Source organism: Spirosoma horti (assembly GCF_054776595.1).
On record NZ_BAAHBQ010000011.1, the window covers coordinates 1 to 57671 of the forward strand.

The 57671-nt window shown below is 44.0% G+C and carries 45 protein-coding genes (1 of these 45 running past the window's edge); 16 read left to right on the top strand and 29 right to left on the bottom strand.

Going from position 1 to position 57671, the window contains the following annotated elements:
- Nucleotides 1-412: 412 nt before the first annotated feature.
- From ACYVAM_RS27900 to ACYVAM_RS27910, 3 genes are all read right to left on the bottom strand, one after another.
- Nucleotides 413-1834, bottom strand: a complete 1422-nt coding sequence (locus tag ACYVAM_RS27900) for an MFS transporter (RefSeq protein ID WP_461073269.1) — start codon at nt 1832-1834, stop codon at nt 413-415.
- Between the two features lie 68 nt (nt 1835-1902).
- Nucleotides 1903-2643 (bottom strand): SDR family oxidoreductase, encoded by a 741-nt coding sequence (locus tag ACYVAM_RS27905; protein ID WP_461073270.1) that lies wholly within the window; start codon nt 2641-2643, stop codon nt 1903-1905.
- Nucleotides 2644-2910: 267 nt separating this feature from the next.
- The gene (locus tag ACYVAM_RS27910) at nt 2911-3513 is read right to left on the bottom strand and encodes a TetR/AcrR family transcriptional regulator (protein ID WP_461073272.1); all 603 of its coding nucleotides are present in this window, start codon (nt 3511-3513) and stop codon (nt 2911-2913) included.
- Between the two features lie 118 nt (nt 3514-3631).
- Between ACYVAM_RS27910 and ACYVAM_RS27915 the strand changes: the two genes are divergently transcribed.
- The 3 genes from ACYVAM_RS27915 (at nt 3632) to ACYVAM_RS27925 (ending at nt 6750) form a co-directional block, all read left to right on the top strand.
- A complete protein-coding gene (locus ACYVAM_RS27915; RefSeq protein WP_461073274.1) occupies nt 3632-4006 on the top strand; it encodes a beta-ketoacyl synthase N-terminal-like domain-containing protein in 375 nt (124 codons plus the stop codon).
- Entirely contained in the window at nt 3927-4877 is a 951-nt protein-coding gene (locus ACYVAM_RS27920; RefSeq protein WP_461073276.1) for a beta-ketoacyl-[acyl-carrier-protein] synthase family protein, read from the top strand. Before ACYVAM_RS27915 ends, ACYVAM_RS27920 begins: the two co-directional genes overlap by 80 nt.
- Before the next feature lie 1309 nt (nt 4878-6186).
- Nucleotides 6187-6750: a hypothetical protein gene (locus tag ACYVAM_RS27925; protein WP_461073278.1), complete on the top strand. Its 564-nt coding sequence runs from the start codon at nt 6187-6189 to the stop codon at nt 6748-6750.
- A 123-nt stretch (nt 6751-6873) separates the two neighbouring features.
- Here ACYVAM_RS27925 and ACYVAM_RS27930 read toward each other — a convergent pair whose 3' ends face one another.
- Together ACYVAM_RS27930 and ACYVAM_RS27935 are read right to left on the bottom strand one after the other, a co-directional pair.
- On the bottom strand, nt 6874-8193 hold the full coding sequence (locus tag ACYVAM_RS27930) for an NAD(P)/FAD-dependent oxidoreductase (protein ID WP_461073280.1): 1320 nt from the start codon (nt 8191-8193) through the stop codon (nt 6874-6876).
- 41 nt (nt 8194-8234) lie between these two features.
- Nucleotides 8235-8933: an SDR family NAD(P)-dependent oxidoreductase gene (locus tag ACYVAM_RS27935; RefSeq protein ID WP_461073282.1), complete on the bottom strand. Its 699-nt coding sequence runs from the start codon at nt 8931-8933 to the stop codon at nt 8235-8237.
- A gap of 626 nt (nt 8934-9559) precedes the next feature.
- Between ACYVAM_RS27935 and ACYVAM_RS27940 the strand changes: the two genes are divergently transcribed.
- Entirely contained in the window at nt 9560-11626 is a 2067-nt protein-coding gene (locus ACYVAM_RS27940) for a sigma 54-interacting transcriptional regulator (RefSeq protein ID WP_461073283.1), read from the top strand.
- 48 nt (nt 11627-11674) lie between these two features.
- Here the strand turns inward: ACYVAM_RS27940 and ACYVAM_RS27945 are convergent, their stop codons facing one another.
- Together ACYVAM_RS27945 and ACYVAM_RS27950 are read right to left on the bottom strand one after the other, a co-directional pair.
- On the bottom strand, nt 11675-12253 hold the full coding sequence (locus tag ACYVAM_RS27945) for a DsbA family protein (RefSeq protein ID WP_461073285.1): 579 nt from the start codon (nt 12251-12253) through the stop codon (nt 11675-11677).
- Nucleotides 12254-12309: 56 nt separating this feature from the next.
- Entirely contained in the window at nt 12310-12783 is a 474-nt protein-coding gene (locus tag ACYVAM_RS27950; protein ID WP_461073287.1) for a nuclear transport factor 2 family protein, read from the bottom strand.
- A gap of 375 nt (nt 12784-13158) precedes the next feature.
- Between ACYVAM_RS27950 and ACYVAM_RS27955 the strand changes: the two genes are divergently transcribed.
- The 3 genes from ACYVAM_RS27955 (at nt 13159) to ACYVAM_RS27965 (ending at nt 20332) form a co-directional block, all read left to right on the top strand.
- Nucleotides 13159-15537, top strand: coding sequence for a tetratricopeptide repeat-containing sensor histidine kinase (locus ACYVAM_RS27955; RefSeq protein WP_461073289.1), 2379 nt, complete (start codon nt 13159-13161; stop codon nt 15535-15537).
- A gap of 164 nt (nt 15538-15701) precedes the next feature.
- Nucleotides 15702-17999, top strand: coding sequence for a tetratricopeptide repeat-containing sensor histidine kinase (locus ACYVAM_RS27960; RefSeq protein ID WP_461073291.1), 2298 nt, complete (start codon nt 15702-15704; stop codon nt 17997-17999).
- A gap of 77 nt (nt 18000-18076) precedes the next feature.
- The gene (locus tag ACYVAM_RS27965; RefSeq protein WP_461073292.1) at nt 18077-20332 is read left to right on the top strand and encodes a tetratricopeptide repeat-containing sensor histidine kinase; all 2256 of its coding nucleotides are present in this window, start codon (nt 18077-18079) and stop codon (nt 20330-20332) included.
- Nucleotides 20333-20375: 43 nt separating this feature from the next.
- On the opposite strand, the gene ACYVAM_RS27970 is transcribed toward ACYVAM_RS27965, so the two are convergent.
- The 5 genes from ACYVAM_RS27970 to ACYVAM_RS27990 form a co-directional block, all read right to left on the bottom strand.
- A complete protein-coding gene (locus ACYVAM_RS27970) occupies nt 20376-21833 on the bottom strand; it encodes an aldehyde dehydrogenase family protein (RefSeq protein ID WP_461073294.1) in 1458 nt (485 codons plus the stop codon).
- A gap of 54 nt (nt 21834-21887) precedes the next feature.
- Complete coding sequence (locus ACYVAM_RS27975) at nt 21888-22676, bottom strand: alpha/beta hydrolase (RefSeq protein WP_461073296.1); 789 nt, start codon at nt 22674-22676, stop codon at nt 21888-21890.
- Between the two features lie 78 nt (nt 22677-22754).
- Nucleotides 22755-23570: an alpha/beta fold hydrolase gene (locus tag ACYVAM_RS27980; protein ID WP_461073298.1), complete on the bottom strand. Its 816-nt coding sequence runs from the start codon at nt 23568-23570 to the stop codon at nt 22755-22757.
- A 15-nt stretch (nt 23571-23585) separates the two neighbouring features.
- Nucleotides 23586-24380: an SDR family oxidoreductase gene (locus ACYVAM_RS27985; RefSeq protein WP_461073300.1), complete on the bottom strand. Its 795-nt coding sequence runs from the start codon at nt 24378-24380 to the stop codon at nt 23586-23588.
- A 122-nt stretch (nt 24381-24502) separates the two neighbouring features.
- Nucleotides 24503-25576, bottom strand: coding sequence for a catalase family peroxidase (locus ACYVAM_RS27990; RefSeq protein ID WP_461073302.1), 1074 nt, complete (start codon nt 25574-25576; stop codon nt 24503-24505).
- A 455-nt stretch (nt 25577-26031) separates the two neighbouring features.
- On the opposite strand from ACYVAM_RS27990, the gene ACYVAM_RS27995 reads away from it, so the two are divergent.
- Nucleotides 26032-26583 (top strand): cupin domain-containing protein, encoded by a 552-nt coding sequence (locus tag ACYVAM_RS27995; protein WP_461073305.1) that lies wholly within the window; start codon nt 26032-26034, stop codon nt 26581-26583.
- A gap of 110 nt (nt 26584-26693) precedes the next feature.
- Here the strand turns inward: ACYVAM_RS27995 and ACYVAM_RS28000 are convergent, their stop codons facing one another.
- The gene (locus tag ACYVAM_RS28000; protein WP_461073307.1) at nt 26694-27131 is read right to left on the bottom strand and encodes a carboxymuconolactone decarboxylase family protein; all 438 of its coding nucleotides are present in this window, start codon (nt 27129-27131) and stop codon (nt 26694-26696) included.
- A 70-nt stretch (nt 27132-27201) separates the two neighbouring features.
- Nucleotides 27202-27447, bottom strand: coding sequence for a hexameric tyrosine-coordinated heme protein (locus ACYVAM_RS28005; protein WP_461073309.1), 246 nt, complete (start codon nt 27445-27447; stop codon nt 27202-27204).
- Nucleotides 27448-28214: 767 nt separating this feature from the next.
- On the opposite strand from ACYVAM_RS28005, the gene ACYVAM_RS28010 reads away from it, so the two are divergent.
- Nucleotides 28215-29027, top strand: a complete 813-nt coding sequence (locus ACYVAM_RS28010; RefSeq protein ID WP_461073311.1) for a class I SAM-dependent methyltransferase — start codon at nt 28215-28217, stop codon at nt 29025-29027.
- Between the two features lie 400 nt (nt 29028-29427).
- Here the strand turns inward: ACYVAM_RS28010 and ACYVAM_RS28015 are convergent, their stop codons facing one another.
- Nucleotides 29428-33822 (bottom strand): NACHT domain-containing protein, encoded by a 4395-nt coding sequence (locus ACYVAM_RS28015; protein WP_461073313.1) that lies wholly within the window; start codon nt 33820-33822, stop codon nt 29428-29430.
- A gap of 178 nt (nt 33823-34000) precedes the next feature.
- Between ACYVAM_RS28015 and ACYVAM_RS28020 the strand changes: the two genes are divergently transcribed.
- The 3 genes from ACYVAM_RS28020 (at nt 34001) to ACYVAM_RS28030 (ending at nt 40251) form a co-directional block, all read left to right on the top strand.
- Entirely contained in the window at nt 34001-39109 is a 5109-nt protein-coding gene (locus ACYVAM_RS28020) for an AAA family ATPase (RefSeq protein ID WP_461073315.1), read from the top strand.
- A 204-nt stretch (nt 39110-39313) separates the two neighbouring features.
- Nucleotides 39314-40057 (top strand): hypothetical protein, encoded by a 744-nt coding sequence (locus tag ACYVAM_RS28025; protein ID WP_461073317.1) that lies wholly within the window; start codon nt 39314-39316, stop codon nt 40055-40057.
- Nucleotides 39970-40251: a transposase gene (locus tag ACYVAM_RS28030; RefSeq protein ID WP_461073319.1), complete on the top strand. Its 282-nt coding sequence runs from the start codon at nt 39970-39972 to the stop codon at nt 40249-40251. The genes ACYVAM_RS28025 and ACYVAM_RS28030 overlap by 88 nt, the downstream gene beginning before the upstream one ends.
- Nucleotides 40252-40411: 160 nt before the next feature.
- Here ACYVAM_RS28030 and ACYVAM_RS28035 read toward each other — a convergent pair whose 3' ends face one another.
- The 7 genes from ACYVAM_RS28035 to ACYVAM_RS28065 form a co-directional block, all read right to left on the bottom strand.
- The gene (locus ACYVAM_RS28035; RefSeq protein WP_461073321.1) at nt 40412-42088 is read right to left on the bottom strand and encodes a hypothetical protein; all 1677 of its coding nucleotides are present in this window, start codon (nt 42086-42088) and stop codon (nt 40412-40414) included.
- A gap of 117 nt (nt 42089-42205) precedes the next feature.
- Complete coding sequence (locus ACYVAM_RS28040) at nt 42206-43009, bottom strand: FRG domain-containing protein (RefSeq protein ID WP_461073323.1); 804 nt, start codon at nt 43007-43009, stop codon at nt 42206-42208.
- A 239-nt stretch (nt 43010-43248) separates the two neighbouring features.
- Nucleotides 43249-44028: a hypothetical protein gene (locus ACYVAM_RS28045; protein WP_461073325.1), complete on the bottom strand. Its 780-nt coding sequence runs from the start codon at nt 44026-44028 to the stop codon at nt 43249-43251.
- A gap of 271 nt (nt 44029-44299) precedes the next feature.
- Nucleotides 44300-44809, bottom strand: coding sequence for a PIN domain-containing protein (locus ACYVAM_RS28050; RefSeq protein ID WP_461073327.1), 510 nt, complete (start codon nt 44807-44809; stop codon nt 44300-44302).
- Between the two features lie 11 nt (nt 44810-44820).
- Nucleotides 44821-45750 (bottom strand): nucleotidyl transferase AbiEii/AbiGii toxin family protein, encoded by a 930-nt coding sequence (locus ACYVAM_RS28055; RefSeq protein WP_461073329.1) that lies wholly within the window; start codon nt 45748-45750, stop codon nt 44821-44823.
- Nucleotides 45734-46147 (bottom strand): DUF6088 family protein, encoded by a 414-nt coding sequence (locus tag ACYVAM_RS28060; RefSeq protein ID WP_461073331.1) that lies wholly within the window; start codon nt 46145-46147, stop codon nt 45734-45736. Before ACYVAM_RS28060 ends, ACYVAM_RS28055 begins: the two co-directional genes overlap by 17 nt.
- 138 nt (nt 46148-46285) lie before the next feature.
- A complete protein-coding gene (locus tag ACYVAM_RS28065; protein ID WP_461073333.1) occupies nt 46286-46879 on the bottom strand; it encodes a recombinase family protein in 594 nt (197 codons plus the stop codon).
- A gap of 166 nt (nt 46880-47045) precedes the next feature.
- Between ACYVAM_RS28065 and ACYVAM_RS28070 the strand changes: the two genes are divergently transcribed.
- Nucleotides 47046-48683: a hypothetical protein gene (locus tag ACYVAM_RS28070; RefSeq protein ID WP_461073335.1), complete on the top strand. Its 1638-nt coding sequence runs from the start codon at nt 47046-47048 to the stop codon at nt 48681-48683.
- A 203-nt stretch (nt 48684-48886) separates the two neighbouring features.
- Here the strand turns inward: ACYVAM_RS28070 and ACYVAM_RS28075 are convergent, their stop codons facing one another.
- The gene (locus tag ACYVAM_RS28075; RefSeq protein WP_461073337.1) at nt 48887-49771 is read right to left on the bottom strand and encodes an FRG domain-containing protein; all 885 of its coding nucleotides are present in this window, start codon (nt 49769-49771) and stop codon (nt 48887-48889) included.
- A gap of 166 nt (nt 49772-49937) precedes the next feature.
- Entirely contained in the window at nt 49938-51359 is a 1422-nt protein-coding gene (locus ACYVAM_RS28080; protein ID WP_461073339.1) for a hypothetical protein, read from the bottom strand.
- A 1159-nt stretch (nt 51360-52518) separates the two neighbouring features.
- On the opposite strand from ACYVAM_RS28080, the gene ACYVAM_RS28085 reads away from it, so the two are divergent.
- Complete coding sequence (locus tag ACYVAM_RS28085; RefSeq protein ID WP_461073341.1) at nt 52519-52722, top strand: hypothetical protein; 204 nt, start codon at nt 52519-52521, stop codon at nt 52720-52722.
- Nucleotides 52723-53172: 450 nt separating this feature from the next.
- Here the strand turns inward: ACYVAM_RS28085 and ACYVAM_RS28090 are convergent, their stop codons facing one another.
- The 3 genes from ACYVAM_RS28090 to ACYVAM_RS28100 all read right to left on the bottom strand — a co-directional run bounded on the left by ACYVAM_RS28090 (nt 53173) and on the right by ACYVAM_RS28100 (nt 54321).
- Nucleotides 53173-53364, bottom strand: a complete 192-nt coding sequence (locus ACYVAM_RS28090) for a cold-shock protein (RefSeq protein WP_461073343.1) — start codon at nt 53362-53364, stop codon at nt 53173-53175.
- A 245-nt stretch (nt 53365-53609) separates the two neighbouring features.
- Nucleotides 53610-53795 (bottom strand): hypothetical protein, encoded by a 186-nt coding sequence (locus ACYVAM_RS28095; protein WP_461073345.1) that lies wholly within the window; start codon nt 53793-53795, stop codon nt 53610-53612.
- Between the two features lie 76 nt (nt 53796-53871).
- Nucleotides 53872-54321, bottom strand: a complete 450-nt coding sequence (locus tag ACYVAM_RS28100) for a response regulator (protein ID WP_461073347.1) — start codon at nt 54319-54321, stop codon at nt 53872-53874.
- A 1134-nt stretch (nt 54322-55455) separates the two neighbouring features.
- Here ACYVAM_RS28100 and ACYVAM_RS28105 point away from each other — a divergent pair.
- A complete protein-coding gene (locus ACYVAM_RS28105) occupies nt 55456-55755 on the top strand; it encodes a hypothetical protein (RefSeq protein ID WP_461073349.1) in 300 nt (99 codons plus the stop codon).
- Nucleotides 55756-56523: 768 nt separating this feature from the next.
- Entirely contained in the window at nt 56524-56883 is a 360-nt protein-coding gene (locus ACYVAM_RS28110; RefSeq protein WP_461073351.1) for a hypothetical protein, read from the top strand.
- A gap of 229 nt (nt 56884-57112) precedes the next feature.
- On the opposite strand, the gene ACYVAM_RS28115 is transcribed toward ACYVAM_RS28110, so the two are convergent.
- A complete protein-coding gene (locus ACYVAM_RS28115) occupies nt 57113-57568 on the bottom strand; it encodes a hypothetical protein (protein WP_461073353.1) in 456 nt (151 codons plus the stop codon).
- A gap of 79 nt (nt 57569-57647) precedes the next feature.
- Nucleotides 57648-57671, bottom strand: the final stretch of a protein-coding gene (locus tag ACYVAM_RS28120; protein WP_461073355.1) for a hypothetical protein. 660 nt of this gene lie beyond the right edge of the window; 24 of the gene's 684 nt are visible here — the last part of the coding sequence; the start codon falls outside the window, past its right edge; its stop codon occupies nt 57648-57650.

Sequence of the window (57671 nt, forward strand, 5' to 3'; positions counted from 1 at the left end):
CGATCTTCCCTTCCTCGAGTGACTGATAAATTGAGCGAATGGTTTGTGCCAGGGGAGTCATAGCGGAATCTGGTTACTCGAAATGGTTGTCTAAGTAACCCAGTAACAAGACGCATGCCAAGCCTGGGATGCTTACTTAGCACCCTTTTCTTTAGACTCATAAAATATATAATAATCTTATTATCAATAACTTGTATGAGGGGATGAGTTTAAAGGCTACGTCGGAACATAACCAAAACCTCACCAAAATCTGAATAACTTTGACTTTTATTAGGGATTTTGGTTTTTTGAGCAATAGTATACGAAATCAGCGTAGTCGGGTTTCTAGCTTAAGGTACTTATAGTCATTAATCAATGGATTTAACTCAATTGGTTAAGTTTTTCTAAAAAATTGTATTCTTCAATACGTGACTCATTCGCTAACGATCGGTGATTTATCCCTCACTACTTTATCCGGCAGGAAGAAAAGCAAAAGGCTCACCATAGCAAGACAAATGATATTGGCTCCCATACTGTACTCAAAGGCCTCGACGTAATTCATATTCGGCACAGACGGTGTGAGCTGCGAATAGAAAATGCCACCCACAATACACACGCCTAGCGCAGAAGCTGTTTGCTGACTGGTAGAATAAATGCCTGCCGCTGCACCCGCGTACCGAGTTGGCACGCTGCGTAGGGTGATATTCAGTAGGGAGGGTAGTACCAGCCCATTGCCAAGCCCGTACATTCCCTGGAGAACAAACAAGGTAAAGCCACTGACATTGGCTCGGAAGTAGATAACCTGGAGCAGTAGCGTAATCATGAGTAGAACCAGACCAGCCTGAAGAACACCCGGACCATAGCGGATGATGAGTTTGGCCGCGGCCATTGACGAGAGAGTAAACAACAGGCCCGGCAGCACAAAATATAAGCCGGAAACTAAGGGCGAAAGGCCAAGCCCATTCTGCATAAAAACGGCACTAATGAGCAGATAGGATGTATGCATCATAAAATGAAATACGGCGGCAAGCAGACCGATGTCAAAGTCTTTATTGGTAAACAAGGCCAGGTCAATGAGCGGCTCAAGGCCTTGTGCACGTTTTTTCTGCTGATCGATGATGAAATAGCTAAACATTGACCCAGAAAGAAAAAGTAACGTAAAGCTCCACCAGGGCCAGCCTGATTCCCGACCCATAATAAGGGGAACAATCAGACAGAACAGACCCAGTGTCAAGATCGCCACTCCTGAATAATCAAGTGGGTATTGATCTTGCTTTTGGGTTTCCGGTAAATAGGCATGTGTGGCCCAAAGAGCGGCCAGTCCAATGGGTAGATTGATGAAAAATATCAACCGCCAGCCATCGACAATAAACTGCTTATCGGCTAGATACCCGCCCAGTACCTGCCCGGTGATGGACGCAATACCCAGCGTTATTCCGAAATAGCCAATGGCTTTTGATCGGTCTTTAGGATCAGTAAACAGTACTTGTATATAAGCAATGGCCTGAGGGACCATGAACGAAGCACTGATTCCTTGCAGAAAGCGCATCGTATTCAACTGAAACGCGGTGTTTGACAAGCCGCAAAAACAGGAAAAGACCGTAAAACTGAGCATCCCCCAGAAGAATGTGCGCTTCCGACCAATACGATCGCCGGTTCGCCCCCCGGTTATCAGAAAGGAAGCATATCCCAGCAAATAACCGGCAATGACGAGTTGTACCTGCCCATCGGTAGCGTGTATTCCTTTTTGGATAGCCGGTACCGCTACATTGATGATAAATACATCAATAACAGAGAGTAACGGGGCCGTCAGCACGACCAGTAAAGCAATCCAGCTGGATGGTTCTTTTTTCACGTGTTAACTGATTAATAGTCCGTTTAGAGCGGCTTAGTGATTTTTTGCTGAGTTATGTAGGCCTACGATTACCGGGCAGGCTGCATGACCTGTAAGGCCATGTCGGGTGATTGACGATACAGCTCATAAATCACCTGCGTATTGCCGACCCGGATTTCGTAGGTGTCGGTTGCCAGCGCGTCGATAAAGGCCTGAGCCACGTCCGATGGGGCGATGCCCGTGTGGCCATTGATCATGGCGGAGAATTCCGTATCGACCAGAGGAGGCATCAATTCAAACACCTTCACCCGGCTAGTGCGGCTCAAGGCCACCCGTAACGATTGCGTGTAGGAGTGCAGAGCCGCTTTACTGGCCGAATAGGTAGCCAGACTCCCCGGAACAAAAGCCACGACGGAGGAGACATTGACAAGGGCGGCTTCGGCTTGTGTTTTCAGGATGGGCAATAACTTTTCATTCAACCGAATAACGGCCAGGTAGTTGGTAAGCATCTCGTCCTGAGCGCTGTCAAAAGCCCCTTCGCTCTTGGCAATATCATACAGAATAGCCCGGCCTGCGTTGTTAATAACCAGATTGAGGGTCGGAAAGCCCTCCGCCAACCGGCTAACCAGCGCGTCCACATCGCCTTCTTTACTGACGTCGCTGAGAATCCCCGTCGCCTGGTTTAACTGGGTAAGGGCTTTATCAAGCCGTGCCTGATCCCGGCCGGTTATAATAACGGTATTGCCGCTGGCCGACAATGATTTAGCGATTTCCAGGCCAATACCGGCGCTGCCTCCGGTAATCAATACCGTGTTGTTGGTGGTTTTCATTGGTTTGTCGTTTAATTGAAATAGTTGTCAATAGGAACTGATGGTCGGCGTGCCGATAGGTTCAAGAGGATGGCCCGCCATTCAGCGGAATTACTGCGGCTGCCATCACCGGAGTCGTTCGTAAAATCAAACGCGTCGTGTTCATAAAATACTGATTGGTATATTTTTAGGCAAAAAACAAACGTAAACGCATACGCTATTGGTTTGAGGCTAGACTGGCTGTTGATCCGTATTGGTCAACAGGTGTGGATGAATACCGGTGCCAGACTAGTCTGCAAGTTGATTAATGAGTGCTTCCAGAGTCATTAGGATTTTATTCAGGCTGGCCGGATTGTTGGTCACTTTAGCGATCATGATGCCGCCTTCAATTAAGGCAATCATGGCTAATGCCGTTGAATCAGGCTCCACATTGGCTTTAAATTCCCCGGAAGCCATGCCCGTTTTAATGATCTCGACAATCGTTCGCTTCCAGGCCAGAACCGCTTTTGCTGCTTTGTCTTTTAACAGATTATTGGTATCGTCGGCTTCGGTGGCGGTATTTAGGATAGGGCAGCCCCCAATAGGAAAGCCTTTCTGATTGAAACTGTGATACACCCGCGCATAGACCAACAGTTTCTGCTGGCAGGTGAGGGCCTGGCTCATTTGTTGCTGCGTGGCCCGTTGAATCAAGGCTAGGTTATAATCAAAGGCAGCCAGCGCCACTTCTTCTTTGCTGGCAAAGTTGCCATAAATACTACCTTTGGTCAGTCCGGTAGCGTTGGTCAAATCCGCAATCGACGTACCGGCATACCCTTTCGTATTGAATACCCCCGCCGTCGTTTCAATAATGAACTGGCGGGTGCGGTCGGCTTTTGAAACATCATTGTTCATGACGCAAATATACCATTTGGTATTTTTTATCCTATCTTTGTGACACTTTTTTTTTCGTACTACTACATGAACCCGCTCTGGCGCGTTAAGGGGCCGGGGCAATTCACCAGTAAAAAGCATGTTACATCGAGTTGTGATTACCGGTATTGGCGCGCTGACCCCATTAGGCCATGATGTGCCCACCTTTTGGCAAAACGTGGTTGCGGGGCAGTCGGGGGCGGCCCGCATAACGCGGTTTGATGCATCCCTGTTTCGAACTCAGTTTGCGTGTGAGCTTAAAAACTTTACGGCATCCACCTATTTAAGCCACCAGGATATCAAGCGAACCGATCGGTTCACCCAATATGCCCTGATTGCCGCCGATCAGGCCATTGCTGATTCGGGATTTGATATGAGCCGGATGGACCCCTTTGATGTGGGCGTTATCTGGGGTTCCGGTCAGGGGGGGTATAGAGGTATTCGAAGAGCAGGTCAGCGAGTACGTTCGGGGTGACGGGCACCCTCGGTTTAGTCCCTTTTTTGTGCCTAAACTGATTATCAATATGGCCTCGGGGATGATCTCCATTCGGCATGGGTATATGGGCATTAACTACACAACGGTCTCCGCCTGCGCTACCTCCAACACAGCCTTAATGGACGCCTTTACCTATATCCGGCTGGGCAAAGCTAAAATTGTCATCAGTGGCGGTTCAGAAGCACCGATCACACCGGCCTCGTTTGGTGGGTTCAGTGCGTTGAAAGCGATGTCTACCCGGAATGATGATCCAACCAGGGCGTCCCGGCCCTTCGATACCGAGCGGGACGGATTTGTTATGGGTGAAGGGGCCGGGGCGTTGGTATTGGAGGAATACGAACACGCCGTTCAGCGGGGCGCTACGATTTATGGTGAACTGGTTGGAGCAGCCATGACAGCTGACGCCTATCACATGACAGCCACCCATCCGGAGGGTATTGGTGCGCTGAAATCCATGCAACTCGCCTTATCGGAAGCCAAGCTGACGATAGCGGATATGGATTACCTGAACCCTCATGCTACCTCAACCCCCGTTGGCGATCTGTCAGAGGTCAACGCTATCTCGAAGCTGATGGGTCAACAAAAAATGCGGATGAAGATGAGCGCCACCAAATCGACAACGGGTCATTTACTGGGTGCCGCAGGCGCCATCGAAGCCATTATCTGTTTGCTTAGTATCCGGGACGGTATAATTCCGCCGACGATCAATACGACGCAAGTTGATCCAGTCATTCCCGACACCTTACAGATTGTGTTAAACGAAGCGATTCAGATGTCGGTCAAAACGGCGATGAGTAACACGTTCGGTTTTGGGGGCCATAATAGTACGCTTGTATTTCAGAAAGTGTAACTGTTTTGTGAAAATCAGTTGGACGTTTAATTGAACGATTTTTGTAGCTCATGACGGCTCGTTCAATTAATAGGGATAACTGCCCTTTTGGTGGACGATTAGACATGAACTAGTTTATACAAACTAATCAATAGAAGTTACATTTCACATACCATTTCAGCTGACTACGTACCGGTTGGCTACTTACATGAATTAACGTTTTTATGTCTCAGATCGAAGGGTACAGGGAGCATTGAATTTTACAATCTGTCCAATGGTCCCGCACCAAAGCGCCGGACCACGGCATATCGGTCACGGCGGCTCTGTTAGTGGCATACTTCCTCGACTAAGCTTGATCAACCGGACTCTTATTTTCGTAGTCCCATCTGATCACTAGTCTACGGCTCTTCCTAAAGTACCTAGTCGTCAATCCGTAAAATACACCTACCTTGATAGGCCAATACGTTTTACCTTCCCTCTTGTCATGGTGAATACCTGTCTTGATTTTATTGAATGCAAAGGCCCTTATTCCAACCAGAAGTGGGCTTTATTGTATGTGTATGGCCTGGATTTCTACCGAGGAACCTGGCTATCGGTCAATTAGTGGCTCTTCGACAAGCCGGTCAGATCCGGCTGAGCATAATACCAGCGTTAAAAGAGAATGAGCAAAATCGTGATTACAAGTCACTATTCATATATTACTCAAAAGCCAATCAGGGTAATTGATTTGAATCCATGCTTCGCTCCGTTGACAGGCATACCTGAGAAGTGGTTTTGAACCAGTTTACAGTGGTTGTTGATTTTATGCCATTTCAGAGTTTCCCGGACTTTAATCTGAACATGGCTACTATCTGCCTTAATGGTGGCATCATAATCCAACTTAAAGGTCAACAAGGCTACATCAACGTAAAGATTTTCCCTTTTGAGCCATGAAGTTCTCATTTTGCAATTAGTTGATCGAACATCGTATCGTATTGACGCTTTGAATGCCTGACCAATCGTATTCAGTCGTGCGGGGATGGATAAAAGAAAACTCCCCTTAAAGGAAAAAATATGAGGACAGCAAAATGCTTCAGACCGAAACTTATCCCGTATAATGTATATAACTAATTGTTGACTTTTTTGGAGTAATCATCAGGAAATCCAAAGAGTCTGGAGTTATACACATGCGCTTACTGGTGAGAATGGATTGAAAAAACCGCTAGAAGCACAATTTAGGCTTGTTTACGGAATAAGCGGCCGGAACGGTGAAGTGGCATGTAAATCGCCAGTATGTGAATGACAGAGATAGACATACGACGGTGTATAGCTATTCGAAATCTAACTGACTATGACTTTTTCAACCCTTCCTTCAACAGAGCGATCTTGGTGGCTGCTTTACCTGCGCTCGGGACTTTTCGCTGGCATTGGTCTACTGATGGCTTTTGCAGAAGACTCCCAGTCCTTCGTCCTTATTTCATCGAGTACAATCCTTATTATCGCCGGGCTGCTGGCCATTCGTTTTCGGCAGGTTAGCCGATTATCAGGGACAGCCCCAAACTGGTATTTGACAGGTGGTTTACTGGACATTTTGGCTGGCCTTGCTCTGCTTTTTTATCTCCACCATCCCAATCAGGGCATTGCGCTTATATTTGGCGCCTGGGGTATACTGGTGGGGCTGATTCAGGCTGTAGAGGCCATATACGTATTTATTGGCCTGCAAACACCCGGTGAAAGCCGGGATAGTTCAGGTACAATTATTCACCTCCTCAACGTACTGATTTGTGGTGGAATCGCCTTTATGCTTTTACTACAGCCTCTCGCCGAGTATTCTACACACGTTGCGGGTTGGTTTTTTATGGCCTTAAGTATCGCCTTACTGTTCCTGACTCGTCGGCTACAGGTGGATGAATAGAACTGAATCAGCCACGAAAGAAGTGCCGCTTAATTAGAGGTAGCCCTTCTTATTTTCTTAAACTACTCTATACAATAAACGGAGTAAGGCTTTTTTGATGATCGGCAACTAAACCATTTGGCATTATAGCGGTAATGAGGCTCCGGAAACGCTAGTCACGGCCTCGACGGGTGCATTCTGAAAGCGGGCAATTAACCGCGAAGCCCGGCTATAGCTGAAATAATTGACCGCCCAGTTCAGGACCGTGGACGCTTTGTTTCGGAAACCCACCAGCAGCAATAGATGTACGCCCATCCAGAGTAGCCAGGCTATAAAGCCCTGCGTGTGCCAGAAAGGTAGTTCAACCACCGCCCGATTTCGACCAATAACCGCCATCACCCCTTTGTTGACGTAGTGAAACGGTTCAAGCTGTTGTTCCTGGCGCATGGAAACTAAGTTCTTAGCCAACCATTGGCCTTGCTGAATGGCTGGTGGGGCCAGGCCCGGAAGGCCCTGTGGATAATCAGGAAGTGCCTGAAGGGCATTATCGCCAATGGCAAACACATTCTCATAGCCCGCCACCTGATTACACGCATTGACAATATATCGACTCCCTTTCCCAATGCTGACGGGCGATAACCCCGGAATAATCACGCCTTCGACCCCGGCCGTCCAAAACAACGTTCTGGCAGCATGGGTGTCGCCGTTATTAAACGCAACGACTGCTCCATCGTAGGATTGAACCAGAACATTTAGATGCACGGTTACGCCCATCCGATTCAGAAACTGACGGGCTTTCCGGGACGAATCTTCTCCCATGCTTTTCAGTAAGCGGTTGTTGGTTTCGACCAGGTGGATCTTCATGTGTTTTAGGGGCAGCTCGGGGTAGTCTTTCGTCAGGACTACATCGCGCAGTTCGGCAATGGCACCGGCCAGTTCAACGCCCGTTGGGCCACCCCCGGCAATGACGATGTTTACCTGTTCGAGTTGGTGCTGTTTATCGGTTAACTCCAGGGCTCGCTCGCAGTTTTCCAGCAGGCGGCTCCGTAAGGCCAGGGCATTTCGCATCGTCTTCATCGGTAGGGCATGACGTGCTAACTCTGCATTTTGGTAAAAATTAGCCTGTGAACCACAGGCCAGCACGAGGAAATCATAGTGCAGCGTACCAATGGAAGTAGTCAGTTCATTTTGCTGCGGATCAATACGAAGAACCTCCGCCATTCGGTAATGGAAATGGGGTTGCCCACTGAAGATTTCACGAACGGGCTCGGCAATGGCGTCCGGTTCCAGCCCAGCCGTGGCTACCTGATAAAGCAAAGGCAGGAAGGTGTGGTAATTATTCTTGTCGAGCAAGACGACCTCAAACGCTTTTCCTTTCAGGGATTTCGCCAGCTGTATACCGCCAAACCCACTACCAACAATGACAACGCGGGGTAAACTGGAATCGGGAATATTGACCTCCATGAGTAAATTAATTTACGAGTGAATTAGTTGCCAGCCCGCGATCAGGCTCGATTGTATACCTCAAGGACGGGTTCCCGCAGGGCGCGGCCCGCACCAAACAGCACAAAAGCGATGGTGTCTGCCAGTGTTTGTGGGTCAACCCAGGCCGTAAAATCGGCATCCGGCATCGCCCGACGGTTTGCTGCGGTATCGATGACACTGGGGGCAATCACTGTAGAAATAATATCGTGTTCCTTACCCGAAGCATTGATCAGGTTCGACAATTCAAATAGCAGTGACTTGGATAACGTATACGCCACCGCTTGCCGACCGAATTGGGCGTTCAGGGCTTGCCGGGCACCGATGAGTACGAAACGCCCGCCATTGGGCTGGTGGCTCATGTGGTCAAACAGGGACTGGACCACGTAATAAGCCGTTTTGACATTCAGCGTCAGCATACGCTCCAGCAGGTCGCCAGTCGTCTCCACCAGCGAACCACCCTCATACCCGCCCGCTAAGAGAATAGCTGCGTCGATAGGGCCATGATTATGAATAACCCGTTGTATCAACGGTTGAACCTGAACTTCGTCGGACAGATCTGTTTCGTATGTAAACAGCAGGTCTGAGAAGCCATGAATAAGGGTTTGTGGGTTGTCGCTGTACTGACGTGTAGCGATAACAAGATGTCCTTCGTTCAGCAGGGTTTGGGTAACGACCTGGCCCAACCCGCTAGAAGCACCGGTTATAAATAGAGTAGCCATGAGTTTACAGTTTTGGTCTGTCAGGAGCTGGATGAAATCCGTTGAAATTCCAGCTCTTTAGCTTCTCTATCTGCTTTTGTGCCAGTATTCTTTTTCGATCAGGAATTTCATAAACAGCCCTTATCAGTCGAAAAAAGGCTATTTCTACCTAGATAAAAAAGATCGCTAACTGCATAAACATCCAAAAAACTCTGACTTTTAGTGGACTACTCCATTTTTATTGGGGTTAACCACAGGCCGAAAGCCAAACGTGATTAGGCAGGATCGGAGAAAGGCCTATTGGCATCATTTACGGCCTTCATCAGCTTTCCCTCTTATAGCTACTGATAGCGTCATTGTAAATTGGAGAACTCCAGTAAATCTGGGTTTTTCCACAACTTGTCTGTAGTTTTCTTAGGCTGGATACTGAATTGAGCGCCGACCAACACACATAGGTAAATTAAATTTTTAATCAGAAAAATTATATTCTCTACCATACTTACTGGGCTTTGGGCAGTTAGATAATAAAGAACAACTACCCGCAGATTAACGGATTACCTTTACTTATTACCCTGCTACGGGCGCAATTCTTGTAGGGTCAGTATACAGGCAGTCCGAATTCAACCCTTTCCGGATGTTATCAAGCTATGCAGCAACACCTCAAGCCTCCTCTTTCCTCCACTTCCACCTGTCAGATATTGATCGTGGAAGATGAATACATCATCGCCAATGACCTGAGGTTGATTCTGCGCGTTGCCGGATATCCCGTCCTGGGGGTAGCGGATTCAGTAACTGAGGCTCTGACACTTATTGCCCAGCATAGGCCCGATATGGTGTTGCTCGACATTTATCTGAAAGGAAAAGAAACCGGCATCGACCTAGCTAAACAATTGGAGGACAAAGGCATTCCATTCATCTACATCTCGGCGAATGACAACAAAAGTGTACTGGAGCAGGTAAAAGCGACGCAGCCCAGCGGCTACATTGTGAAGCCATTTCGGGAAAAAGATATATTGACAACGCTGGAAATCAGCCGATACCGTCACGCGCACAGTGTTGAGATGAGACTACGGGAGGAAAAAGCCCTGCAAATTGGCCTGACCGACGCCTTGTCTACCTCGGAAAGCTGGGAGCAGAAACTACTGAGCGCTGCCAGACTACTGCAACCCTATATACCGTTCGACTTTCTGACAATTCAGTACCAGAAGAACGGGATTAATCAGAGTTATAATTTTTATCAGATCGGATTTGATGAATATAAAACCTTGACCCTGAACGATCTGCAACCAATGACGGGTATTCCGGCGGACCAACTGCTGGCGATGCAAACGGGAATGCGCTTTGGGGAACCAGTTCGCTACAATGAAGAGAGCTTCGACGATTTTTGTCAAACTCATCGCTATGGGCAGGTTCTGGCAAAGTCGTTTCGGCTCCAGTCAGGGCTGGTCATGCCGTTACGAATGAACGGCAACAATTCGTTCGCGATCCTGTTTCTGAGCCGCAAGCCCGATGTGTACCGTTCGTCGCACCTGACTCTGTTAGAGCGGTTAGAACAGCCAATTGTCCTAATGCTGGAGCGTGTCCTGGCTTTTGAGGAGGTAGCCCGGCTCAGTGAACAGCTCCAGCGCGAAAAGAATTATCTTCAGGAAGAGGTGAAAACAACCGCCAATTTCGAAGAAATCACTGGCCGAAGCCAGTCCTTACTGCAAGTTTTCGATCAGGTAAACCAGGTTGCCCATACCGATACAACGGTGTTGATTCTGGGGGAAAGCGGTACCGGCAAAGAACTGATTGCCAGGGCCATTCATAACCTCTCTCCCCGAAATGGCAAGATCTTGGTCAAAATAAACTGTGCTGCGCTGCCTGCCACACTCATCGAGTCGGAGCTGTTCGGCCACGAGAAAGGGGCTTTCACGGGGGCTTTTGAAAAACGGATCGGCAAGTTTGAACTGGCTCAGGAGGGGACTATTTTCCTGGATGAAATCGGGGAGTTGCCGCTGGAGTTACAGGCTAAGCTTTTGCGGGTATTGCAGGAAAAAGAGATCGAGCGAATCGGCGGCAAAACGCCCATAAAAACCGATGTGCGTATTATTGCCGCTACGAACCGTAGTCTGGAAAAAGAAGTGGCCGAAGGACGTTTCCGGATGGATCTTTATTTCCGGCTCGCAACCTTCCCTATTACGTTACCGGCCCTGCGCGAACGAACTGGGGATATTCCTCTACTGGCTAATTTCTTCGCTCAGAAATCAGCCCGGAAAATGGGGAAACCCTTTCGGGGTATCAATCCTCAGGTACTTGACGAACTGGTCAACTACGCCTGGCCGGGTAACATTCGGGAACTGGAAAACGTCATGGAGCAGGCGGTGATTCTTAACGACGGACAAACACCCCTCGAATTAGGTCGGCCTCTGGTAAGCAATCTCTTCATGGCCAGCAGGCCTACCTTGGCCCCGGAGAACACAACTCGTGATCCTGAGCAGCCTACTATTTCCCCTCCTAAAGACCTGAACGACATAAAACAGATACAGCTACAAACCGAACGGGAGTATATTCTGGCCGTGCTTAAGCGCACCAATGGCCGCATTCGGGGCAGCAATGGCGCGGCTGAAGCACTCAATCTGAAACCAACAACGCTGGAATATCGGATGGATAAACTGGGCATTCGTAAAACCGTTTACATTGATCCCAATCCCCCCTCGACTGATCCTGATTGAAGAACTTATGGTGACCATCGTGTCGAACCATAATGGATTCGCTCACGTTTATTCTCCTCGCCCCCAATAAATCATACCCCTGACAACATCCACTTTGCTGAGCACGGGTTGCGTATGGCGACTTAAGTGAGACTGGATTAGGGGAGCCAGACGGGACAGCGTCATCTTTCCGTAAAATCGTTGCCCGCCAACGAACAGCGTAGGCGTCGTCAGTACGCCGAGCTGGTGTCCTTCGCGTCGGTCGGCTTCAATCCGATGATGCAGGTCTTCATCATCCAGATCGGTTAGAAACTGATGGTATTGCAACCCCAGACTAATGGCAAGCACAGAAAGTGTTGTCCGGGTAACGGTTGGCATGGTAAATAACGCCTGATGCATAGGCCAGAATTGATCTTGCCGGCGCGCGGCTTCAGCCGCCAGTGCTGCCATTTTGGATGCTTCAAACCGGTCATTGGGAAAGTGGCGGTAGGTATACCGAACCCGGCCATCGAAGGCGCTTAACACCGATGTGAGTAGGCTCCGGCTCCGGCGGCACTGGCCGCAGGTGAAGTCACCAAACTCAGTCAACTCGACGGTAGGTGCCGGACCGCCCATGTCGGCAAGGAAATTGTTTGCTATCGAATTCATAAACCAAAAAAGAGAAAGTTGATCAACCAGTAGAATTTCTACCCGAAGGCAATGCGTTAGTTGAGCGAAGGCAAGGCACCGTAAGTGGGGAAATAGGTCGTAGGTCGACACCGGCTTAAGTGCGTACTTACCTCCCCCATGTAGTAATACCCGCTGACGATTTGCCCTTTTTGAATCCGGTAGAAATGGGTAAAGGGTGCGCTGTACCAAAGCCCATTTTTCTCGCGCTTAAATTGGTATTTGCCAATCACAATACCGCCAATGGGAGAGCCAATGACTTCACTGACAACTTCGTACCATTCCGGGTAGGTGCTATCAATTCGGCGCTGGTAGTTTTCGAAAAAGTCGCGCCCCTGGTGATTACCTGTGCAAACATGCCCATCGTCCAGTTTCCAGATGCAGTGGGGATGAATAAACGCCGGAGCTGGTGTCTGAATCCAGTCGTTGAGCAAACGAACGTGAAGCTCCTCAATAAGGGTCGTCATGGACGGGCCAACAAGCCAGCGGAGGAAGGTAACGAAGAGTTTCATGGCGATTGGATTTAGGTGAACGACAAACTGATTTCTACCTAAAGCAGGTCAACTCCTGTGCCACGTAACGGCAATTGGCTCTGGGTAATAGAAAATGGCCAACGCAAAGCCCAGATCGACCTTTTCTTTATAAATGTCTGGCTGATAGACCAATTGAAACGTAATAAAATCTCCAAAACCATGGATACATCCACCCGATAACTCCAATTTTTTTAGAGTTAGCCGTATCTGGCCTACAACTAGCCAAGGCCGTTTGATGTGAATGAAGGCATCTAAACCCGGTGCCATTTTTGCAGGGTGGACATGAAGCGTTTAAAGAAGTCAGCGGTCCAGGCAACCGCTGACTTCTTTAAACGTATTGTAGCTTAATTGATCATGATGGAGTCAGTTACCATTTTCCTGTTTCTTCAGTCAAGAGTAAGGCCGACCGGCTCGGCACGATCAACCCTGTCAATCCTTCAATGGCCTTCCAGGTTTGCCTGGCTAACCGTCTGCCTGTTTTTTGGTTTGTTCACGAGCGATCTACCCGCCCACGGACAAAACATAAACCGGCAGATGGCGAACCAACTTCTGGCTCAGTTGACCAACAGCAAGGCAGATACCGGCCGGGTAAGAATCCTGTTCGAACTGGGCAAGTACCAGCTTTTTAAACCGGGTAATGTTCCCGAAGATCTGACGAGAAGCCTCTCCTATTTGAACCAGGCGAAGCAACTGAGCGATTCGTTGCATCTGCTGACATGGCAGCACGAAATAGATGCGGTACGCGTGGCGAATTACTTGGAGGGAGCCAATAGCAAAGAGGCCTATGCGCTGTTTGACCAGTTGATCGCCGACTGCCGACGAACGGGTGACCGGGCATCCGAAGCCAACGCCCGCTTTCGTCTGGGCTTTTGTATTTCGTTTACGACCAAGAAGTATCCTGAGATCTTCGACAATTATAACCAGGCCATCGCCATCTACCGGTCGCTTCATAACCAGAAACAGGAGTTGCTGATCCTACATGAAATCGCGGGGTTGCATACAAATCTGGGGCAACTGGACATGGCCGAGAGGGAGTTTCAAGCAATCCTGAAGCGCTATAAAGCGATTGGCTATCCAAAACTTCATTACACCTACAACTGGCTATCGACCATTAGCCGACTGAAGGGCGATTTCAACAAAAGCCTTTTCTACTCCCTGCAATGCATCGAAAGCATGAACCGGACGGGTGATACGGTATCGGCGGCCAGTTTTTACGGTAACCTGGCCCAGATGTATTTTGAGCTGGGGCGGTACCGGCAGAGCAACGAATGGTATAGAAAGACGCTGGCTAAATGGCGGCAGGAAGGGTTACCAAATTTTGGCATGTACAGTGCGGCTAATATCATTGTCCGGGATTTAATTAACCAGCATAAACCACAGCAAGCGCTTAAATTGATCAACGATCTGGCCACTCAGATACCAACGATAAATTTCATACAGAAGGGGTCGGTAGCGCAGAGTTTCGCCTATAGTTACGATGCCCTTAAAGAGGATAAACTAGCCGAAAAATACTACCTGGAAGCCATGAGGTGGTACATAAAGGCCAACCACGATTTCGAAATGTCGCGTAAGGCCCAACTGGAAGTTGGTCGGTTTTATGTGGAACGTAATCAGTTTAAAAAGGGCAATTTTTATGTAAGACCGCTCTTGGTTGATTCGACAAAAAAGAACTCGCTTTCCCTGCTGAAGGACATTCACTTCATGCTGTTCAAAATCGACTCCGCCTTGGGCGATTACAAATCGGCGATCGCTCATTTTCGAGTTCATAAATCGTTGAATGATTCCATCTTCAATGAAACGAAAAACAATCAGTTCGATCAGCTGGAAGTCCAGTATGAGACCCAAAAGAACAGGCAAAATATAGTGCTTCTGCAGAAACAGAAAACCGTTCAGGAAGGGGAGCTGAAACAGGCCCGAATTGTCCGTAATGGTATTCTGGGTGGGTCGATCCTGTTGCTTTGTTTGCTGGCTTTGAGTTATAACCGGTATCGGCTCAAACGACGCAGTAACCATCTCCTGGAAATCAAACAACATGAGATAAACCGGAAAAACCAGACATTGGAAACCCTCCTGTCTGAACAGCAACAACTACTGACCGAGAAAGAGTGGATGCTTAAGGAAATTCATCATCGGGTCAAAAATAACCTCCAGATCATCACCAGTCTACTCCATTCTCAGGGAATATTTCTGAAAGACGAAGCCGCCCAGTCGGCCATTCGGGAAAGTCAGAACCGGGTCCATGCTATGGCCCTGATTCACCAGAAGCTCTATCAGTCCGACCGGCTGGCGGCTATCCCCATGGCAGGTTACATAGGCGAGATTGTCGATTATCTGATCAAGTCCTTCGACCGGGAAGGTACCATTCGTAAACGGATCAACGTCATGCCGCTCGAACTGGACGTGACACTGGCGGTTCCGCTGGGATTGATTTTGAACGAAGCAGTGACCAATTCCTTAAAGTACGCTTTCAGGGATGGTAAACCGGGAATCATCTGCGTCAACCTGACGGCACAGAAAAATCACTATCTATTAGCTATAAGCGATGACGGTACGGGCCTTCCCGCCGACTTCAACCCGCAGATGAGCCAGACACTGGGCATGAGTCTGATGCATGGATTGAGCAAGCAGATTGGAGGAAGCCTGCAAATTCGGCAGAATGACGATAAAGGGGTTGAGGTACGACTTGAGTTTTCGGAGGAGGCTGTTGGCAAAGAGCAGATAACCACGCTCTAATCAACACCTTAGGTTGCTAGTATTCTGGTAAATATGGTTGAAATTGCACAAGGAATACGAAATGGACTATCCCGTATAGTCAGTTGCCCATGAAGCTAATCGGTACGTCTAATCACCGGCAATCATCAATAGGGCTACCTAAGGTTGTCTTATTGGAAAGGACTATGTTTTTGCTTCTTTTTAAGAGCCTTTTGCCATGCTTCGGGCTGTTAATTGGTCTGCTTTTGACCGGCCTGTCGAGCCGGGGACAGAATATAAACCGACAAATGGTGAATCAATACCTCAAGCAGCTTGCCGGTAGCCCGAACGACACAAGCCGCATCAATGCGCTGATTGAGCTGGGTAAATTCCATGTGCTGAAATACGGAGAAGTAAAACTAGATTTAGACAGCGCCAGAGGATTTTTGAATCAGGCGAAAGCATTAAGTACCACACTTCATTTGCCTGCCAAACGCCACGCAGCCGAGACTATGCTGGTGGTTGCCCACATGGAATTAAGGGACACCACTACGGGGAATTTACTTTTTAACGAACTCATCAACGACTGTAAACGCACAAAGGATAAAAGTGGGCAAGCCAACGCGCTGGCCAGATTTGGTGCTTGTTCCGTATTTACGACAAAGAATTTCCCGGTGGTAGAGGCTTGCTATGCACAGGCGGCTTCCCTTTATCATGCACTGGGGAACTATGAATCCGAAATTTTTATCCTTCGTGAGATTGCCGCGTTTCATACCAATCAGGGAAAGCTGGATTTGGGTAATGACGAGTTCGTCAATGTGTTGAATCGCTACAAAGCCATTGGCTATCCCAAGCTCCATTACACCTACAGTTGGCTATCTTACATCAACCGATTAAAAGGAAATTATGGGAAAGCGCTGGGCTATTCGTTTCAGTGCCTGGAGAGCATGAACCGGACGCAGGACACCCTGCTCGCTGCCACGTTTTATGGTGATGTAGCCCAGATTTACTGGGAGTTGAGCAAACAGAAACAGGCCATTAGCTGGTACAAAAAATCACTCCAGAAATGGCGGCAGGAAAAACAGGCCGAGCTGCCCATGTACAACGTTGCCAGTATTATTGCCCGTGATATGACTGCCCGCCATCAACCGCAGGAAGCCATTAACCTGTTGAATTCGCTCGTCCGGGAAATTCCGCCTATCAACAAAGTTCAAAAAGGCTGTATCGCACAAAGTCTGGCCAATAGCTACAAAGCCCTGCATCAGCCTGCATTGGCTGAGCGCTACTACCTGGAAGCGATTGACTGGTACGAAAAATCGCATCAGAATACCGAAATCTCACAGAAAGTTCAGGCCGAAGTCGGTCAGTTTTATCTGGAACAGCAGGACATAAAAAAGGCCGGTCTCTATCTGGAAAAAGCACTGGCCTTTATTCCCCAGAAACACGCTTTATCGACGGTGAAAGACATCCACTACATGCTCTTTAAGGTCGATTCATCCCGGGGAAATTACTTATCTGCCATTCGGCATTTTCGGCTTCATAAAGTGCTGAACGACTCGCTTTTCAACGAAACCAAAGCAAAGCAGATTGCTCAGCTGGAAATCCAGTATGAGACAAAAGAAAACAAGCATAACATCAGCCTGCTTAGAAAAGAAAGCAACCTTCAGGCAACTAAATTAAACCAGGCCCGAACCATCCGAAATACGATCCTGATCTGTTTGTTTCTGTTGCTTTGTCTGCTGGGATTAAGTTACAACCGCTACCGGATCAAGCAACAGAGCAATCAGCTTCTTGAAACGAAACAACGCGAGATAAATCAGAAAAACCAGACGCTGGAAACGCTCTTAGCCGGTCAGCAACAACTACTGACCGAGAAAGAATGGATGCTCAAAGAAATCCACCACCGGGTCAAAAATAACCTCCAGATCATCACCAGCCTGCTCCACTCTCAGGGCGTGTATTTAACCGACCAGGTAGCGCAGTCGGCCATTCGGGAAAGTCAGAACCGGGTCCATGCCATGGCGCTGATTCATCAGAAGCTCTATCAATCCGACCGGCTGACGGCAATTCCCATGGCAAGTTATGTGACGGAAATCGTCGATTACCTAATTCAATCGTTTAATCGGGAAGATACGATTCGTAAGCAGATTTCACTGGCTCCCATTGATCTGGATGTGACACTTGCCGTCCCTCTGGGACTGATTATCAACGAGATCGTGACCAATTCCCTTAAACACGCCTTTCCATCCAATCAGTCGGGCATTATCCGAGTTGACCTTATAAAGCTGGACAGCCAAACCTACCAGCTTACAGTCAGCGATAATGGTATTGGCTTACCCGCTGATATAAATCCGAACCGTAGTCAGACATTAGGTATGAGCCTGATTTGGGGATTGAGTAAGCAACTGGGTGGTCGTCTGCAAATCAATCATAACGATGGTGTGCAGATAAGCCTGACGTTTACGGAAGAAAAAATAGTCAAAGAAATGGTCGGTAAGGACTAGGAGTTTCTTTGGCTATTTTAATTTTCAATCATTGACTCACCCCTACCGTGCTATTGCAGTAAAGCACCCAATCGCTAATGATAAACAGGAAGCAGTTAATTAGTCTGAGTGTCTGGTGTCTGTTTACCCTTCAGGTTCAGACTCAGTTGCCTGCTCCACAACTCGACAGCGTACGCAATCACCTGAGAGGCCGTCAGAGTGATACAACACGGGTGAAACTATTGCTCGAATTAGGTAAGTATAAGCTCAGTCTGCCCACTCAAACCAAAGCGAATCAGGACAGTACCCTCCTGCTTTTTAAACAGGCATTAACGCTGAGTAATCGGCTTGATAAGCGAAAATGGAAAGACGAAAGTATGTATCAGTTGGGTACCTACTACTTCAGAAAGAACGAGCTGGCACAAGGAAAAGCTTACTTCACTCAGGTTATTAAGGCCTACCGACAGGCAGGTAATAAAGCGCAGGAAAGTGAAGCCTGGTTCAGGATGGGAGCTGGTTTTGTAAAGAACGAAGAACACTACACAGAAATCTTAACTACCTATGGGCATGCACTGGCCCTGGCAAACCAAGTAGGTGATCGTCAACAGGAAGCCATTATACGGTCGGCTATAGGTGAAACGCACAGTATACAGGGTAAGTTTAAGGAGGCTGAACAGGAGTACCTGCGTACCCTGGCGATCCAAAAATTCAGCGGCGACAAAAGTATTTACAGGACGTACGCGGCACTATCGAATATTGGTTTTTATCGGGGCGAATTTAATTATGCGCTGTCTAACGCTCTGGAGATGATCAAGAGCATAGAGGCTAGCGGGAATAAAAGTGAGTTGGACTATGCCTACTTCAGACTGGGAAATATTTATTTTGAGTTGGGACAGATTGATAAAAGTGTCGATACGTATAGAAAGTCGCTGGCCATTAGTGAAAAGAAAGGTCAGGTGATTGTCGATGCCGGAATGGCTAAAAAGTTAGCCAGAGCCTTACTTAAACAGGGTAAGGCACAGGAAGCACTACAATTTTTGACAGCTATTAATCGAAAAAACCTGCCACTTGTCGTTGATGATAAAATGACAATGGCCGAGAGTTTTGGGGAGTGTTATGCCGCCCTGAAGCAATACAAACGGGCAGAAGCCTATTATTTAGAAAGCATTGAGTGGAGCAGAAAAACCGTGTCCTGGGTAGCCCTGGTTGCGAACATGGGCATTGGGCGATTTTATGTGGCAACACATCAGTTTTCCAAAGCCAGTCCCTTTCTCCATAAACTGCTGGCGGCCCCAGTGGGTCAAGTGCCCGCCAATATCCTCATGGAAGTGCACTTAATGCAGTTCAAAGTAGATTCTGCTGCGGGGCGGTATGTTGCCGCTATTACTCAGTTTCAGCAGTACAAAGCGTTAAATGACTCCATGTTTAATGCGAGCAAAAGCAGGCAGATTAACGAATTGGAAATTCAGTATGATACCCAGAAAAAAGAGCAGCAAATACAGCTCTTGACCGAAAAAGAACATCGCCAGCAAAGCGAATTGAAGCGGGCCCAAACGACTCGCTATGGCGTCATTGCCGGGGCTATTCTATTAGCGGGTCTGCTCGGCGTGAGCTACAACCGGTACCGGCTCAAACAACGTAGTCATCAACTTCTTCAGGCTCAGCAGCAGGTAATCAACCTGAAAAATGATTTCCTCCAGCAAGTGATCACCGAAAAAGATCAGCTACTGGAGGAGAAAGAGTGGATGCTCAAAGAGATCCATCACCGGGTTAAAAATAACCTTCAGATTATCAGCAGTCTGCTACATTCTCAAGGCATGTTTTTAACCGATCCGACGGCCCAGTCAGCTATTCGGGAAAGTCAAAACCGCGTACACGCTATGGCGCTGATTCATCAGAAGCTGTATCAATCCGACCAATTAGCCAACGTTGAATTATCCGAGTACATAGAAGAAATTGTTGATTACCTGATTACAAGCTTTGACCGTCAGGATACCGTCCGGAAGCAAATTGCTGTAGCCCCTGCTGGGTTGGACATAACGGTGGCCGTTCCGCTGGGCCTACTCATAAACGAAGCGGTGACCAACTCACTAAAGCACGCGTTTCCGTCAGAAAGGGACGGTTTTATCGCCATTGAACTAACAAAACCTGATCGCAAAACCTACCGGCTCACGATCAGGGATAATGGCATTGGCTTACCTTCCGATGTCAACCCGCATCAAAGTCAAACACTGGGTATGAGCTTAATTTGGGGACTGAGTAAACAATTAAAAGGCACCCTTCAAATCGATAAAAACGACGGGTTACAGATAAGTTTGCTGTTTACAGCGGAGAAGTTAAACTATGAGGCGTAATCAACTTATATTTTCACATTCGTTTCAATGACTCTATCCTAGGTTAGAAAGGATACTGTCGCGGCTCATGTGCTAAACTTACCCACTGCAGGGTGGTCATTTCTTCCAGCATAAAGTCTCCGCCAAAGCGGCCCGTACCCGATGATTTTTCGCCACCAAAAGGCGCATGGACTTCGTCATTGTCTGACTGATCATTGATGTGGATCATGCCCGTTTCGACCTGCCGGGCCAGCTTCATACCCCGGTATATATCACGGGTATGCACGGCACCGCTTAACCCATATTCGGTGGCATTGGCCAGCGCAATGGCCTCTTCATCTGTCGTGAACGGCATGATACTCACCGCAGGACCGAAAATTTCATCCCGGAAGATGGGCATATCGACCGTTACGTTCGATAGCACCGTAGGTTGTATGACATTGCCTTCTGCCTGATTTCCGGTGTCAACGATTGCCCCCATCCTGACCGATTCGTCGATCATACCCAGAATACGTTTTACCGCTTTGCTGTCGATTACCGGCCCAATGACCGTCTGTTTATTAGCCGGATCGCCATAGGGTAATGTTCGGGCATGGGTTACGAATTTGGCCTTGAATTCTTCGTAGAGGGACTGATGGACCAATATCCGGTTTGTGGCCATGCACACCTGCCCCTGGTGCAGAAACTTCCCAAATATGGCACCTGCCACGGCCTGCTCAACGTCGGCATCGTTCAGCACAATGAAGGCATTATTACCGCCCAGCTCAAGTGCCGACTTCTTGACAGACTCGCCCGCAATCCGACCGATACCTTTACCTACCGGCGATGAGCCGGTAAAGGAAACCAGTTTAGATACGGGATGGGCGGTGAAATAGTCGCCAATCAAATCTGATTTTCCTACCACTACGTTGAACACCCCCGCCGGAAACCCTACTTCTTCAAGCAATTTGGCAATGATCGTTCCCCCCGTCACCAACGACTCCACCGAGGGCTTGACGACCATCGTGTTGCCAACCGCCAGCGCGGGTGCAATAGTCCGCATGGAGAGGTATAACGGAAAATTCCAGGGGCTTATCAGGCTGACGACACCTAATGGCTTACGGTATACATACGATTCTTTTCCGTCGATAGTCGACGCCATTGTCCGGCCGTGCATCCGGGTTGGAAACGAGGCCGCTTCTACCAAAATATCATGCGCCTGTTGTACCTCAATAACACCTTTGATATAGGTACTTCCTGCTTCTTTGGTCAGCCAGTCGATGAATTCCTCCTGCCGTTCGGAAATGAGCCGGGCGGCTTTAAGAAGTAAATCCCGGCGAACCAGTGGGTTGGTGGCCGCCCATGAAGCCGACGAGTGTCTGGCAGCCTGAAAAGCGGCATCGACATCAGGAGTGGCCGCTGACGGCAACGAATGGATAACCTCCTCCGTAAATGGATTGAGGTTATCGATCGTTACTTCGGCACCCCCATCTGTCCAGTGGCCGTTGATGAACTGTTTATTTAAATCTGTGTAGGAATTCATGATTTAGCCTGTTTATTGTCATTAATTTTCAGCCTGACTACCAAAATCATAACGCTAAACCGTGGTGCTTTCCAGCCAATTCAGGATGTATTCGGCATCTTCGCGCCAGGTTGGCTGGCCCAGTACAAAGTGATTACGCCCATCAAATTCTTTATAGTCGGTGATGGAGCGACTGTCTTTGTACTTCAGGTAATTGGTATGGTTGAGTGAAGCCGGAATGATGTGGTCCGTGCTGCCCGAGGTGATCAACAACGGGGGGTGATATTTGGCGAAATCAATATGAGCCGCTTCAGTCAGGCCGTCCCTCGATACTTTCTTCGATTCCGGCACCACAAATTTGTCGTAGGCTTCGCGCTGGGCCTCATAGGGCATCCCGTTGGTAAAAATGTACTGCCAATCCTCGAACGACATCAAATAGCTCTCATCCGAATCGGTAAACAAGCCCAATGGGTGCCAGGTGGATTTATAGAAGGATAGCTCAAAAGTCAGGAGCCCCTGCGGAGCCACGGGGTGAATAGCCACGCCCGCCGTTCCCAGATTCCGTTGCAGTAAAAGCTGAACCATCAGGCCGCCAATTGAATGGCCAATCAGGATGGGTTTCTCCGTGAAGCGATTGGCAATTTCAGCGTAGTAATCGGTCAACTGAGCCAGACGGATGGAGGCTATATCCGGGTCGGGCTGACGACTTCGGAGTACGGCGGGCGAAGCATCCTTATAGGGCCAGGGCGGAGCGCTACAGGAATACCCTTTCGCGCAGAAGTACGAGATCCATTCATCCCAGCAGTTGTTTCCGACAAAGGCACCCGTAATAAAAAGAATCGGTCGTTTTTTGCTTGCTTCCATGTTCGTGAAAATGTCCTTAGAGACGTTTTTTTAGTCAATTAATAAATGACGGTCACTACTATACGAAGTGATTTAACCTCACTTTTGAGCGTTGCCGATGTCCATGAGTACCGTCGTTACCTGGTCGGGCATCGACAGAAACGGACAGTGGCTACTGTTGAGCGTATAGGTTTTCTTAATTCCTGCCGCTGCGACCATTCGCTTTTGCAGAGGCAGGCCTACGGCATGATCCAGAGCAGTGTGAACGTAGTACTTATCTACCTTCCCGAAATTCGCAGCCGTAAGCGTTACGGGATTGGTAAAAGGAATAGCGGGCTCGGGTTGAAAATTGTCGACAACCAGTTTTTTCACCGCATCTGACCCATCCTGAATAAAAATCGGGATTAAGCTTTCCGGTTTGATACCCAGCGTCAGATTGTCGGCCGACGGTATCAGAGCGGGGCCAAGCAGGGATGTGCTGTCGGTCGAAGCCAACGCCAGCAGCGACTGGCCGTTGACCGGGAGGAACGCGCCAATGTAAACCAGCTTATTGATACGGGTTGGAATCTTCTCGGCGGTAGCCGTAACCACCACCCCACCCATACTATGCCCAACCAGAATGACATTCCCCTGTACACTGTTGATTGCGGAAATCACCTTGTCCCGATAAACATCCATCGTTAACGTAGCTGGTGCTGTTTTGTCGGCTCCGTGGCCGGGTAATTCGACAACGACTACCTTCTGGCCTTTTTGCTCCAGTTGGCTCTGGACATATTGCCAGGCGTAAGGAGCCTGCCAGGCCCCATGAACGAGCACATAGGTATTTGTCGGTGCCGGGTCACTGTCATCGTTGCAGGCCGTTAGCAGAACCAGCAGGGTGCTGGTCAGGAGTAGAGAGAAAAATAAAGTTTTCATACGTATTGGGTGTTTTTAGAGTTTGAATCGTTTTGCGGCTCCCCATTCAAATAAGGGATAAGACAGAAATTGAATGAGCGGGAGGGATTTAGCATCGATGCCAACCCGGTAGCTAAAGTGGGGCCTGGCTGTATTCAGAATTTGTACTACTGTTTCCGCTACCGGTTCCGGCAAGGGGCCGTTCTTTATCGAACTCGAATAGACCGACAAGGCGTTGTCCCGGGCTTTGGTATAAGCCGCAATAGTTGGTTCAGCGTAGATAAACCCCTTTACCAGATTCGTCTTGAAAAAGGCAGGCTCAATCACGGACACACGGATGTTGAATGGCTTCACTTCAAATCTCAACGACTTAAAAAAACCTTCCAACGCATGTTTCGAGGCCACGTAGAAGCTCTGAAAGGGAATGCCAACCAGTCCGGCCAGGGAGCCAATGGTGATGATCTGACCATTTTTTTGCGCTCTCATCAACGGCAGGACAGCTTTTGTCATGTTGACCGTTCCCCAAAAGTTAATCTCGAACTGGCTGCGGGCTAATGCCAAACTGGTTTCCTCGGCACTCCCATTCAGGTCATTTCCTGCATTATTTATAAGCGCGTCGATGACCAACGAGTTAGCCGATAACGCAGCGATGCAGTTTTTTATCGACTCCTCGGAGGTGATGTCTAAAGGCAATAGCTTAAACGCAACCTTGTGTTGATGCTGCTCCGGAAAACGACTGGTGCCAAACACATTGAAGTCGTTTTCATGAAGCTTGCTGGCAATACTCAATCCAATACCTGAGGTCGCCCCGGTAATCAATACTGTTCGCATGTCTGTAAAGAGTTTAGAGTAAATCCAGGCTTTGTCAGGCCGCTATGCGACTGGTTTGCTGGCGCAACTGTCAAATTATTTAGCGGTGTGGAGCGGCTGCACTTCAACCTGCCGGTATACCGTCAATGTACCTCAAAAGCCCCCTGACGTCCACCCACCGAAATAGGATAGGCGCGTGCCCGGTCCAGCAGCATGGGGTCGGCAATATTTATTCCTTCGGGTACATTATTGGGATTGAAAAACAGCGTTTTATCCTCCGTTACCGTGTTCGCGGCCACTTTGATAATTGTCACCGTTCCAAGCAGAACCCGTTTCCGGCTATCGGGCCAGGCAATGGATGGGTCTTCGATCTTGTCGCCTTTCTGAGCGATCTGCGCATACAGCTTAAACACGACCGGTTTGTTGGCCACCCGCTCCTTAATTTCTTCTTGTAGGTAATTGGGGCCTAACCGGGCAACCTGCTGAGCCGTCAGGAATTGTTCTCCGGCTTCGGGTATGATCTGATAACGAACGTACTGTGATTGGCCCGCCTTGTTGGTGAACTTAAATGAATTCACGCCAAAATAGGCCAGCGTACCCCAGCTTGGGGTGAACGGCTTTTGCGTTGTCAGGAACGTCTTCGCGATGGGATGTGTCGCCAGAAACTGGCTGAGTGGGGCCGGATTCCCTTCGCGATTGGCACCAATGGCTTCCAGCATAACTTTGAACTCGTCTGTTGTGGATACCGGGAAACCGTTGAAGCTGTGGAAGATGATATCGGTCGATTGATTCTCGGGCATTTGAAACTTGATGGCCATCCCCCGTGGGTGCGAGGCCCCTACCGTATCGGGAATATTGGGAATCCCCGTGAAGTCGGAGAATCGAACAAGAATCGGCAGCGAACTGCTTTGTAAATGGGCCGCTTTCGTCAGCGCACGGGCCTCTGGTGCGGGTGTAAAACTACCTTCCAAAATGAAGCCTTTCGCATGAACGGCCCGCCCGTCATGTTTACCAAATGCCGTGTGAAACATATCTACGACCTGAATGGGCGTTGCTTTCGTCGTCGATTTGATACCGGCGTTTCCATCCTGAGCCATGACCCGGTTTCCACCGCCTGGCACCAGGCCAATCAGTAGCAGCGTCACAGTGAAGAGGTTGCCTTTAAGGCTAAGGCGTTCGCCGGTTAGCTTGTTCGGAGTAAATGAAAAGGGTTGCATATAGATGATTAGTAATGGTTCAGCAACCCTGTACCAATCCCTGTGCCGAAGGTCGCCAAAAATCTGGATCGTCTAATATACCCCTTAATAAGCTGGAAATGGCCTTTTTAATCGGCTGATGCATACCAGAATTGGGTAAAGACCAATTGTTCAATCCAGTATATCTGGAATAGTTAAACAATTTCGTAAGGAAGTACGAAGCTATTGGAGGAAGCCCCCAATCAAAATTCCTTAGACGGGTTTTTACCTGCCAACGGGCATGACCAACGCCATAAAATTTTCATAAAAAGAGCTTGTATTCGACTCACCTAAAAGGAAAAATCAGGCGTTGTGCAAGGCAAGTCTCCATTTCGGCAGAAGTCAACAAATTGCGGGATGTTTCGACTGAGTTTTGATGCCGCTTCTGGCATGCGCCTTGTTTTCTAACAAGTATCAGACCTATTAACCATACGGACATGGCCTACCAGAACAAAGTAATACGCAATGCCAAAACAGGTCAGGTAATCACGTTCTTGCACACGGCAGAAAACACGGGTGGGCGATTTTTGGGTATGATCGCGACATTTCAGCCCCAACGGCAGCCGACAGTCCTCTATTGTCTCCCTCAACAAACGCTGGAACTGGATGTACTATCGGGCGAGCTTACGGTTCTGATTGATGGCCAGTACAGGCCGTTGAAAGCGGGTGAGTCGTTGTTCATTGATGCGAACAAACCACATGCATTGTGGAATGAATCAACTCAGCCAACGGTGATAAACTGTCGGGTAAGACCGGCCCTCAACACAGAGTACCTGCTGGAGACAGTAGCCGGATTAGCAAGTGTCGAGACGATCAACCGTCGGCGTATCCCGCGAATGCTCCAGTTTGCCTTAACCGCCAATATGTTCTCGCATGCCGTCAGACTAACCAGTTGGCCCTTTATGTGGCAAAAGCTCTTTTTTACTCTCCTTACTCCGGTAGCCTATCTGGCTGGCTACAAACCTACCTATGAGCAATACATCGATTAGCCTGGCGTATACGAAACTACCGCAGGCATCAGCCGGAATGCTCCAAGCGATGCCTGCGGTAGTTTCGAGTCTATATTGACTCCATCAATCACAAAAAAAGTGTTCTTTACTCAGACGGGCGTCATGCGGGTGGCTATACCAATTCGATTCCAGGCGTTGATGCTGATGATAGCCATAATGAGGTTCGCAGTTAGCTGTTCACCAAACAGGGCAATGGACCGCTGATAGGTTTCGTCAGATACCCGTTTGTCCCGAATCAGCGTTACCTCTTCCGTCAACGCCAGCAACGTCCGTTCCTCAGCCGAAAAGTAGGGACTTTCTTCCCAGGCATCCAGGGCGTAAATGCGCTTCTCGGTTTCTCCATGTGCCCTGGCGTCTTTGGTATGCGACTGAATGCAGTAAGCACACCCGTTGATTTGCGAAGCCCTGATTTTGAGCAAATCCAGTTGCGATACCGTTGGGCCGGAACCCGCGATGTGGGTATCAAGAGCCGAAAGTATTTTGTAGTACTCGGGCTCGATATAGCCGATTTTTAAGCGCTTTTCCATTGTTTATGCTGGTTAAAATAAGATTGATAGTCGTTTGGTCGTCCACATCGCATCGATACTAAACGCATAATTAGCGAGTACCACGCCAATAGTCATTAGCAGCTGCAATGGTTGAAAACTCGATAGCCACGGTATGGCCAACCGCCAGTAACATCATGGCATCATTGGTGTAGACAGCGCGCAAATTTTCCCGAACCTGTGCATCAGGCTGCGTCGTCTTTATAATTAATCGGGCCATCTTGATAGCCAACTGGCGACCTTCCTCCGGGGTGGCCGTTATGAGGCTATTTTGAGGAACTAGTGTTATCGCTTCCATGAATCTTGAAAAGGTTATAATTTTAACTATTAGAAAGTTTAATAAAGAAATGGCCTTTAATTCATTCTGGCTATTTCCCTTAATCAATAGGGTTGCGCCAAACCTTGTGCCGAAGGTGATGGTTGGAAAAACAATAATCACCCTCTGCTTTAAATGCTGTACAGGCCGATTTATAGAAGAATAATAGAGGCTATATAAATATATAATTGGGCGGGTAGTCCAAAAAATCTGGAGAATTCAGGCCCATTCGGGGGATTCACAGGTACGCTGGAGGTGCCTACCTAAGCGCTGCCCCGGTAAAAGCTATTTCCCAAGGCAGCGTACAACGAAGTGCTTAATTAAGGGCAGGACGACTAAAAGCCATTCGTAGCCAGTATCTATAACAAGTGGTTAACTCAGTTTATCCAATTCATGAACAACTGTTTAAGAAACATTTGATTATTGCTTATCATCTATCTTGTCCTGATTATTTTCAGACGTTTTGATGAACCAAAGTAGGAAGGATTACTGATTCAGTCACATCAATTGTTTTTAATTACTGTCAACTCTAGTCCGTAGCATACAGTCATACGAAAATCACGCTGAACAGTGTATATGCCTAGGTCAGTGAAACAACCAAACCGATTTCCAGGGCTTCTTACCGTTGGCTCAATAGACTTTCATCAACATGACGCCAACGGCTAAATTTACATCTCTGTTTAGTACTGAACTATTGGCTCTCATTACCCCTATGTAAAACCTATTGTGTAATTAAAACTCGACCAATCGTGAATCCAAACAAAGCATTGTGGGAAAAAGGCGATTTTACCCAACTGGCCCGACTTATGCGCCAGAGCGGTGAAGAACTGGTGGCCAAACTGAACCTCACCCCCGGACTGGATGTGCTCGATCTGGGCTGCGGCGATGGCACGACAGCCATTCCTGAAGCGAAACGCGGAGCCAATGTGTTGGGCGTCGACATCGCCCGGAACCTGGTCGAGGCGGGTAATGCGCGGGCCAAAGCCGAGGGGCTTGACAACATCACGTTTCAGGAGGGTGACGCTACCGATCTGCATGAACTGCCGGATGCTTCGTTCGATCTGGTAGTGAGTATATTCGGGGCCATGTTCGCTCCAAAGCCTTTTGATGTGGCTAAAGAAATGGTGCGCGTCACCCGGCCCGGTGGTCGAATCGTGATGGGCAACTGGATACCCGGCGATCCAACACTAGTGGCTCAGACACTGAAAATCAGTGCCGCCTACACCCCGCCACCGCCAGAGGGGTTCGTCAGCCCTATGCTATGGGGGGTCGAACGTAACGTCACCGAACGCTTTGAAGCGGCTGGAATTGCGAAGGATAAGATTACGTTTGAAAAAGATACGTTCCGATTTAAAGCGGCCATTGCTCCATCGGAGTTTGTCAGCAAGTTCAAAACGTACTACGGTCCGACCATGAACGCGTTTGAAGCCGCCGAAAAAAATGGTAAAGCCGCCAACCTGCAAGCTGAGCTGGACGAGCTGTTCGCCAATCAGAACCAGAGTGGTGACCCCGCGACTACTTCCATACCGGCGACTTTCCTGCTGGTGACGGTAAACGTCTGAGGGGCCTGAGTTAGGCACATGATAGTAGGGCCAAGGAGTATTTTTAACATGGTCGGTATGATCTGATCTATAGAGCCTTTGCCGATGAGCCGTGGAAATTCGGCGAAAAGGCGGGCGACAACTCGCAAGCACAGACTGCATAAGGGTTTGATAGACTTGTCTTGTCCTGATTTTTTCGGGACGTTTATTTGAACGGTAGTCGAATAGGAGGGAAGGGGCTGTAAACTGCTTTTTTCGCGTTCAATAAAACCGTTCACTCTAATAGTTCAGCGTGTTTAATGGGAATAAGGATTTTCTGAACGGTATGGAGAAGTCTAATTTTATGACACTTTCTTTGTATCTAAACTTTTTAAAAGAGAATTAATAGGTATATAGACTCTATGCTCCTGTATTGTTCTAATTAGAGTGTTTTTTTCTGTTTAGTATTAGGTTTCTTCTTAAGCGATTTTACTCGGTTAATACGTTTGGTTAAATCAATACCAATAATTATAATTTGATTGATCTTGGGGTAATTAGCTGATATAGTCACCCAATGGTCTTGTAATGAGTCAATAAGCTCAGGAAATGTCGCTTCGGGTTTACCCACCAGTAGTTGCCAACTTGTTTTTTGCCCCCGATATACCAGCACGAATATGCCACTATTAGATTGATTATCCCGTAAATAGTCGCCACATAACTGGTTCTCTAACCTTTCGAAAAGATCTGGACCACTCCAGTTATCAGCCAACTTGAGTTCGACTGGGACAGGAGCATCAAAGAGTGAACTATGAAAACGACAGTCGGGCCTTTTTGCATCTGCTAGCTCCTCCTCCTGTGTAATCAGGTATTTCCCAGTAGAACGACTGCGGCACCAGTTGGCTATCACTTTTCTGATTCCAATTTCTTCATTTTCTTTTACCAATGTAGAGGCAATGCTATCATCACTTTCCTCGAGGCTATGTTTTAAATCGATTAGTCGTTGAACTCCTAATTCAAACAGTTCACGATGATTATTGGGAGTACATTCTAACGTGTTGGCAAAATCATTAAATTGTTTAGCTGTCCAAGGCAAACTATCGGCATCCTTCTCTGCTCGCTCTGTGGCGTTTTGTTTCATCCAGCTACGATAGCTTTCGGCCGGGTGCATTCTGGCTAGTTCTATCATGGCCAAATAAGCTTCTTTGCCCGGTATCGTTTTAAGCATAGAATATAAATTATTACGGGCGTCTTGGGCCTCATCGCGTAATCCGGGGGAATAGACCCCTGTATTAGCTCTTTCAATATCTTCTTCGACCCGAATATATTGATGCATTAGATGGTACAGCTTCATTAGGGACATTGGCGATTTAAAAGTTTCTCTGACGCCTGATCCAGAACGTCTCCCGCCCAAAAGAGCAACAATTGTCTGCATAGCCATATTTATTGCCTCCTGCTGATCTTTTATATAAAGAGCCGCCAGACAATCGGAGAAAGACCTAATGGCCCTTTCTGGCTCCGTGCTTAACCAGGTGGCATACCAATAGGAAATAGTTTGGCTAGACGTAAGTGTGTTACATTTTCTCTCAGCCAGTTGAGCGAGATCAGTACTTGAAACGATTGCGCTACCCTGAATTATCCGCAACAAGTACTTCAGGTTCTCAACATTGGCCGGCTCTTTTTCTAAAATTTCTAAAATTGTTTCAGCTATACTATCCCATAACCATTCACAACTCCAACTAACTTTACTTAGAATATAATGCTTCGCTTCTTGAGGATTTTCTACTGCCAGCTCCCAACCAATTTCATGAACAACTAACTGCCTAATCAGATGAGGATACTGTTTATGGAGTTTTGGAAACCAGTTTGGAAAATTACCCCATTCGCGGAAAGCATAACGGCAGGCTATCTCGGCTTCTTCTTCACTAAGGTTTTTTGGCCAGTCTATCATTTCCGACGACTCAATTTCAAGGCCGGACAGCCCAAATTCAACTTTTTTCGAAACAGTGTCTGTGTTGTCTTCAGATCTAATTATAGGCGTATAGGTTCGCCAAAAATTCAACAAAGCGTCTCGTAAAGCGGTCGCTACCTCAATGCCAAACTCTTCGATTAAACCTTGCCAATTTCTGCCGGTCTCCTCAACTTTGTTGGTTCTGCCAATCCTTACCATACGCTGATACAACGCGTATTGGTCCTGAGAAATATTACCCTTTTCTAAACCGTTGGAACGCAATATTTCAACATTATCATTCAGCCATTTTATGTAGTCAGCATGATCCTGCTGACGCTTTTTTTCGTGTTCTTCTCTTTTTTGCCTCCGTTGTTCTCCTTTATCCCAAAATTCTTTTAGTTCTTTAGATGGAGGGGGCGGATTCAGGAATCCGTCCAATTGTCTCACTAAGTCGACTTCATTGACTACCGCCTTTTCAAGCGCGTCTAACCAATGCGACGGACTACCATTTTCTTTATACAGATGGAAGGCTTGTGATAAGGCAATCAATCGATCATCTAAACGCGAACGGCGGGAAACATCAGTTACTATGGACTGAAAATCATTAGCTGAAAACTTCCAGTATCCTTCAAACACAGAGACTTGCCAAAAGGAAGTGAGAGGCTCTTTTTCATGCTTTTCATAATGGTTTCGGGTCTCTTCAACATGTTTCCAAAACAGAGCATGATTCAAATTTGGCCATTCAGCGATCAGGATTGGAAGTTTATGGTCGGGGGACCAGCTCAGATGATCTCCAAACTGGTAAAATGTGGGTATCTGAGTAAGGGCAAATAGACTGGCTGAAGCAAAGACGGCAGGATGTTTATTAATAATTAACTTTTCAATAGCTCTTATATTAAGATTCAATAACCAACCATATTGATTCGATATTTCACAGTATCTCTGCTCAATAACCGGCTGAAAATGTAAAAGTGGATCGATACCTTCAACCAAACTGGAAACTGCATCTAGATCAGCTCGGTTTATGAAGTTTAATAAGGAATAGCCCAAGTGGTCAGAATCGTATCTATTATCATCCGGTGTGTTCTTTAATGCTTTCAAGAGCCAAGCTATCGATTCTTGGGATGGTTCTAAACTATCAACCAACTCAGCCAGAATTCTCCTTTTATTTGAACTTTCTTCGCTAAGGAAGTAAACACATACAGCGTCCAAGTCGGCCCTCGTTCCTATTTCTTTAACCACTCTTATGGCAGCAATTCGAGTATGCTCCCCTTTTGTATGATCCAAGGCAAAACTCAAAGCAGTAGGCAAAGCCGCTTTCATTTGTCCCTGCCAAATTAGATTAAGTAAATAGGTGGTAACGTTTGTATTGTGCCTATAAGCCTCCAGTAAGTTTATAATGTCGCTCACTAAGTCGGGTGAAGCAAAGCGCTGTATAGCAACCCGCTCCTCAAAGGACCTATAGAAAGAAGTAGAATCTAGTTTTTGACAGACCGAAGTGAGTATTTTCCGTCTCAGCTCAATTGGCACTCTACTCGGATCGCCCCCTTCTAAAATTAGCTCAGGTTCAAGCGAATAAACTTTTAGCAACAACTCAGAGTCAAATAAAACCAGCCATGATAAAACTGGCCTCATGGAAGGTATGATGACCAATTGCTCATACTGAGTGCGAAAAAATAACCGTTCAATCTTTTGCCGAGACCCAGCCTTCTGTAATTCTTCAGCGAACCACACTGCTGCTAAATATTCCCGAACCGAACGGTGGTGAAAGCGAACCGTACCATAAATAGCTTCATCAAATAGTGGACGACTTAATAAGATCTGAATCTCTTCATCGTCCCAATCAGTTAAAATCGACTTTACGTCGATACCTTTTGAATTAGTTATCCCATCTGGAACTTGAAAGACGGACCCATGCATGAGCACGGAAGCGGAAGCCAACAGGCGAGCACCCTTCTGAGCTTTTTCAACCGTGAAAGGTCTAGAATCGGCTCTATCCTGATCCCGTTCTTCAAGCCTTCGCTTAACGCTGTGCTCCATCAACTCAAAACGGGTTCCTATACGGTGAGTATCACTCCAAAATTCTAATAGTTCTTCTAGGTCCTGGGGACGTGTTGTAAAGGCCCAAGCGTCTCTCCGTTCTAATTCTCGTAAGAATTCAGTGCTGTTCTCTACACTTTTCTTTGTTACAAAAACAGAAATTTGATCACTTGTTAGGTCGGTTAATGTGTATACTTTAAAACCTGTTTCTTTCTGATTATTTGTATAGATAGGTTGATATTCCGGTTGAAGTGAAGAAGTTTCTTTTGTAAAAATGTCATCACTGGTATCATTTTTATCCTCCTTTATAGCGGGGAGTAAATCAGGCAACCTAGCGTTGCAGAATGTTAAATCAGTTTTCGGTCTCCAGGCCGTAATTCGTGAGGTAATGATAAAATGTGCCCTTGGAATGGCTATTGATACTCGGGAGGCCAGTTTTCGAACGGCCCGTTCAAAATCCTTAGGATCTTTCAACCGGGCTTCGTCCACAGAGTCAAGCAGTAACCAGCCCTCTTCATTTGAATTCAACCAGTCCTGAAACTCTTGAAAAGTGCCAATTTCAAATGCGCTCTCTAAATCATCTGCTATGTGTTCTAAACGCATGAAAAAAGCGTATTTATTCTCTCTTCGGAGAGTCTGTGTAGCATGGCAAATTTCTTGTGTTTTGCCAGCACCTGCTTCGGCAATTATAACGACACGTCGCTCTTTTAATAATTCTTGCCAGCCGAGCGAACCTCCTTTCTGAAAGCGATTAAACTCGGTTAGATCAATGTCGTCATTCTTTGACGCATATGTATACTCAATCGGTAATTGATTAAATAAGCGATCAAGATTTATGAACTGTTCCAAGGCTTTTTTATGGGTGCTTTATCCCAAAGTAGTCAATAGATGGGTTATATAGTGTCGCCTTCGTTTAATATATTTTTATAAGATGTATAATGGGGCATATCGGTGAGTGGGCTAGTTTTGTTTGGAAAATTCACTAAATTAAGGGACAAGTGCTATAGTGATAAGTCAATTACAAAATATGAATCAACCTGTTACAGACGATCATAGTAGCGTATTTTCCAAAGGTGGTGGAGGTACAGTATTTGAGTTAAGTGTTCATACTGCTTTCGTAATCACAATGCTCTTGAAAGGCAAAGTGCCTGGATTGCCAACTGGTGAGGTTAACGAAATTGCTTTCCAGACAACCCGATTGGGCTTTTGTACGGACGATCTACTCATTCGGGCACGTTCTCATCAAGGCGAACACAAGTTACTAGCTCAAATCAAGCATAACCTTCCAATTACCACAAAAAATACCACCTTCGAAGAAGTGATGACTGCCTTTTGGCAGGACTTTACAAATCCAACTATATTCAACCCTTCGCTTGACCGTTTACTCATTATAAAGAGTGCTCTTACGCAAGCTGATCGGCAGGATACCCTCACACTACTCAATTGGGCTAAATCGAAGACTTCAGCGACTGATTTCTATCTGGAAGTAAATCGGATTGACAGCAAAAAAAAGACGTTGGCGATTTTCTCTGATGTATTGCAAAAAGTTAACGATGGAGTTACTGTAGATGACGAACGGCTTTGGCGGTTCCTTCGCTGCTTAATGGTGCTTGACTATGATTTTAGCCAAGAAAGTAGTCAGAGTAAAACAAATTACCTTAATCTGCTTGAACTAAGTAAGAATAGAACAGTATCGATATCCGTAAGTGAAATATGGGATAGCGTATTCGCCTACGTTGCCGAACTTAATAAAAACGGTGGTAGTGTGACTCTTGAAAGTCTTCAGGATCAATCATTTAGTGCCTATTTTGAACTAGCCCGTTTACACGACAGCTATACTGCTATTAAAAAATTACAAGATGATAGCCAAACTATACTTGGTCCGCTCACTAATACGATTGCTGGCCTGCATCTACCTCGGCCTGAGTTACGTAACCGTCTTTCTGCACTACTAAGCAGTCACACATTAACTATTGTAACTGGTGAGCCTGGAGCTGGGAAGTCGGCAATCATCAAAGAGGTTGTTTCGGAATTAACGCCTAATACAACGGTATTTACATTCAAGGCGGATCAGTTTAATCAGTCGCAGTTAGGTCAAGTTTTTGCTGGGTTGGGAGTATCCAATAGCTTAAGTCACTTTTCGGCCTGCCTAGCTGCGATACCTCAAAAAGTAATATTCATTGACAGTCTAGAAAAATTACTGGAAGGAGATGCTGATAATGCCTTTCGTCAACTTATGCACTTCTTAAATGGGGTGGAAGGTGTTTGCCTCGTCGCATCATCAAGGACGTATGCAGTTGAATTACTTAGTCAAAAATACGTGCTTTCTAATGTTTCTGTACTCGAAGTACCCTTACTGTCAGAGGATGAAGAAGGCGAATTTGAGCAGGTTTTAAACGCATTCCCAAAGCTACGACCACTGGCATCTAACTCACAAATACGCCAAGTTCTACGAAGTCCTAAATATTTAGATTTTGCAGTACGATGGGTGAACACCTCATCAGATAATCTCAGTGAACTAACCTTAACGGAATTTAAAAATCGACTTTGGCAACACATTGTTGAAAATGATTCTGTGGTTCGAGACGGAATGCCCACTAAACGCAACAAGGCTTTTATAGAAGTTGCCTTGCTGCGAGCACAGCGCATGACCCTTTATGCCGAACCGGAACTAGCAGACGCTGCGGCTATTGATGAATTAGTAAACGACAACATTCTAACAAAGCAATCGAATGAGCTTAAATATGCACCATCGCATGATATTCTTGAAGACTGGGCATTGGTAAAACATATTCGCCGGTTACGGGAAACACACCATGAACCCGAAACCTTCTACCAGCATATTGGCAATAAACCAGCTTTACGTCGGGCGTTTCGATTATGGGTTGAAGATTCACTTCGTAATCGAGCAGCCACCGTTTTTGAATTGATACGGGAAACACGACAGCAAGCTAATATCGAACCATACTGGTCGGACGAAGTCATAGTAGCCATTTTACGATCAGGTGAAAGTTTTATTTTTTTCGAAGAGTTTGAAACCGAGTTATTGAAGGATCAGGCACAGTTCCTACAACGTACTGTTCATCTTCTTCGCACGGCTTGTAAGGAACATCACATGACCAGTACCCATAAATTGTTGTATCCAGTGGGTTCAGGCTGGAGTGCGACCCTGTCGTTTATCCAGCTTCATCTAGCTCAATTGAGTAACTTACGTATCCTGATTACTGGTTTGCTAATCGATTGGAGCTATATATTCTATAAAGACCGTAAACATTTATTGCCGACGGAGGTCAAGGCAGTTAAAGACATCTTGTTTACTTATATTGAGGAGATCGAAAGTAAGCAAGAGAACGCTTGGCATAAGGATCCACTTAAAAACAGAATCAAAGGCTTACTTGACGTTACCTTTGAACTAGCTGACTTTGCAAAAAATGAAGTTAAAGCCCTTCTCGAAAGAGCAATACCTAAGCCAACCGAACGATACGAATACCACGATAAATCATTTTATGGGCGCATCCGCAAAATGACTTTATCTGGGCTTTACGGCCGTTCGTTGACCAAATTTTTGCCGGAGCAAGTCATTGCTATAGCAAAAGCCACTTGGATAATTAAACCTCGCCCAAAGAGGATAGAATCATCAGAAAGCCTAGACCCATTTTTAAAAATTTTTGAACAACAAACAGAAGATGACCTTTACTCCTTTGATAAGAATAGACAGTTTGGGCTCGAAAATCATATAAATGACTCCCCATCAGGAATTTACAAAACCCCAGCTTATAACTTATTATGGAATAGCTGGGAATGGGGAATTGATTTTCTGCTGGAAATGGTCAACCACTGCACCAATCATTATGTCAAATCGCGGGAGGCACGAGGAGACGAAATTATCGAAGTCCAACTTAAACTTTCGAACGGGCAGTTAATAACGCAGTCGGGAAGTCATGTGCTTTGGCAAGCTTATCGTGGTACCGTCGTTTCGTCATATTTGCTGGAATCTTTATTAATGAGCTTAGAAGCGTATCTGTTAGAGATAGCCGAGAAAAAAACCGAGGTTAGCCGACACAACGTTAAATTCCTTTTTAATTATCTGCTTCGTAATTCAAATTCGGTTGCTATCAGTAGCGTATTAGTAAGCGTAGCCATTGCTTACCCACATGAGATTGGCGATACAATGTTACCCTTACTTGGAATCCGTGAATTTTACGAATGGGATGTTCATCGTGCATTAGATGACCAAACCAACACGTTGGCCCCTTGGGATAATGAGATTTCATTTGCCCAGAAAAAACGGCATGAATTAAATGAACTGCCACATAGAAAGAAATATGGCTATGGCTTGAAAGGATTCGTTTTAGATTTACAATTAAACTTGAAACTGTTTAACGAAGCCCTGTTCAGTGTGCTAGATCACCTTTGGGAACAGGCAGATGAGCATAACTTATATTGGCGGAAAACCCTTCACGAAATTGACGCTCGCAAATGGCAGGTAACTGAGTTTAAGTCAGAACAGGGGGGATTTATAATTGAACCTGCCTATGAACCCAGCGTACAAGAACTCGTTGATGACTTTCTGCCTGAACGTGAATCTCATGAACAAGCTGCTACAGCAGCCATCTGGATTGGAAAAGTATATGATCGAAAAGATGGGGCAATAGCAGATTATGCCCTGTGGAATAAGATATTTGAAAAATACAAGGTTAATGAAAGCTTTAATTTTATTCACGACCGACCAGTTTCTTTAGCTGTCATTGGTTTTCGTGAACTGAATCAAGAACTAAACATAGAACAGCATACATGGTGTTTTGAAACAATTACAGGAGCTATTAATCGGCTAATTGTGAGAACTAAGCACCGAGACGCTTATTTAGAAGATGGCCCTCCAAGTTCAATATTTGATCGGGATGCTGCATTAACAGCCCTACCTCTGTTGCTCAAAACAACCAACGACCTAAAAAAACGTAAGCGGATTATTAAGCTACTTCTTCAGGCATTGACATCATATTTCCATAGAATCGAAATGGATCCTTTATTGGCTTCGTTACGTGAACAATTATGGGAAGCAGATGCCACTGTAGCCAACCGAGTTTGGCAGGGTTTAATTCGATTCGCTCAACTTAGAAAAGCCCAGGAAAAAGATCAATGGCGAGCTTATCAGAATGAGGAATTACAAAAACAGATTGAAAAGACTGAAAGCGAATTTATTCGTAACGTTGTGACAGGTAAAGAGAATGAGGCTATTGACTTTCAGGCGATTAGATTGGTGAATTGGCACAGCCACCTGCTTACACGGGCGCTGATAATGCTACCATTCAATACGGAGCAAGAGGATCATATAAATTATAGAAAATTTTTTATTCCCCTTTTTCTTAAGGGTTTAGACAAAGATTTTGAGCGAGAGGAGAGAATAGATCGTCGACCGCTTATCTACGACGATGACCGAACTAGCTTGCAAGAGCACCTACAGGATTTTTTTCTCTACTGTGATAACGAAAACGCAGCAGACATCGCCGAACTACTGCTTCATCGTGCATCCCAAATTTTAAGTTCAACTTCCCCTCATCGAGATGGTGGATTTGATTTTATAAAATGGACGTTGCGAAGGGTAATTTGGGAGTTGGATCAAATTGTTTCCAATCAATCCGATAGTATTGGAAATCGGGTAATAACAAATTACTGGAGAGTTTGGGGACGGTTCTATCAAGTACTTACACAGTCTGGTTATCGCATATTTTCTAATTTACTATTCTTGGAGATTGACTGGAAAAAGGAGGCAACACATTGGAAACCGCTGGAAGGTAAAAAGTATTTTATTAAACGGGTTACTGACATGTTCGGTCAATACAATATACGCCCATTGGTCAAACTTCTGTCAACTGTTGGTGATCAAAGTTTATTACCAGAAGGTCTACATTGGGTAGTTGACATAATCAAAAATCATCCTGAAAACTTGGACGCCTTAGCTCAAGATGAAGCTGAAGCACTTATCAATCGGCTCTACCAGCGGCATATAACGTTTATAAAAACGAACCCCTCTTTGTTAAATGATTTTATCTGGTTACTTGACAAGATGATTGATTTAGGTTCATCTCAGGCCTATATCACTCGTGAGAACTTAATTACATATAAAGTACGTTAATGGATTTATTTTTAGTAATTATAAGCCTCTTGTTTCTCTTCGAGCAACCTAAGAATGTGTTGGGGAATTGAAAAAGGGTGGTAGTCGTGTCACCTTTGTAGCGACCAAGCAACAAGGACGTGGCCAAACAGTTTACTAAACTGACGGCACAGGCTGGTATGGTCGTGCTGAATCGGACAGTGTTCTTGCGTAACTTCCCTCATCATGGCAAGTCCCAACAAACCAACCACTCCCCATCGCAAGTTCGATAAAGCTTTCAAAGCGGAGGCACTACGCATGCTCGATGAAGGGCAATCGGTGGCTGCTGCCGCAACCTTAATAGAAACGGATTTACCCCAATCTACTACTGAGCAACCAGTCCTTTTACAGACCCAAGACAGGCCAATGCCTACCGAAAAGCGGTATGCCGTTTACCAACGGACGAAAGAATTGCAGCGTGAGGGGCATGGTATTCGGGCCGTCGCTCGCCATTTGGGGGCGGCCCGTAATACCCTTAAGCAGTATTTTCGACAAGACCAGTTCGTGCCCCGCCCCAAGCCAAAACGTTCGAATCTGCTGAACTATGAAACTTATCTGCGGAAGCGTTGGGTAGAGGGCGAAACCAATGTCAAGGTAGTCCTGGAGGAGATTAAAGCCCAAGGCTACAATGGAGAATACACCATCTTGACCACCTTCTTGACGGATTATCCGCGCTTAGTTCAAGAACCCGCTCTACTACCTGCTCAGAAAGGGGTTCGTTACTCAGGCCGCCAAGTTAGTCGGTTGCTGGGTCAGCCCGAATGCGATTGGCCGGAGAGGGAGTGGGCCTTTTGGGGACAACTGGTAGGCCAAAACGAAGCTATTCGTCAAGTTCGCGACTTATGTCTGCGTTTCAAGGGGATGATGACCGACAAAAGCTCGATGAGTTGGCTCAGTGGTGTCAGGACGCAAGTACCTCAGCGGGGTTGAGTAACTTTGAGAAGGGTCTTCGTCAAGATTATGCAGCGGTTCAGCAAGCGATTGGTTCTATCTGGAGTAATGGCCAGACGGAGGGGCAAGTAAACCGGCTGAAAACGTTAAAAAGGCAGATGTATGGCAAAGCCAGTTTTGATCTGCTACATATCCGGGTGCTGGCTCGAAATAGGACTGGTCCCCCAAAGTGACGCTGAACCAGTTTACTCCGAAATACTCAAAGAAGAAAATATGTAGGCAGTTATCGCAAAGTCTAGACTATATATTCGATTATTTTTTGCGTATATATGTTATTCTGTTAGAATCCAGAAAATAAGCACCAACTTGGCCAGAAGGGGTAATTTTAAACAATTAACCTGCATCGCTTCTAGCGTATTTCCTGAAGGCTCTAATTAATTGGAAAAGGATAATACCGCCAAACAGCTTACTAATGAAATCCCAGATTTTTGCATTGCCAATTTGCTGTTTCGGTATTGTTTTAGCATACTCGAATACTTTATCAAATTCATGCAAGGGATTGATAGCAAACTCCAAATAATCGCTAAGGTCATTACTATTATACGTTCCCCACACAATTGTATAACCCAAATTGATTTTTATTTCAAAAAAAGTAAATGCAGTAAATAATATTAGTAATACTAAAGGTTGTAGCCAACTTTGTCCGTGATTATTCGTTATCCAATTTGCCCATAAAACAATTCTATCTCCCCAGCTTTTAGGGGTTTGCTTATCTTTTTGATAAGCAAACATTTCTCGAGCTTCATAGGCTAGCTCTTGGATCCTATTGCCTGTTTGACTGGAGAGATATTTCAGTTGCAGAAGGGTGCTGTGAATCTCTCTCCAGTCATCATCAGTTCTCCCTCGCAAGTCCATTGGAAAGATTGTATTCATTAAAACCATGTCGATTAATAGACTTCCAACAACTTGCACATGGGCGCGCTTCGTCCATTCCAAATTTGAAAAGATAGCCTTACCCATTATTGAATGCTCTAATAATAGTCTACTGACCTTGTCAATATTATGTAGGCTTAATTCTCCTGTATTAGTCAGATATTTAAACTCTAATGTGTCTATTTCACACTCGTTAATATGAATATTACTATTATTACGTCCTTTTATTTCAAGCTTCTTAATCTCAGCTCGCCATAGATAATACTCACCCCTGGTAGCCTGCTCTGTTAAATTTATTGATAAACTGTTAATAGTGTGATCTTCATTGTTTTGTCTACCTATCAATGAAAACTTATCAGCAGCGCTACCGAATGAAAAGCAATCAGTTGCCGTGGTGGAAGAAATAAAGACTTTTTTAAATAAAGTTTCGCTAATACTAATACACCCAATTTCACAACTAAGAATCTGAAGTTCTTTAATTGAACCTTTTTCGCCTCGTATAATTAGCTCGTTAAGGCGAAGGCCACTCAAGACAAGCTTTCCTGCTATTAAATCAACTATCTCAATTTTATTGATGGGTGACTGTGGTAATTGTTCATTTTCAGCAATAAATCCAGCATTTCCTATATGCAGTTCTTGCAGTTGAGTATTGAAAACGTTTAAGTCTCCTGATTGCACATTTTCATCAAATGACAAAAAGGTGCAATTATTTAAGACAAAGTTTGATCTAGCCTTGATGTTTGCAATTGTAAATCCACTAAGAAACTCGCAACCTAATAGGTTGATACCACAACTTAATTCGGGCTTAACCCCCTCACCTGTCGAAAAATTTGCTCCTCTATTCCAGTAAGTATGACTTTTAATTCTATAAATAAAGGGCTGTTTTGGATTACGCCATTTGCTTTTATCCGAGCCATTAAAAGAGTCGTAATTTCGCCAGCCTTCTTGTCGAAAATCGCTTTGGGGTACATATATAGTGCAGTCAGGGTCTAACCCTGAAGCAACTAATGCCTGATTATATATCTGCTGGCTGTACTTCGGATTGGCTCTTTGTGGTTGATTAAAACCTGAATCTCTCCCCTCAAGTATTGCGATAAATTCATCAGCGGTCTTATCAAAGTAGTTGTTAGGATTCATGTGTGAATAGTAAATGAATTAGTCATCAAAATATTACCTAATATCAGATCCAACCCTAATAATAAATATGGTTAAATACAGAGGTAATAATTTAGTATGCTACATACTTGATTCTATTTATAGATATTTCCAGTTGAGATGTTGGCACAGACCATTGACATCTGGATAAACAAATCGTGCATTTACGCCAAGAACGCTTACCTGTTTTAAATAATTCTTCTTTTTCTCTTTTGGAATACGAAGGACCTTGACGCCACCTTTGAAATCACGATTCGTTTCTAAGGGAACAAACATATGCGATGGAGTTGAATATCTGTGAATTGTGAACCAACCTGATTGAGCTACAATTCTTGGATTGTTTAATGTTGGCCTTAAAACCCTTGTATGCTTAAGGTCGAAGGGCGATTGTTCATTGAACGGATCAATCACGAGGCTCTTGTCACCATAAATAATGTAGACCCAAGCATCTTTTTCGTCTTCAGGTTTAGCGGTTTCTCTTTGTATTGCAAACCATAATGCTACCAGTGGATTGCTTGTCCAATCTAGTAACCTTGTTTTTAGCCCAAAGTGTTGAGCGTAGACCAGTTGGTCCCATTCATTATCAATTTCGCCTTTACTTACTAGTAGCATTGACCTTCTTTTAAAATCTTCTAACATGTCAATTTCGATAATAGTAGTATCAACTGTTTTATCTTTTCTTGCAACTGAAGGCAGTAAAGGATCGTCTTTAATTTGACCTCTGTATAAAACGAAATTGTGGCTACTTAATGTTAATGCACCAATCTCATCAATATATTGAGCAAAAGAATCAATAACAGTTACTTGTCTTTTGGAATTAGTAGGCATTGAAAATGAGTTTAAAATATTTAAATTTCGTTCTATTGTTGGAGTAAATACAACTACATTAACAGAAATATTCAAAAATGTAGGCAGGCACAGTCCGTTGGTCCATGATCTTAGCGTATCCAGTTTTTAACTTGAGCAACCGACATTTATCAGGATATCCTGATGCGCTATCAAGTACCGAGGAGGTTGCCTGCTGAACCGTATGAACCGAGTTGACAAGATATAAAAACCCCAATGCTACACTTTCTCAGGGCGATAGCAAAGAGGCAAGTGAATCACCTAACCGATTAAATTAAATGAACACCGAGCATAAGTTACTTTGTTAAAGTAGACAAAAACTCCATTTCTTGTAAATCAATATCATTAAGTCCCATAACCTGAGTGTACAGTTCACCAAGTTGGGTTGTGTGGATAAAGGATGGAACAACATAGCCAGCATCCAGCATAGCAGAATTGTTACTTTTTTGAACTAAACCATTGCTAGATAGCTCAAAAATGTCCTGAAATATCAGATATGTATCTGTATTCAATGTTCCGTTAGTACTGGTCATGTAATCATCATCATCAAGTTGTATAGTACCAAGCAAACTATGCTGATTTTTGTAAGCTAAACTGATAAGACAGAGTTTGCGAAAAGTTAAATTTTGTGCGGTACTTAGTATTTGATTGGCTGTTTCAGAACTAATGCTGCTATCAAAAGATACACTTTCAAAAATTTTGGATAAGTATTTTATTTTTTTCTCTTCGTAAGCATCCTTGCATTTAAGCATAACGCCTTCAAATAGCTCATTTGCTTTGCTTCTATCAAATTCTTCCTGCGTAAAAAAACCGTCGTTTCTAGGTGTAAATCCATTGTCAACTTTTTCTCTTATACCAGTTAAAATGAATGTTGAGGCTGCCGCAATTCTTTTTTGTTCCCGACTAGACAACAGCCTCTGTGCAACCTCAGCGATACCTTTTGATAATGCAACTCCTAGTATACTCCCACCAATTGCGCTAAATGGACCACCTAATAAGCCAATTGCCCCTCCAGTGGCTGCACCGGCAATGTCTCCACCAGTGGAGATAAATTTTATTAAATCTTCTTTCTCCATATAAAAATTGGTTTAATAGATTAGCCTGTTAAAGCTTAGCAAACAAAGTAGGTTTTTTTTAATAATTATTTCTAATTCGGGACAATTGCTATCATATTGGGAGCATTCGATTAAAATATCACCAAGTTGATTGCCCGATGGATAGAATCTAACGCGTTGATAAACAAAGGAAAACTCCGCGCTGTAATCTTCGCGGACTCAGTAATGGGGCAAGTAAAACACTTTAATCAATTAAATTAAATGAACACCGAGCAAAACTACGGTGGGTTCGTCACACTTCTATGATTCCTTTTGCACCGAACAGTCCCCCTGATTTGTTGTCCACCTGTAGAACTGTGCTGGCATTTTTAAAAGCCCTAAAAATATAAGCTTTGATCCTTACATATAACTGATCTGCTGTCACCCCTTCATTTGCCTCAATAATATCACTGCTGTTAAGTATTTTTTCTATTCGCGTAACAGCATGAGCGGCTGATTCACCAAGACCAGGTATTTTGTAATCTATATTGTTTAATTGCTCTAAAACGGCTTGCTTAGTTTCACGATCCCCAAACTTATTTACTGCATCTTTTACTCGCTTTATTACGCCAGAAAGACTCTTGCCGCTTTCTTTAATACTCCGCTCTTTATTACGAGAAAATTCATCAATTACTATTTGAGGAACAATTAATGATAGTTCATTTATGGTAATTAATTCTTCGACTATATCTAAAGTTTTTTCATACTCAGGATCTTTCGCTAGATCTAGCCAAACGCACGTATCAACTAGAAGTTTATGCATAGGGATGGCCGCTAGGGTTTATTAATTTGATGTATCAATTGGCTTACCTTTTCGACTGCTTTTTGAAAAGATGGTATTGAGCTACTTGGAGCATATGACATACCGTTAACAAAGCGTTCATATTCAGTTGAATACTCAGAGTCTGAGCCGAGTATGCCAAGCATTTTTGTAAGCTTCTGAGCCAAGGTAAGCCCAGTTATCGTTTCAGATCGCTTATCATCCCGATCAATAGCAGATTTTACCATTGTCGTAAATTCAGGATGATTCATGACCTTATTGCTTAGAATGGCCAGGTCGTGAATATGTCTTACTATATCTGGATCATCGTTTATTGTACCTCGTTTGCGGTCAGGGATTCGCCATGTAATAGCACTGAGCTTGTCCGCTGCATTCTCAACCGGATCAATGCAATCAATGCCTTTCACTTCTGGTAATCTTTTGGCTACCTCGTTTATGAATGAGGAAACAGGCAGATTCACCGCTGGTAAAGAAAGGTCTGATGCTGTCAGTTCAAGCAAAATGTGCGGTCTTAATGCATCAGCTCTGCCGAACAAAGTAGGATAGTTCAGTTCAATGGCTATGAAGCGGTTTCCGTTTCTAGCTGTGATCTGGTTCTCATCTACGTTGAAATCAACTCGCAGAATATCGACTACAGCTTTCTTAAAAGCTGATAGCGTTTTGCTTTGTTGACTCTTACTCTGCTCTGCTAAAGTTGGTACTATAACCCTGAAATCAATATCTTCAGAGAAACGCTGAATAATCCCATGAGCTTTAGACAAAGCAGTTCCGCCAGTAAAGACAAGGGCGAAATCCTGAAAACTGATGCTGCTAATTAATCTAATTACTTGAGTAACGTACCAATCCTTTTCAACGAAAGCTTCACTGATTCCTTTGATCTGGGCTACTTCCTCAATGATTGCTCTGCTAGGCGACGTGTTCATAATTAATAGATGCCCCCTTAAAGCCAATCTTGCGGCTAATACGGTCTTTGACACCGATTAAGCGACCGGTTGGTATTTGGGTTGAACGACCTTCATTATAGTCTATTTCAGCTTTAGAAGGCGCAGTTTTCACACCTAGACGGCTTAATGCTTCCTTAGCCAGGGAAGGCAGCGGAGCCACCGGTATTGTTTCGCCGGTTAATGATGACACCTTAGCTTTAGAGTAAAGACCATAGCCAATTCTGATTAGTTTACCCTTGTCTGCCAGGTGCTTTAATGATCTTCCTACCTGGTCATAGCCGCCTAGATCCAAGAAATCTTCCCGCAGCAGAACGGAAGACTTCTTGCGGATGATTCGCGCAAGGATCTTACTTTCCAATGTTCTATTTCTTTTCACTAGTAATCAGAGAATTATATTAACAAAAATACGACACTTCCATACTGCAAACATACGACAGTTTCAAATCGTTTTCAAACTTATTCTTTGAAGCAGCCGGAACACGGCTTTTCCATCAAATTATTTATTCCGCCTGGTTTAATAGTGAGTCTGATTGAGCTTTTCCGCAATCTCAGCGTAGGTCATACCTTTATTACGGTAAAGTATGGCTAGCTCTGTAGCTTGGACATTCGCCTTATGAGTGGCCGCGTTATCGACCCGAATAGCTTCACCCTTCTGAATAGCCTGTAATGTTAGGTTTTCAGGTTTACCCAGCTTAAAGCCTTGTGCCTTCTTTTGGGCCAAGACTGCGCGGGTGAGCTCAGAAGTGCGTTCCGCTTCATACTGAGCAAACGTTACCATCATGCCCATGGTAAGCGTATTGGCATCCGGCAGATTACAAGCTACGAAATCAACGCCGGAATCGCGCAGGGTCATCACAAAGGCTACGTTCCTGCTTAGCCGATCGAGCTTTGCAATCAGTAACTTTGCCCCTGATTGTTGACAAGCTCGAATAGCTTCCTGAAGTTTTGGCCGATCTCCTTTTTTGCCGGACTCGACTTCCGTAAATTCCTGAAGGAGTTTATCATCATCCCGAAGATACCGATTCACTATAGACCGCTGATCCCCCAGGCCAAGACCGGATCGGCCTTGTGCTTTAGTTGATACCCGGTAGTAACAGATGTAATTCATATCATAACCCTTATCACGTAGTAAGTGGGTGTTCCACGGCCTATTAGATCAAGTATAGTGTTCTATGGCCTTTTACAAACGTCCGTTCGTAAAATGCCATAAGATTGTAATGTAGCAGTTTCTGTAATAAGTTATATTTACAATCAACATAGTAGCCTTACCTCAAATGAATAAAGACTCATTTCTATTCACTGACAGAATCAAACAAATTAAATCATCCTTTATTAGAGACGGATGGGTTACTGTTTATGAAAGCATCAATGAACGCTATGAAGATGAGATCCTAATTTGTTGTGGAATAGTTAGCTCAAGCCAAATTGATGAATATCGGGAAGACAAAGAATGGAAAGTCAGGCCAGGAAGCGAGGGAAAACCATCTATAATATCATCTATGGTTGATGGTAAATGGGCATCACGATACTATACATATGATGAAGATAGCCTTGAGCCTTTTCTTTTTAGTAAAAGCTTCAGGTTTGATAATAAGCATGAATCATATATAGATATTGGCGAAGAATTTGTTCTATATTTTCGACTGTATGAAAAAGGTACGGATAAACAGAATAGAAAATATTACTTTATAGATGATGCTGGAGATCTTGACGAAGCTATAATTATAGAGCCTGAAAAAGTTAAAATTAAGCTTAAATATTTGAAGGAGTATTTAGCAGTAAGGCAGATCTACTTTTCAATATGCTTTGATTTTGTGCGCTATATAGACATTAAAATAATTGATAGTGATATTAAACCTTTGGATGAAGATTTTAAAGAGGCTAATTATATTTATAACCATTATATAAGGCCATCTCCTTCCGATATTTCTATGCTTCAAGGGTGGATTCGCGGTAAGATCATAATTGATTACGATAAGTCTAAAACAGAATCACACCATTTTGATTCAGAAAATTATCAATATGCTGATTTTATAACAGGATATGATGATGATGGAAATGAACTACTTGAAAGCTGTAAGAAGTCAGATGAAAAATACTTTAAACTCACATATTTCAAGAAAGAAGTATTAAATAAGTACTATTATGACCCAGGTAAATACACCGTAGATGGTTTTAGTGTCAGTTCTAATTTTTTCTCCCTAAAAATAGATAATAATATTGGTGAATATGTTGCCGTATTCTTAGTTGACCTAAGCTCACTGCCATATAAAGAGCAGTTACATTGGAAGCATTATAACATTACACCTCAAAAAGGTATGAGCCATACTTATTATAGAACCATGATAGAAGGTAATTGGGCTGAGCATTCTGAAACTGCTGATCTATTTTTTAAAGATAGATACAATGATTTCAATAAGAAATGGCAAAAGAAATTTGGTTGGGAATTATACAAGACTCTTTCAGAAAAGAATGAACATAACTTTAAATCTTTACACGTACCAACAACAAATAATGTAAAGGCTTTCTGTGAACAAATATTGTCTCTGGTTATAATTACCATAGATAGCTTAAATGAAAAAGAGATTTCAAAAGGTTTTGAAACAGAAGAAAAGATAAGCGGTAGTATCAATAAACTTGATAGGTTTCTTAAATCCAAGGGAGTGGATATTCCCCCTATGATTGAGTTTTTACGGAATTTGCAAAATTTGCGTTCTGGTTTAGTTGCTCATCGATTTAGCGAATCAAATGATTCCGTAAAGAAGACAATGAAATATTTCAACTTGAACGATGATAATTATATGCAAGTTGCTGAAGATATTTTCGTTAGTTCAATTCTTACCATGAATACTTTAGAGAATAGACTTCTTAACGTTGAAACTCAAGCTGATACTAGCACTGATGGAAATTGAGAGTGCAGATACATAGCCATATTAAATTCTAATTATTTTATAAAATAATTCTGATATTCTGAAAAAATTATGTTTTATGCCAACACGAATATCTCTCTAAATGCTGGCTTTAATAATGAGCCCCTTTATTTCGGATAGCTTTAACTTCAGCTGGTATTTTGTCCATTAGCAACCCGCATTTTAGAAAACGATATTAGGCGCATCTAATTGATTTTGAATTTACTGTAGTTAAGGGATTTTGCTAAACCTTCGATGCCGGGAAAGAGAATTTCAGAATTGATATTCATTTCTCTTAGATTTTTAAGTATTTGCAAGTGAAGGCGCTGAGGGATGTTTATTTTAATAATTGTAAAATGATCCTGTTTGTTTGATTTTGAGATATTTATCAAATGCTTAAAGTCGATAAAAAGTGGTTTATCACAGCTCAATAATGGCTCTAACTGATCCATAAAAGATATCTGTATATTATTTGGCATGACAAAAAGGCCTTGTTGCCTATAAAGTCTTTCATTACTGTTTTGGGGACGTATTATTAAAAGTTTTTTCTCCTTAGCGGTAAAGGCATTTCCAATTGAATCGTTTGCTAACACAAGCGAAAACTCGTCTAAGTCTTGAGCTGAAACATTGTTGGTATTAAATCTTGATATGTAAAGATTGTATGTGCTTGAAGAAATGACATGCTTGTTTATCGCCCAAACCGAAGAATCAGTTTGGGCTTCGTAAATTGCCATAAATGTTGCAATAAAAAGGGAATCGGTAAAGTCTACGAGTCTTGTCGCTGCACCATAGTGTTGCATTATTGAAAGCCACTCTACAAAATTCTTATCTTCAATGTTTTTTACTCGGAAAATTGGATATTTCCATTGAAATTCTTTTAACATTTGTCCTTCTTGAGCAGGGAGTATAAATTTATCTATGTGATTGGGGTGCAAACGATTCATTAATCGCTCCATAGTAGAACTTACTGTCCAACTACTATCTGCTTGCCCTCTAAATATTAGCTGACTTATTAAATTGTCGTTGATGCTGAAAATATCCTTCCATTCAGTAAGTTCTGTTTCAATGAACAGATGCTTTTCTTCAATCATTTTAATTCAGAACTTGGTTATTTGTGAGGACAGCTAAAGGATTAGGGATTGACGGTGCTTTGAAAATAAGGAGACATAAGCTCAACCTCGTACTAAAGACAAATTGAAAAACAACACTTGAGCATTTATGCTTTAGCCCCTGTTGGTTGTAAGTATTTCTGTTTCTCTATAAATAGTCATATTTTCTGTCTAAATTGTTTTCGGCTTCTAAAATTGGTATTATAGTTAGCAATATATGTCCAATAATACCAATTACAACAAATACACTTAAAAAAGCATATGTCTTGTCAATGAAGATATAAATTAGAGTTGGGATTATCAATCCAAACATTAAAAGCAGAGTAGATGTTATAATAAAATATCTAACAGTTAAGGGTAAGTGTGAATCAACCATTCTAGTTAGATTATAAAGACGTGGAATAATTCGATATTGAAAATCTAAGCTTACTTCTTCTAACTTATCTTTTGAGAGGTCTTCAATTTTATTTTTTGGATAAATTCGGTTTATGTCTTCAATAGTTTCCTTTATATAATATGAACTGTAAAACTTTTCTGGAAAAATATTCATTTCGGAACAGCAATACCATATTCTATTTGAATCATTAAATAAGATAAAATTCTTCATTTCATCGTGAGTATAAATGTGGTCAGGTGGAAATTTTGTGTAGGTCAATCCCGAATCTAAGAATGATTCATCAGCTATCATATGTAGTTGAAGCACTAATAGAATAATACCAGGAGAAAGATCTTCTTTAAAGAAAGATTTGTACTTAGAGTATTTGATATCGTCATCATAATTTGGATAAAAATATTCTTCAAAGGTTATGTCATGCTTGATTGAATTTGCATATTCAAAGGATTTGTAGAATGGCTTTTCGCTTGACCAAAAGTTATGGTCTCTAATAAGATTGAAGCAAATATTTCTGAAATAAGTTAACTTGTTAGAGAGAAGTCTTATTATTCTTGTATATTTTAACTTATCTTGGCGAATAGTTATAGTTTTATTTATCAAAAAACCAAGAACAAATGAAGCAATAATTCCACTAGCTACGTTTATGTAGTCATATGATTTCTCCAGTCGCTTCTGGAAATCATTATCAGTATGGATTTTGCAAATACTTATTGCAATTAATACTATGGTAGGAATAATAGTAATAATCGTATTTCTTAAAAGGATATTGTGCCAAAAGATTAAAAACTTGAGTAAAACTCCTGAATAAGTCTTTTCATTATTTTTTTTAGCGGCTCGGTAATAATACGAGGGAAAATAAAAAAGTTTTACATGTCTAGATTGATTTTGATTAGTTTTGTCTTTCTCAGGTAACAGATATTCAACGGTTAGCCTTGAGATATCAATATAATTATTAAAATTTGAAATATTTTTCTGACCCCATTCCTTGAGGTATTTGATTAAGGATTGGTGAAGTTTATTTAAGTTTTTGTCCCATTCCAAATTGGCTAGGTCGATACTAATATAATTAATATTATCCTTATTCTGAGCTTTTACAGTCCCTGACATTTCTATCGTCTCAAAATAATTAACTGCAAATAACTCTATTGCTTCTCGAACGATTTCAATGTCTGTCATACATTTTTTGTTTTATAGGCCGTTGATTATGCGTACTGCTAAATACAAAGCTTTCTTATAAAGCTATTAATCCTGAGGGAGTGTATTATTATAGAAATTAGAGGGGATTTATCATTTTATAACTTCAAGTGAGTGATATAATCGACCAATTGTGTCACTTCTTTGGAGTTCTATAATGACTTTTTAACTTCATACTATAATCATTTTATGCCTTTGGCATTTTTATAAAAAAGCTTTGTTTGTATAGGTAATTAAGACAAAATATGATGCAAAACATGAAGAGCACATAATTTTATAATGCTGTTTATACCAGTCGGCAGTTTCACAGTTTCGCTATAGTTATTCTACGCCTGATTCTCCCCGAAGCGGGTTGTATGGAAGAACACCAATAAAACAGTCGCACAGGCATTTTCATTTTGGAGTTTATGGTCACAATTATTCATGAAGGCAATGACCCTTGCGGCTGTGCTAGTCACAATCTTGTCTGACAAGGTTTCCACTACGAATGTTTGTTGTCGCTAGTTACACAATCTCTCATAACTCTCAAAAAGTGCGATGACTACTTACAATAGCAGTATCAAATCAACACACCGGCCGGTGAGGCGAAGGAGGACTTTGAGTTATCGGGGCAGCAGTCGAAGCGCCGACCCGGGACTAACCATTCGTAACTAACTTTTCTACAATACTAGCTCACTCTCCAGAATAAGTTAATCTAAAATCGTCCATTAAAAGGTTATTCAGTTTATTTTAATGAACCATTTAAGCAATTGAAAATCAAAACCTTGCCATCACTTTTGTAATTTACTAAAATCGTTCAGGAAAACCCTTGAACCTATGAACGCTCATCTTGACTAATAGTGGTAGCATAACGTTCAGTTCCAATGTCTTAAAGCGTTCACGAAATGGTTATTTTTTCTGATCGATCACTACGAAAAGTACAAACTACAATAACAGGGAAGCAGGAGGGAGATAAAAATACTTTAGCGGTAAAATACTATTCAGCAGACAAATTTTGACTAGATAATGAGTATAGTTAGCCCCATTGTTTATTGGAAAACGAAGCATTACTTGTAAACTGGACTACAAAGCTGCAATGGTCGTTTAAGCCTTGTAAAATCGTGTTTGACCTGTACTTTTGAACAGCTAAAGCAATACCTCTATGGTTTATCAAGAAGTTCAGTTTCTAACACCGGTACAAAGTGAGTGGATTACAGTCAAAGAGTTTGATGACTCTACCGGAGCACTTTTGCCTCTAACTGATTCTGCTGAGCAACTGAGCTTGGAGGAAGCGCAAACGCGTCTTTTGTCACTGACAAAGAAGTATCCTTTTCTTACGTTTCGTATTAACAAAGTTGTTCTGTAAGCCAATGGCTAAGAAATCAACCGCGCGGTCTGTCTTGGGAACCAGGACGGACCGGAGCAGAACCGCGTGAGCAGTGGCCAACGTTGGACCGGCTAAATACGTGGCGTACTATCGTGTATCGACCAAGGTACAGGGTGAGTCTGGTTTAGGCTTTAAGGCTAAGCGCTCAGCCATTGCTGGATTTGTCAATGTGCGGGTATTCGCTGAGTTTACGGCCAGGTGGCCCTAGTTCAACGGACGTTTATAAAATGCCATAAGAATATAGAGACCGTAAACGGTTTGGTAGCTAACGGGTAACTAAGGGAATAGGGGCTGATCAACCGAAGAGGCATAACCCAACACCACTTCAAACAGTTGTGAATCAAGTCCTAAACGGGTGGCTTCGCTAAAACAAAAAAACAGGCCACTATCAGCCTGTTTTACATAGATTGACCGCTAGCCCAGATGAGCCTAAGCCTGTTCGACGTTGACCGCATTTAAGCCTTTCTTGCCCCGCTCGACATCGAACTTGATTTTGTCGTTCTCCCGCACTTGATCAATCAGGCCTGAAGCATGGACAAAAATGTCCTCGCCCCCATCATCGGGTTTAATGAAGCCGAATCCCTTACTGTCATTGAAAAATTTTACCGTTCCCGTTGGCATTACTGAATAAATGTTAGTTTCAAGGGCAATAACGGAAGAAGACGGTAAATGCCCAAATTGTATCTAATTCATTTACAAGGCCTTTTCTTGTCGGTCAGTTAGCCTAAAACAGGTTAAAAGAGGATAGGGTACTACATACACGAATGGTGGAAAATTGCATTATTTCTATACCAGTTGCATAAGGAATCTTATGTTAAGAAACTATTCTAAGAAATAGCCACAATTTTACGAGCACACCGACGAGGCTAAATGGGGACTTGATCTGCCTTTATCGCTTGCCAAAACGCCCAGTCACCAGGCTGTAAATAGTACTTCAAATATTGCTCCCGGCTAAACCATAAAGCCATAGACGTTTGAGCTTGCTGATGGCGTTTGATCAGCCGGATAATGCGTCCGATCCGGTCGAAATCGGTGGTAGAATAGGTAGGCATAGAGTAAGGGTTAAGTACGGTAGTCCAAGATACGGTATTCGCTATACGAAAGCTAAATGCATACGTTCACAACTGACTATTTCCAATACTCTAATTTATGGAATCGAACAGGCGGTATCGTTACGGTACTAAACCAATACAGTCGTAAGGTCGCCAGATAGATTTGCCACTCGCCGAAGCTAGCCGGTTTGACCGTAAACGAAGACGCACCCGCTAAATAAGCCAAGCCAATCGTCGTTGGTAATTGGTCAATCGTCAGTATGACAATGGGTACAAAGCGCCCTTCTGGATGAACGCGTAAAAAGGCCGCCAAGTCGAGTCCACTCTGATTGGAGCCCAGATCAATATCGAGCAGAATCAATTTAGGCCCATAATGGTCTAAGGCATGAATGTAGGCTATCGCTTCGCTGTGGCTGTGAACCTGGATAAAAGACGCTTCGGGAAAACTACTCTTGACGGCCAGAGGTAGCACCTCTACGAGTGATGAATCATCATCGACAAGAAGAATCAGAAATTTGGGCTGCATCGGGAAGGGTCGCTGGAGGAGTAGCTTGACCGACAGCCTATAGAGCAGAGCAGAAGGCGGGAAGGGTACTCAGAATGAACGGATTGGGCTAAAGGTAGACTAATCCTGATTAAATCGTTCTTAAAAAAATAAGTGAAAATCTCTCCAGGTTCAGGCCCTCCGACAACTAGTTTACTAGGTATAGCCCAGTAGCATTCCGGTAAAATTTATTGAATTAGTCTACTTTATCTACGTCTTTAAGCTGGAAGAGCCTTCTGTTGAGAGACGAAACCAGGATTCTTCTTTTAGCAAGAGTGCATAAAAAAACAAATTCGTTGCTGTTGCGCAGTGCACTTGATGAGCTATGCTGGTTAAGTTGTTTTAATGATTCAGGTTTAAATTAGGTTAGGCTTGAAACAAACCATACATTTCATGCCTGATTATCAGCTGCTTCATATGATATAGCCGATAGCTAGATTCGACCTGTATGAGTCATTCATCTGATAAGAAGCCCCTGAGTAAGGATTCATTTGATCATCTGTTGAGCAGATACCTGGATCAGGTCAAAAGTCGATACGAATCCAATAAATCCTTGCAAGAGGCCATCAAGCTACTTAAAAAGAAGCTTTCCAAGTAGCCTGGTATCGATTCATCAAGCTAGCCGTTGTGAGTAACACCCCCTCTTTTACCATAAAGCTTTTATGCCAAACCTGCTGTTTAATACGCCATACGCGTCTGATAGTCACATCATTCGGCGGAATCTAGATCTGAAAGGATCAGCTATTTTGGTCGTAGATCGAAAAAATCCTGATCACATTATGGAAACTAAAGCTTACGGAAGGGCGGTAAACGGATCAACCAGTAGCCTGAATCAAAATCGGGTTGTATGTACCACCTTTGGCAACGAGCTAGAGCGGTACGAATATGATATCGATGACATAGCGATTTATCGAAGCTTATAGTCCCAACGACTATTCAGTGCCTTCGTGTAGCTGTTCGCTTCTTTCCATTTAGTCAGACTTAGAACAGACCTTGGCCGGGTATTTTAGCGTACGAATACAAGAATTCTGGGTATGACCCAAGTGTAATTGTTGGCTTATAAAAGGTCACCCATCGTTGACTTTTTTTCATGTCATTCTTTATGTCCTTCCTCCTATGACACCCTTTGAAGAGTTTGAAGCGCTGGACCGAATATTTAAGGTAATTAAGGAGTATCGTCAGCAGCAAGCAGACAACCTTGATCCGCTAAACAGAGCCTTGGTCAAGGACTACATGGCCAACCATTTACTCAGTCAGGATTTACAACTCTGGCTTCGGTTAGAGCGCCAGGATAGTTTAGCGGACTTTTTGCGTGGGGCTAACCTTAATTGGAGTCTTGAGCATCTTTTGTGTCAGTTTAAACGCGCAGCTCATGGCTTAAGTGAATCTTGGCAACAGGCGCATAGTCTGAATTGATCTCTAGCGACTGTATCGCGTCTCGTCTTTATCGGGCGTTTCCTCCCCGTAGTGATTTTGTCTGCAACAGGGTGCCCCCGTTTTGCAGTGCAGACCTCCTCCTAGGTTTGCTCAAAAGACTCCTCCAATGGAGGAGTCCTTATTGGTGTGCTGCAGCCACGGGATTTTCTGAGGCATAGACCACCTCAACTGGACGAAAAAAAAGCGAAAAGCAGCACAAACCGTTATCCCTGTTCCTATGATGTTTTTAGTGTAACGAATGGTTTACCCCAAAAATCGGCTCTCAGATGTGGCCGATTTTTTTGCGTCCAGTTGGGGTGGTCCATGCCTCAGAAAATCCAGCCCGGTGCGGGCTAAGACAGACTGGCTAAAAAAGGGTTGGAAAGGGGATAAAAGCTAGATTCGCTTTTTGGTTTTGTGTTGAAATTGACCGACTTCGAAGGCCAATTAAGTCCGTTAGCTGAAGGCTACGGAAAGGTTTTTGTCCGACAAAAACACATCTTGCTAAAGTAAAATGGGCGCTATTTTCGCTCAGGAGTTTGTAAACTAGTTTACAAGTCATTTTGCTAACCAAAAGCTCTCTGTTGATTTGTACTATTTTTATCCCCTTTCCAATGGGATGCTATAGGCTTCCGGTAGGCTTTTAGGAGTCTCTACTTTACATAAAAGCACTTATATAACACAAAACTACATATATAGTTAATTTCCTATATTTGTAATTAAGTAAGCGGGATTCAACTGTGTACTTTTTAACTGACCAGACAGGATATGGGACTTAGCACTGTTTTCAATAGGTCAAGTGGCTATACTTTAGTGCTTGGATTATGGCTACTAAGTTTATCAGGTTGCCAGCGAAAGAACCCAGAATCCACCTTTGACTCGGATCGGCAGTACCGGCATGCTTTGTTTAAAGGCGGATATGAAACGATAATGTTCAAACCAAATGGTTCGGTCTTTGTCAAGATGCTGATCAATGGGGTTGATGTAATCGCAAACGGTAATTATGAGCGAGGTAAGTTTATTAAAGTTAAACTGCCCGATGGGCCACAGAGGAATTTAGTTTTTCTTGAAACTCCCGACAAAAAGTTAATCAGCTTTGACACCAATCATCGGTGGGAGAGATTTTAACTTTACTAATAAACTGTTTAAGATCTTGTAGTTGACCCTTCTATCTTTATTCCCTTTACATAAAGTTAGTTATAGAACGAGTCTGGGAAATGTGCAAATGTCTAACCCTCAGTTAGTTTGTACATTTCCCAGACTCGTTCTATAACTACGATTATGTAAAGGGAATAAAAATAGGAAGTAGCCAGCCACTCGCTGAGTTGAGTTCTTGAATAAACACAACTAGATAACTTTATTGATTGCGTACATATTCGACTTGATAGTCGGAAGGCAACTTAGGCACAACTACAAAATTACTACGTCCATCGGTTGGAGAGGAACGATTACAGTACTCTTCGCTAACCGTGTAGGTTACCTTCTTCGTAGCATCATCTCGCTTCACATCGTAGATATAGCGGCTATCACTACCCTTATTTACAGTGGACAAGCCAAGTATCTCATACTGCGTAAAATCAAGGCTATCTAAACGGTTCTGACAGCAATAAGCAAATGCCTGCTTATACTGACTTGCATTAGAGATTCGAATACCGTTGCGACTTAGATCTTCACCTTGTTTTTGGTCGTAAGCAGAATAAGTCCTATCCAGCGTACGAAGGATTAATCCTGTTGTCTGATCAGCCCCTTTCTGGCAGGTGGGTTCTTGGCAAGCCCACAAGCTAATGAGCAAAAGTAGATATAGGTTTTTCATAGCTGTAGTGACTCTTCTGAGCGCGAAAAGGTTGTAATACTTTAACTGTTGTATAAGTGGCATTATGATAACCAACCTATTAAAACTGATGCATCAGCTGCAT

What these genes read in the sequence shown, in the direction of transcription:
- ACYVAM_RS27950 (WP_461073287.1), bottom strand. Translation starts at nt 12,783, where the DNA reads ATGAAACTCTTCGTTACCTTCCTCCGCTGGCTTGTTGGCCCGTCCATG.
- ACYVAM_RS28085 (WP_461073341.1), top strand. Translation starts at nt 52,519, where the DNA reads ATGGTTTATCAAGAAGTTCAGTTTCTAACACCGGTACAAAGTGAGTGG.
- ACYVAM_RS27920 (WP_461073276.1), top strand. Translation starts at nt 3,927, where the DNA reads ATGTGGGCGTTATCTGGGGTTCCGGTCAGGGGGGGTATAGAGGTATTC.
- ACYVAM_RS28025 (WP_461073317.1), top strand. Translation starts at nt 39,314, where the DNA reads ATGGCAAGTCCCAACAAACCAACCACTCCCCATCGCAAGTTCGATAAA.
- ACYVAM_RS28020 (WP_461073315.1), top strand. Translation starts at nt 34,001, where the DNA reads ATGAATCAACCTGTTACAGACGATCATAGTAGCGTATTTTCCAAAGGT.
- ACYVAM_RS28030 (WP_461073319.1), top strand. Translation starts at nt 39,970, where the DNA reads ATGTCTGCGTTTCAAGGGGATGATGACCGACAAAAGCTCGATGAGTTG.
- ACYVAM_RS28110 (WP_461073351.1), top strand. Translation starts at nt 56,524, where the DNA reads ATGGGACTTAGCACTGTTTTCAATAGGTCAAGTGGCTATACTTTAGTG.
- ACYVAM_RS28000 (WP_461073307.1), bottom strand. Translation starts at nt 27,131, where the DNA reads ATGGAAAAGCGCTTAAAAATCGGCTATATCGAGCCCGAGTACTACAAA.
- ACYVAM_RS28105 (WP_461073349.1), top strand. Translation starts at nt 55,456, where the DNA reads ATGACACCCTTTGAAGAGTTTGAAGCGCTGGACCGAATATTTAAGGTA.
- ACYVAM_RS27910 (WP_461073272.1), bottom strand. Translation starts at nt 3,513, where the DNA reads ATGAACAATGATGTTTCAAAAGCCGACCGCACCCGCCAGTTCATTATT.
- ACYVAM_RS27925 (WP_461073278.1), top strand. Translation starts at nt 6,187, where the DNA reads ATGACTTTTTCAACCCTTCCTTCAACAGAGCGATCTTGGTGGCTGCTT.
- ACYVAM_RS28005 (WP_461073309.1), bottom strand. Translation starts at nt 27,447, where the DNA reads ATGGAAGCGATAACACTAGTTCCTCAAAATAGCCTCATAACGGCCACC.
- ACYVAM_RS28035 (WP_461073321.1), bottom strand. Translation starts at nt 42,088, where the DNA reads ATGAATCCTAACAACTACTTTGATAAGACCGCTGATGAATTTATCGCA.
- ACYVAM_RS27985 (WP_461073300.1), bottom strand. Translation starts at nt 24,380, where the DNA reads ATGCGAACAGTATTGATTACCGGGGCGACCTCAGGTATTGGATTGAGT.
- ACYVAM_RS28065 (WP_461073333.1), bottom strand. Translation starts at nt 46,879, where the DNA reads ATGAATTACATCTGTTACTACCGGGTATCAACTAAAGCACAAGGCCGA.
- ACYVAM_RS28115 (WP_461073353.1), bottom strand. Translation starts at nt 57,568, where the DNA reads ATGAAAAACCTATATCTACTTTTGCTCATTAGCTTGTGGGCTTGCCAA.
- ACYVAM_RS27935 (WP_461073282.1), bottom strand. Translation starts at nt 8,933, where the DNA reads ATGGCTACTCTATTTATAACCGGTGCTTCTAGCGGGTTGGGCCAGGTC.
- ACYVAM_RS27995 (WP_461073305.1), top strand. Translation starts at nt 26,032, where the DNA reads ATGGCCTACCAGAACAAAGTAATACGCAATGCCAAAACAGGTCAGGTA.
- ACYVAM_RS27930 (WP_461073280.1), bottom strand. Translation starts at nt 8,193, where the DNA reads ATGGAGGTCAATATTCCCGATTCCAGTTTACCCCGCGTTGTCATTGTT.
- ACYVAM_RS28095 (WP_461073345.1), bottom strand. Translation starts at nt 53,795, where the DNA reads ATGCCTACCTATTCTACCACCGATTTCGACCGGATCGGACGCATTATC.
- ACYVAM_RS27980 (WP_461073298.1), bottom strand. Translation starts at nt 23,570, where the DNA reads ATGAAAACTTTATTTTTCTCTCTACTCCTGACCAGCACCCTGCTGGTT.
- ACYVAM_RS27955 (WP_461073289.1), top strand. Translation starts at nt 13,159, where the DNA reads ATGATGGAGTCAGTTACCATTTTCCTGTTTCTTCAGTCAAGAGTAAGG.
- ACYVAM_RS27965 (WP_461073292.1), top strand. Translation starts at nt 18,077, where the DNA reads ATGATAAACAGGAAGCAGTTAATTAGTCTGAGTGTCTGGTGTCTGTTT.
- ACYVAM_RS28100 (WP_461073347.1), bottom strand. Translation starts at nt 54,321, where the DNA reads ATGCAGCCCAAATTTCTGATTCTTCTTGTCGATGATGATTCATCACTC.
- ACYVAM_RS27945 (WP_461073285.1), bottom strand. Translation starts at nt 12,253, where the DNA reads ATGAATTCGATAGCAAACAATTTCCTTGCCGACATGGGCGGTCCGGCA.
- ACYVAM_RS27960 (WP_461073291.1), top strand. Translation starts at nt 15,702, where the DNA reads ATGTTTTTGCTTCTTTTTAAGAGCCTTTTGCCATGCTTCGGGCTGTTA.
- ACYVAM_RS28045 (WP_461073325.1), bottom strand. Translation starts at nt 44,028, where the DNA reads ATGGAGAAAGAAGATTTAATAAAATTTATCTCCACTGGTGGAGACATT.
- ACYVAM_RS27990 (WP_461073302.1), bottom strand. Translation starts at nt 25,576, where the DNA reads ATGCAACCCTTTTCATTTACTCCGAACAAGCTAACCGGCGAACGCCTT.
- ACYVAM_RS27905 (WP_461073270.1), bottom strand. Translation starts at nt 2,643, where the DNA reads ATGAAAACCACCAACAACACGGTATTGATTACCGGAGGCAGCGCCGGT.
- ACYVAM_RS28090 (WP_461073343.1), bottom strand. Translation starts at nt 53,364, where the DNA reads ATGCCAACGGGAACGGTAAAATTTTTCAATGACAGTAAGGGATTCGGC.
- ACYVAM_RS27970 (WP_461073294.1), bottom strand. Translation starts at nt 21,833, where the DNA reads ATGAATTCCTACACAGATTTAAATAAACAGTTCATCAACGGCCACTGG.
- ACYVAM_RS28075 (WP_461073337.1), bottom strand. Translation starts at nt 49,771, where the DNA reads ATGATTGAAGAAAAGCATCTGTTCATTGAAACAGAACTTACTGAATGG.
- ACYVAM_RS28080 (WP_461073339.1), bottom strand. Translation starts at nt 51,359, where the DNA reads ATGACAGACATTGAAATCGTTCGAGAAGCAATAGAGTTATTTGCAGTT.
- ACYVAM_RS28070 (WP_461073335.1), top strand. Translation starts at nt 47,046, where the DNA reads ATGAATAAAGACTCATTTCTATTCACTGACAGAATCAAACAAATTAAA.
- ACYVAM_RS27975 (WP_461073296.1), bottom strand. Translation starts at nt 22,676, where the DNA reads ATGGAAGCAAGCAAAAAACGACCGATTCTTTTTATTACGGGTGCCTTT.
- ACYVAM_RS27915 (WP_461073274.1), top strand. Translation starts at nt 3,632, where the DNA reads ATGTTACATCGAGTTGTGATTACCGGTATTGGCGCGCTGACCCCATTA.
- ACYVAM_RS28055 (WP_461073329.1), bottom strand. Translation starts at nt 45,750, where the DNA reads ATGAACACGTCGCCTAGCAGAGCAATCATTGAGGAAGTAGCCCAGATC.
- ACYVAM_RS28050 (WP_461073327.1), bottom strand. Translation starts at nt 44,809, where the DNA reads ATGCATAAACTTCTAGTTGATACGTGCGTTTGGCTAGATCTAGCGAAA.
- ACYVAM_RS27940 (WP_461073283.1), top strand. Translation starts at nt 9,560, where the DNA reads ATGCAGCAACACCTCAAGCCTCCTCTTTCCTCCACTTCCACCTGTCAG.